General features: G+C 33.7%; 48 protein-coding genes and 2 tRNA genes (2 of these 50 cut by a window edge). 19 read left to right on the forward strand and 31 right to left on the reverse strand.

The window, feature by feature from the left end; all coding sequences use genetic code 11:
- From IPN31_00480 to IPN31_00515, 8 genes are all read left to right on the forward strand, one after another.
- On the forward strand, window positions 1–2,592 hold the 3' portion of the coding sequence (locus tag IPN31_00480) for a DEAD/DEAH box helicase family protein (protein MBK8680395.1). It extends 795 nt beyond the left edge of the window; the window shows 2,592 of its 3,387 coding nt (coding positions 796–3,387); its start codon lies off the left edge, out of view; the stop codon is at window positions 2,590–2,592.
- Window positions 2,593–2,886: 294 nt separating this feature from the next.
- Window positions 2,887–6,255, forward strand: a complete 3,369-nt coding sequence (locus tag IPN31_00485; protein MBK8680396.1) for an N-6 DNA methylase — start codon at window positions 2,887–2,889, stop codon at window positions 6,253–6,255.
- Window positions 6,256–6,302: 47 nt separating this feature from the next.
- Window positions 6,303–7,136 carry a hypothetical protein gene (locus tag IPN31_00490; protein ID MBK8680397.1) on the forward strand — a complete coding sequence of 278 codons (834 nt, stop codon included), beginning with the start codon at window positions 6,303–6,305 and terminating at the stop codon, window positions 7,134–7,136.
- A gap of 23 nt (window positions 7,137–7,159) precedes the next feature.
- The gene (locus tag IPN31_00495) at window positions 7,160–7,696 is read left to right on the forward strand and encodes a hypothetical protein (GenBank protein ID MBK8680398.1); all 537 of its coding nucleotides are present in this window, start codon (window positions 7,160–7,162) and stop codon (window positions 7,694–7,696) included.
- Window positions 7,697–7,765: 69 nt separating this feature from the next.
- Entirely contained in the window at window positions 7,766–8,746 is a 981-nt protein-coding gene (locus tag IPN31_00500) for a hypothetical protein (protein MBK8680399.1), read from the forward strand.
- Window positions 8,747–8,863: 117 nt separating this feature from the next.
- Window positions 8,864–9,421, forward strand: coding sequence for a hypothetical protein (locus IPN31_00505; protein MBK8680400.1), 558 nt, complete (start codon window positions 8,864–8,866; stop codon window positions 9,419–9,421).
- A 200-nt stretch (window positions 9,422–9,621) separates the two neighbouring features.
- Window positions 9,622–10,794 carry an AAA family ATPase gene (locus IPN31_00510; protein MBK8680401.1) on the forward strand — a complete coding sequence of 391 codons (1,173 nt, stop codon included), beginning with the start codon at window positions 9,622–9,624 and terminating at the stop codon, window positions 10,792–10,794.
- Between the two features lie 557 nt (window positions 10,795–11,351).
- The gene (locus IPN31_00515) at window positions 11,352–11,945 is read left to right on the forward strand and encodes a hypothetical protein (GenBank protein MBK8680402.1); all 594 of its coding nucleotides are present in this window, start codon (window positions 11,352–11,354) and stop codon (window positions 11,943–11,945) included.
- Window positions 11,946–12,057: 112 nt separating this feature from the next.
- On the opposite strand, the gene IPN31_00520 is transcribed toward IPN31_00515, so the two are convergent.
- The 7 genes from IPN31_00520 to IPN31_00550 all read right to left on the reverse strand — a co-directional run bounded on the left by IPN31_00520 (window position 12,058) and on the right by IPN31_00550 (window position 20,022).
- The gene (locus IPN31_00520) at window positions 12,058–12,627 is read right to left on the reverse strand and encodes a hypothetical protein (protein MBK8680403.1); all 570 of its coding nucleotides are present in this window, start codon (window positions 12,625–12,627) and stop codon (window positions 12,058–12,060) included.
- A 176-nt stretch (window positions 12,628–12,803) separates the two neighbouring features.
- Window positions 12,804–12,876 (reverse strand) — tRNA-Lys (locus IPN31_00525).
- Between the two features lie 73 nt (window positions 12,877–12,949).
- Window positions 12,950–13,390, reverse strand: coding sequence for a DUF4920 domain-containing protein (locus IPN31_00530; protein MBK8680404.1), 441 nt, complete (start codon window positions 13,388–13,390; stop codon window positions 12,950–12,952).
- A 102-nt stretch (window positions 13,391–13,492) separates the two neighbouring features.
- The gene (locus tag IPN31_00535) at window positions 13,493–14,737 is read right to left on the reverse strand and encodes a geranylgeranyl reductase family protein (protein MBK8680405.1); all 1,245 of its coding nucleotides are present in this window, start codon (window positions 14,735–14,737) and stop codon (window positions 13,493–13,495) included.
- A gap of 74 nt (window positions 14,738–14,811) precedes the next feature.
- Complete coding sequence (locus IPN31_00540; protein MBK8680406.1) at window positions 14,812–16,107, reverse strand: hypothetical protein; 1,296 nt, start codon at window positions 16,105–16,107, stop codon at window positions 14,812–14,814.
- Window positions 16,107–18,206, reverse strand: a complete 2,100-nt coding sequence (locus tag IPN31_00545; GenBank protein ID MBK8680407.1) for a hypothetical protein — start codon at window positions 18,204–18,206, stop codon at window positions 16,107–16,109. The genes IPN31_00540 and IPN31_00545 overlap by 1 nt, the downstream gene beginning before the upstream one ends.
- A gap of 43 nt (window positions 18,207–18,249) precedes the next feature.
- Entirely contained in the window at window positions 18,250–20,022 is a 1,773-nt protein-coding gene (locus tag IPN31_00550; GenBank protein ID MBK8680408.1) for an ABC transporter ATP-binding protein, read from the reverse strand.
- Between the two features lie 285 nt (window positions 20,023–20,307).
- On the opposite strand from IPN31_00550, the gene IPN31_00555 reads away from it, so the two are divergent.
- Window positions 20,308–20,730: a hypothetical protein gene (locus IPN31_00555; protein ID MBK8680409.1), complete on the forward strand. Its 423-nt coding sequence runs from the start codon at window positions 20,308–20,310 to the stop codon at window positions 20,728–20,730.
- Between the two features lie 47 nt (window positions 20,731–20,777).
- On the opposite strand, the gene IPN31_00560 is transcribed toward IPN31_00555, so the two are convergent.
- The 6 genes from IPN31_00560 to IPN31_00585 form a co-directional block, all read right to left on the reverse strand.
- Window positions 20,778–21,935, reverse strand: coding sequence for a T9SS type A sorting domain-containing protein (locus tag IPN31_00560; protein MBK8680410.1), 1,158 nt, complete (start codon window positions 21,933–21,935; stop codon window positions 20,778–20,780).
- Between the two features lie 349 nt (window positions 21,936–22,284).
- Entirely contained in the window at window positions 22,285–24,513 is a 2,229-nt protein-coding gene (locus IPN31_00565; GenBank protein MBK8680411.1) for a T9SS type A sorting domain-containing protein, read from the reverse strand.
- A gap of 375 nt (window positions 24,514–24,888) precedes the next feature.
- A complete protein-coding gene (locus IPN31_00570) occupies window positions 24,889–25,824 on the reverse strand; it encodes a DUF58 domain-containing protein (protein ID MBK8680412.1) in 936 nt (311 codons plus the stop codon).
- Between the two features lie 71 nt (window positions 25,825–25,895).
- A complete protein-coding gene (gene trxA, locus IPN31_00575) occupies window positions 25,896–26,213 on the reverse strand; it encodes a thioredoxin (GenBank protein MBK8680413.1) in 318 nt (105 codons plus the stop codon).
- Between the two features lie 88 nt (window positions 26,214–26,301).
- Window positions 26,302–29,874 (reverse strand): DNA polymerase III subunit alpha, encoded by a 3,573-nt coding sequence (gene dnaE / locus IPN31_00580; GenBank protein MBK8680414.1) that lies wholly within the window; start codon window positions 29,872–29,874, stop codon window positions 26,302–26,304.
- A gap of 374 nt (window positions 29,875–30,248) precedes the next feature.
- The gene (locus IPN31_00585) at window positions 30,249–32,051 is read right to left on the reverse strand and encodes a gliding motility-associated C-terminal domain-containing protein (protein ID MBK8680415.1); all 1,803 of its coding nucleotides are present in this window, start codon (window positions 32,049–32,051) and stop codon (window positions 30,249–30,251) included.
- 181 nt (window positions 32,052–32,232) lie between these two features.
- On the opposite strand from IPN31_00585, the gene IPN31_00590 reads away from it, so the two are divergent.
- Window positions 32,233–32,568: a tRNA-binding protein gene (locus IPN31_00590; protein ID MBK8680416.1), complete on the forward strand. Its 336-nt coding sequence runs from the start codon at window positions 32,233–32,235 to the stop codon at window positions 32,566–32,568.
- An 8-nt stretch (window positions 32,569–32,576) separates the two neighbouring features.
- On the opposite strand, the gene IPN31_00595 is transcribed toward IPN31_00590, so the two are convergent.
- The 5 genes from IPN31_00595 to IPN31_00615 form a co-directional block, all read right to left on the reverse strand.
- A complete protein-coding gene (locus tag IPN31_00595; GenBank protein MBK8680417.1) occupies window positions 32,577–32,921 on the reverse strand; it encodes a translation initiation factor in 345 nt (114 codons plus the stop codon).
- Window positions 32,922–32,938: 17 nt separating this feature from the next.
- Entirely contained in the window at window positions 32,939–33,814 is an 876-nt protein-coding gene (locus IPN31_00600; protein ID MBK8680418.1) for a diacylglycerol kinase family lipid kinase, read from the reverse strand.
- The gene (locus tag IPN31_00605; protein ID MBK8680419.1) at window positions 33,814–35,676 is read right to left on the reverse strand and encodes an LTA synthase family protein; all 1,863 of its coding nucleotides are present in this window, start codon (window positions 35,674–35,676) and stop codon (window positions 33,814–33,816) included. The genes IPN31_00600 and IPN31_00605 overlap by 1 nt, the downstream gene beginning before the upstream one ends.
- A gap of 123 nt (window positions 35,677–35,799) precedes the next feature.
- The gene (nadC, locus tag IPN31_00610; GenBank protein MBK8680420.1) at window positions 35,800–36,663 is read right to left on the reverse strand and encodes a carboxylating nicotinate-nucleotide diphosphorylase; all 864 of its coding nucleotides are present in this window, start codon (window positions 36,661–36,663) and stop codon (window positions 35,800–35,802) included.
- Window positions 36,656–37,051, reverse strand: a complete 396-nt coding sequence (locus IPN31_00615; protein MBK8680421.1) for a DUF4783 domain-containing protein — start codon at window positions 37,049–37,051, stop codon at window positions 36,656–36,658. The genes nadC and IPN31_00615 overlap by 8 nt, the downstream gene beginning before the upstream one ends.
- 100 nt (window positions 37,052–37,151) lie before the next feature.
- Between IPN31_00615 and IPN31_00620 the strand changes: the two genes are divergently transcribed.
- From IPN31_00620 to IPN31_00635, 4 genes are all read left to right on the forward strand, one after another.
- On the forward strand, window positions 37,152–38,690 hold the full coding sequence (locus tag IPN31_00620; protein MBK8680422.1) for a 2,3-bisphosphoglycerate-independent phosphoglycerate mutase: 1,539 nt from the start codon (window positions 37,152–37,154) through the stop codon (window positions 38,688–38,690).
- Window positions 38,690–39,238 (forward strand): hypothetical protein, encoded by a 549-nt coding sequence (locus IPN31_00625; GenBank protein ID MBK8680423.1) that lies wholly within the window; start codon window positions 38,690–38,692, stop codon window positions 39,236–39,238. Before IPN31_00620 ends, IPN31_00625 begins: the two co-directional genes overlap by 1 nt.
- Before the next feature lie 298 nt (window positions 39,239–39,536).
- Window positions 39,537–39,983, forward strand: a complete 447-nt coding sequence (locus IPN31_00630; GenBank protein ID MBK8680424.1) for a hypothetical protein — start codon at window positions 39,537–39,539, stop codon at window positions 39,981–39,983.
- A 298-nt stretch (window positions 39,984–40,281) separates the two neighbouring features.
- Window positions 40,282–40,878, forward strand: a complete 597-nt coding sequence (locus IPN31_00635; protein MBK8680425.1) for a hypothetical protein — start codon at window positions 40,282–40,284, stop codon at window positions 40,876–40,878.
- Between the two features lie 32 nt (window positions 40,879–40,910).
- On the opposite strand, the gene IPN31_00640 is transcribed toward IPN31_00635, so the two are convergent.
- From IPN31_00640 to pruA, 12 genes are all read right to left on the reverse strand, one after another.
- Window positions 40,911–41,153, reverse strand: a complete 243-nt coding sequence (locus IPN31_00640) for a hypothetical protein (GenBank protein ID MBK8680426.1) — start codon at window positions 41,151–41,153, stop codon at window positions 40,911–40,913.
- Between the two features lie 19 nt (window positions 41,154–41,172).
- Window positions 41,173–41,772 carry a hypothetical protein gene (locus IPN31_00645; protein MBK8680427.1) on the reverse strand — a complete coding sequence of 200 codons (600 nt, stop codon included), beginning with the start codon at window positions 41,770–41,772 and terminating at the stop codon, window positions 41,173–41,175.
- Between the two features lie 507 nt (window positions 41,773–42,279).
- Window positions 42,280–43,647, reverse strand: coding sequence for a dipeptidase (locus tag IPN31_00650; GenBank protein MBK8680428.1), 1,368 nt, complete (start codon window positions 43,645–43,647; stop codon window positions 42,280–42,282).
- 76 nt (window positions 43,648–43,723) lie between these two features.
- Window positions 43,724–44,605, reverse strand: a complete 882-nt coding sequence (locus IPN31_00655) for a pyridoxal-phosphate dependent enzyme (GenBank protein MBK8680429.1) — start codon at window positions 44,603–44,605, stop codon at window positions 43,724–43,726.
- Between the two features lie 66 nt (window positions 44,606–44,671).
- Window positions 44,672–44,745 (reverse strand) — tRNA-Ala (locus IPN31_00660).
- A 26-nt stretch (window positions 44,746–44,771) separates the two neighbouring features.
- Window positions 44,772–45,881 (reverse strand): lipid-A-disaccharide synthase, encoded by a 1,110-nt coding sequence (gene lpxB, locus IPN31_00665; GenBank protein MBK8680430.1) that lies wholly within the window; start codon window positions 45,879–45,881, stop codon window positions 44,772–44,774.
- A gap of 20 nt (window positions 45,882–45,901) precedes the next feature.
- Window positions 45,902–46,192, reverse strand: coding sequence for a hypothetical protein (locus IPN31_00670; GenBank protein MBK8680431.1), 291 nt, complete (start codon window positions 46,190–46,192; stop codon window positions 45,902–45,904).
- Between the two features lie 2 nt (window positions 46,193–46,194).
- Window positions 46,195–47,016 carry a 5'/3'-nucleotidase SurE gene (gene surE / locus IPN31_00675; GenBank protein MBK8680432.1) on the reverse strand — a complete coding sequence of 274 codons (822 nt, stop codon included), beginning with the start codon at window positions 47,014–47,016 and terminating at the stop codon, window positions 46,195–46,197.
- Between the two features lie 35 nt (window positions 47,017–47,051).
- Window positions 47,052–49,061: a PD40 domain-containing protein gene (locus tag IPN31_00680; GenBank protein ID MBK8680433.1), complete on the reverse strand. Its 2,010-nt coding sequence runs from the start codon at window positions 49,059–49,061 to the stop codon at window positions 47,052–47,054.
- Window positions 49,062–49,073: 12 nt separating this feature from the next.
- The gene (locus tag IPN31_00685) at window positions 49,074–50,036 is read right to left on the reverse strand and encodes a PorP/SprF family type IX secretion system membrane protein (protein MBK8680434.1); all 963 of its coding nucleotides are present in this window, start codon (window positions 50,034–50,036) and stop codon (window positions 49,074–49,076) included.
- A complete protein-coding gene (locus tag IPN31_00690) occupies window positions 50,037–51,236 on the reverse strand; it encodes a gliding motility-associated C-terminal domain-containing protein (protein MBK8680435.1) in 1,200 nt (399 codons plus the stop codon).
- 24 nt (window positions 51,237–51,260) lie between these two features.
- On the reverse strand, window positions 51,261–52,889 hold the full coding sequence (gene pruA, locus IPN31_00695; protein MBK8680436.1) for an L-glutamate gamma-semialdehyde dehydrogenase: 1,629 nt from the start codon (window positions 52,887–52,889) through the stop codon (window positions 51,261–51,263).
- 196 nt (window positions 52,890–53,085) lie between these two features.
- Between pruA and IPN31_00700 the strand changes: the two genes are divergently transcribed.
- The 5 genes from IPN31_00700 to IPN31_00720 all read left to right on the forward strand — a co-directional run bounded on the left by IPN31_00700 (window position 53,086) and on the right by IPN31_00720 (window position 56,774).
- A complete protein-coding gene (locus tag IPN31_00700) occupies window positions 53,086–53,502 on the forward strand; it encodes a hypothetical protein (protein MBK8680437.1) in 417 nt (138 codons plus the stop codon).
- Window positions 53,477–54,007 carry a hypothetical protein gene (locus IPN31_00705; protein MBK8680438.1) on the forward strand — a complete coding sequence of 177 codons (531 nt, stop codon included), beginning with the start codon at window positions 53,477–53,479 and terminating at the stop codon, window positions 54,005–54,007. The genes IPN31_00700 and IPN31_00705 overlap by 26 nt, the downstream gene beginning before the upstream one ends.
- 132 nt (window positions 54,008–54,139) lie before the next feature.
- Complete coding sequence (locus tag IPN31_00710) at window positions 54,140–54,964, forward strand: alpha/beta hydrolase (protein MBK8680439.1); 825 nt, start codon at window positions 54,140–54,142, stop codon at window positions 54,962–54,964.
- 172 nt (window positions 54,965–55,136) lie between these two features.
- Window positions 55,137–55,724, forward strand: a complete 588-nt coding sequence (locus tag IPN31_00715; protein ID MBK8680440.1) for a cytochrome b/b6 domain-containing protein — start codon at window positions 55,137–55,139, stop codon at window positions 55,722–55,724.
- A gap of 282 nt (window positions 55,725–56,006) precedes the next feature.
- Complete coding sequence (locus IPN31_00720; protein ID MBK8680441.1) at window positions 56,007–56,774, forward strand: alpha/beta fold hydrolase; 768 nt, start codon at window positions 56,007–56,009, stop codon at window positions 56,772–56,774.
- Window positions 56,775–56,811: 37 nt separating this feature from the next.
- On the opposite strand, the gene IPN31_00725 is transcribed toward IPN31_00720, so the two are convergent.
- A protein-coding gene (locus IPN31_00725) for a BamA/TamA family outer membrane protein (GenBank protein MBK8680442.1) crosses the window boundary here: on the reverse strand, window positions 56,812–57,671 show its 3' portion. The gene runs 448 nt beyond the window's last position; only the last 860 of its 1,308 coding nucleotides appear in the window; its start codon lies beyond the right edge, outside the window; it ends in the stop codon at window positions 56,812–56,814.

Raw genomic sequence — 57,671 nt, forward strand, 5'->3', positions numbered from 1 at the left:
TTGCAGAAATACAACGGAGCAATTTTAGCGGATGCAGTTGGATTAGGAAAAACTTGGACTGCATTAGCAGTGATGAAATATTTTGAAAACAAGGGATATACTGTTTTTCTTTTTTGTCCAAAAAAATTACGGAACAATTGGGAGCAATACCAAAGCGGGAAAGGTTCAAGGTTTGAGAAAGATGAAATTGAATACTATGTAAGAAACCACACCGACCTGCAAGACGAAAGACTAACTTCAAACTATCCGGATTTTCCGCTTTCAAAATTGCAACGTAAGCAAAAACTATTATTTGTAATTGATGAAAGCCACAATTTGCGTAACGACAAATCTTCACGATACAAATTTTTAGTTGACAATGTACTGTTGCCTGAAAAAACAAGCCGTGAAGTAAAATTGCTTCACCTTTCAGCAACTCCCATCAATAACAAATTAATTGACATCAGAAATCAATTCAAGTTGATGACTAAAGGAAGTGATAGCGGTTTTGAAAAATCAGGATTAGAGATTGGTAGTTTGGAAAGTATTTTTAGAACAGCACAAAAAGATTTTAATGACTGGAGTGCATTGGACACTAAAAAGATATCTGACTTCATTTCTAAACTTCCCCAAAAATTCTTTGACCTCACAGATGCTTTAATTGTTGCACGGACAAGAAAATTAATTGAAGGAGAATTTGGAGCAATGAATTTTCCAAAGAAAGATATACCTGTAAATGAATATATAACCCCTGTAAACTTTGGAAACCTTAAATCTTTTGAAGATATTTTAAATGCACTTCGGGTAAACCTCACTGCATACAGACCTTCTGAATACATCAAAGATTTGAAAGTGGAAAGTGTTTTGGATAATCCAAAACAGAGGGAAAAGTTTTTGGTTAAGATGATGTATATCCTATTGATGAAACGTCTTGAATCAAGTTGGTTTTCTTTCAAAAACACAGTTGAAAATATTTTGAATCATCACACCAACGCATTAGCAAAAGTGAATGAGTTTATTGAAAAGAAAGTGGACACTTCCATTGAAGATAATCTGACAGAGGAAGAGAAAGAAGAATTGGAAGACAGCGTTTCAGAATCGGAGAACAATAGCCAAGAAGAACCTCCAATTACTTTAGGAAAGAAAAATCCTATTCCGCTTTCATCCATCACCAACATTGACATTTTCAAAAAACATTTGGAAGGCGACATTACAAAATTAGAATTACTGCAAAGCAATTTGGCAAAGTTTGAAAGTGATTTTGCAAACGGGAAAGCAGAAGATGAAAAACTAAACAAGTTAATTTATCACATAGAAACCAAGCAAGCAAAATCATCGAATAAAAAGGTTTTAATCTTCACTGTGTTCAAAGACACAGCACAATATCTGTATCGTGAATTGCAGAAACGGAAAATTAAAAACCTAGCGTATGTATCAGGTGCATTGAGTGAAACGCATGATGGATATTCAGGCGAAAAGTTTGAAGAAATTCTGGAACGCTTTGCACCATTCACAAAACTTTACAACGAAAAAGATTGGACAGAACTTTACGAAAACAATCTAACTACAGAGGAATTCCGTGAAGGCGACAAATGGAAAGTGCCTTTTGAAAAATGGTTACAACTGATTAAAGACAACGATAAGAAAACGCAAAAGAAAATTTCAAATCCTATTGATGTTTTAATTGCAACCGACTGTTTAAGCGAAGGTCAAAACTTGCAGGATTGCGACACCGTTGTAAATTATGATATTCATTGGAATCCAGTTCGCCTCATTCAACGAATGGGACGGATTGACAGAATAGGTTCAATGAATGATACCATCAGAGGAATAAATTTTTGGCCAGGCAAAAACTATGAAGATTATTTGCGACTGAAAAAACGAGTAGAGGAACGAATGGCTTTAATGAGTGTGGTAGGTACAGAGTTGCAAGACATTACTCCTGAATTTCAAAAGATGGTGGAAGAAAATCCGTTGTTGCCAAAGCAAGCACAAAAAATGCTTGACCAGTTGCAAATAACTTGGGATGACATTGAAACCAATGATGAAACACTTGGCTTGAATGATTTGTCAATGGAACAATTCCGTCAGGAGTTGTTTGAGTTCTTCAAACAAAACGAAGATTTTTTTAAGCAGATGCCAAATGGAGTTTTCACAGGGTTTAAATTCAGAACAAATAAAAAGTGGGAAACAATTCCCGACAGCATTGTTGCTGTTTTGGGCTATCCGAGAAAACCCGATGAAAGCACCGAACATATTTATGATGAAATTCATTTGCTGCATCAACCCATTTCAGAGGGAGAAAAAGCGGACTCAATGGTTTTAAAAAACAATCAGGAAATTCTTTCATTGCTTCGCTATCATAAAATGGAACACCGTTATGTTCCACAAAACATTGAAAAAGGCGACCAAAAAGTTTTAGCAAAACTTGCTGCATCAATTGGCGCTTGGGTAAAGAATCAAACTACGCCAGTAGCAATAAATGAAATTCAAAATTTGTTTACAGGCGATACCACACCGCAAAAAATTTCACCCGAACAAAAAAAGTTGGAAGATAAATTCAAGAGTGAAAATTTTGATTTGATTAATTGGTTCATTATTTCTAATAAGTAAAACATGAATTTATCTTTATTCAACACCGCCAATCTTTTTGAATCAGCAACCGATTTGTTTCGGCAGTTGAATATCAAACTCAATTCAAACACGACCACTGCAATTCCAGCTCGTGATTTGTTGAAACAATATTTCCGTAATACGGAAATTTTCAATTCCATTGAAAAAACTTTTTATATCGGCACATTGGACAACACTGTTCTCACAGCAACAGGTTTGTTTGACGAAAGTTATTCATACAAACAAGCACAAGTGCAAGCCAACAAATCGTATGAGGGCTTAATGCTTTTCGCTTTGGAATTAGGCAAGCACCCCACACGAACAGAAATTTCAGAACTCACAAGAGCATTCAATCGCATCAGTCAGAAGATGCCAGTTGCTTTGGTGCTGAAATATCAAATTTCAAACGAGGCAATCATTTCCATTGCTATCAGTGAACGCTTCAAGTATCTGCAAACATGGAGGCAGGGAGAGAAAGCAGGAAAAGTAATTATCCTTCGTGATATTCATACGCATCCGCAGAACACACACACAGGACACCTACGCATATTGCAAGACCTTGTGAAACCTGTTGGCGTTACTACCTACGCTCAACTGCACACACATTGGTTGCAAGTGCTTGATGTAAGCATACTCAACAAAAAATTTTTTCAGGAGTTGGCTAACTGGTATTTCTGGGCAATGGATAATGTGCGATTTCCTGATGATATTGAAAAGAAAAAGGACATACGTAATGCAACTAATCTCATTCGCTTAATCACTCGGGTTATTTTTATTTGGTTTATCAAAGAGAAAAAATTAGTGCCGAACAATTTGTTCCGTAAAGAGTATCTGGATAAAATACTAAATGACTTTGCCAAGAATAAAAAATCAGAAAATTATTATAATGCTGTCCTACAAAACTTATTTTTCGGAACGCTAAATCAGAATATGAATGATAGAGGCTTTGTGAAAGAAGGAAATTATCAGCAAAACAAAACCGAATATGGTGTAAAGAATTTATTCCGTTATGCAGATAAATTTTTAATAAAAGAAAAGGAAGTGATGGATCTATATAAAAATGTTCCATTTCTTAATGGAGGTTTGTTTGATTGTCTTGACAAACCAAACGAAGCAGGCACAGTTCAGTATGTGGACGGTTTCAGTCGCAATATAAATAAGCAAGCTCATGTTCCTGACTATTTGTTTTTTGGAGAACTGAAAGAAGTTGATCTAAATGAAATTTATGGAACACGAAATAAAACTTACAAAGCACAAGGTCTTATAAACCTATTGAACAGCTACAAATTTACAGTTGCTGAAAATACACCGATAGAAGAGGAAATTGCTCTTGACCCCGAATTATTAGGAAAGGTCTTTGAAAATCTTTTAGCAAGTTACAACCCCGAAACCCAGACCACCGCACGAAAGCAAACGGGTAGTTTTTATACCCCACGGGAAATTGTAAATTATATGGTTGACGAAAGTTTGATTGAATATTTAAAAAATTATCTGTTAAATGAAAAAGCCGGTATTATAGAATTAGGTAATAATCAGGTTCAAATTTTTGGCAATAAGGATAAGGTAGGTCAACTTAGTTTAGAACAAAGTTTAAAAGGTAGTAAATGGCTAGGTAAAGAAAAAGAGCTAGATGAAAAATTGAGGCAACTATTTTCTTATGAAGTTTTACAGCCATTCACTATGAAAGAAGATATTGAAAAGCTAATAGAGGCCATAAATTATTGCAAAATACTTGACCCTGCTTGCGGTAGTGGTGCGTTCCCGATGGGTGCGTTACATAAAATGGTTCACATTCTGCAAAAACTAGACATAGAAAATATTTATTGGAAAGAATTACAACGGCAGAAAGCTATGCATGATACCGAAACCGCTTACAAAAGTGATAGCAAAGAAGAAAGAGAAAAGCGATTAATTGAAATAAATGATGTGTTTGAAAACAATGCTAGCGACTACGGTAGAAAACTTTACCTAATTGAAAATTGCATTTACGGAATAGATATACAACCGATTGCCGTGCAAATTGCCAAGTTGCGTTTCTTTATTTCCTTGGTGATTGACCAAAATAAACAAGAAGGAAAGGCAAATTTTGGAATTAGAAGTTTGCCAAACCTTGAAACAAAATTTGTTGCAGCAAATACTTTGATTGGATTAAATAAATCGGTAAGCAGTAAAAAAGGAAATATTGGTACAGGGCTTCTAAAAAATTTAGAAATTGAAACAAAAGAAAACCTTCTGAAGGACATTAGACACAAGTATTTTTCTGCAAAAACTAGAAAAGAAAAATTAGCTTTTCAAAATCAAGATAGGGCAATTAGAAAGGAAGTTGCCAATCTCTTAATAAATGATGGATGGGAAAAATCGATGGCAGAGCAAATTGTTGCCTTTGATCCTTATGACCAAAATGTTTTTGCTCCATTCTTTGAAACCGAATGGATGTTTGGACTTACGGAGGGTTTTGATATTATTATAGGAAATCCCCCTTATGTTAATGTTGAAGAAATTGATGAAACAATTAAGAAGAATATTAAGCGATTTAAAACTGCTTATCAAAAATATGATCTGTATGTTTTGTTCTATGAGAAAGCGATTGAATTATTAAGCCAGAATGGACAATTAAATTTTATTACTTCTAACAAATTTTTATCTCAGGGTTACGGATTGATACTTCGTAAGGAATTTTTGAAATATCATTTGCATCAAATTATTAATTTCAATTATGATGTTTTTGAGGCTGCAACAGTGCGAACTTGTATTCTCCATTTGCAGAAAACCTTAAATAAGCCTAATGAAAAAGTTAAAATCATTGACATTGGATCTGCAAAAGATTCTTCCAAGTTTGAAAAATTGCAATACAATTATCTCAATCAAAAAATATTCTCCGATACTGATGAAAATAATTTTAGGATTAATCTTACTAATGAAAAGATAAAAGTCTTGAATAATATTACCAAGGATTGTATAAGAGTTGATGATGCTTTTTCTGTAAATTATGGATTGCGACCAAGCAGTGAAAAACTTAACTTAAAGAAGGAAGCTTTTATTCACGAGTCAAATCCAACGAAAAAATTCAAAAAATACTTTGAAGGCAAAGACATGGGATATTGGCTTATTAAAAGTTTTTCTTATTTGGAATACAGGCCGGATGTTATGTATAATTCAATGTTTCCCGAACTATTTGAAACTGAAAAACTAGTTGGATTAAGAACATTAAGCGACATAAATAAATTGCGTTTTATTTATGACAATGAAAAATTTTATTGCAATGATTCTGTTGTTGTCTTAACCCTTTGGCATATATTCACTAAAATAAACAATCAAACTATTTTGAGAAATATCTCAAAAATGAAAATTGAAACTTCAAAGCAATTTGATTATTTATTTGTTCAAGCAATCCTTAATTCGCAAATGATAAAATTTTATGTCAACGAACTCCTTTATGACGGAACTCATTTTTATCCTAATCACATGAAATCATTACCAATTAAAAATGCCTCTTCAAGTATTCAAAAATCCTTTGTAAAAATTATTGAGAAAATTCATTCAGCTAAAAAGGAAAATGATTTAGCCGACACCAGCAAATTAGAAAAGCAAATAGATGAAATGGTTTACAAACTTTATGAGTTGACAGAAGAAGAAATAAAAATAATAGAAGGCAATAAGTGAAGGGTTTCAAAAATGTATTTCAAAAAATATCAAAATGCAAAAAGCATATGTCTAATAAGCAAATTAAATATAATGCCGGTGTTCTTATTATCGGGTCATTATATTGGGATTCAAACAATGCTAGAGATACATGGAGATTAAATGCTTTTGGTGAATCCTATTGGCTGCATAAGAAAGAAATACAAGTTCCCTTATTTTATGGGAGATACTCTATTGAAAGAAAATGCCCTACCATGATTATTCGTAGCTCATATCACATAGAGGGAGAATATGGAACTGGCATATTCATGCCTTTTAGAAGAAGGAATCTTACAAATGACCAATTATTGTTGTATGCCCAGGATTTGTCTGAGGCAGAAGGTAGAAATAGTCAAGATTTTATAAAAGGAAATGATGTAAAATGGTGCATCGTTTTAGCTTGGTTGAATCCTAATTTGGAGGTCGAAAAAAGAAATAGTTTTATTGAGTTTTGGAAGAGTCAATATGTTCCGCCAATTGATGAATCTATCATGAATAATTTTAAGTATGATAATGAAGACTCTTCAGTATTTGATGAAAATGGTTTATTGCAATTGGAATGGCCTAATGGTTTAGAGGATATTGATATAGTTTTTCTTACCCAAACTAAACCTAGGCTTGAAGGTGGAGGTAAGTTATCTTCACCTTCCGTTAATACACTTGCAAATCAAATATTTCTACACCCTGAATATTTTATTAAGAATAGATTAAATGGAATTATTACTGTGGATGATAATGCAATAATTGCTTTGATTAAGGAAAGGGATAGAGCAGATTTAATTGCAAAAGCAATCAATAATGGTTGTTCTCAAAATGATATTGATCTATTTTTCCAAAATGAAGGGTTCAATATAGAAGTATAATCACAAAATATAAATACACACAGATGGAAAAATCAAATAAATTAGTTGGCATTGAATGGCTAATTTTTCAAAAAATTCAAAGCATCATAAGTGTTGATATGAATTGGAATCAATCGGGTCCAAAGCCTTGGACAAAGTTGGTCTATAATGCTCTAAAAGAACTTGGTGATGATTTACATTACACGGTTTATTCATCTGCCTTTAAGGAAGACGGTCATGCAGGTTGGTTGTATGACTTAATATGGAGTATAGATGATGATTCGGAACAACAGATTAATGATTGGAAAGAGTTTCGAGGATTAGGGCTCATTTGTGAAGTTGAATGGGGTGGGTATGATGCCATACTACATGACTTTACCAAACTCACTATTGGAAATGCGCAGCATCGCCTTATGATAGTAAATCATAATGATGAGGACAAAAAGAATAATCAGTGGGAGCAAATAAAGGCTTTGTGTTTAAAGGCGTCAAAATATAGATTTCAGAACTTTAATTATTTGCTTATTAGCATACCTTGGAGTGATAAGAAGAATTTGCAATATCATTCATGGAATTATTAAATTTATCAGGTATTAAAAACAATGCATCTATATTGAGTATGAGAAGCAAATTTTTATTGAAGTTATTATATGGAAGAAGAGCGTATTAAAAAAATAAGAGCTATTGTTTCGGAGTCAATTGACTTTTGGCTGGAATATATGAGTATTCTAAAAATATTTATTGAACCGGATCCATCGAACGCTTTAATTTTTGTGCTTCCAGAATCGTTTAAATATAGAGTAATTAATGTAATTGAGAATTGTTATAAAATTGAGACAGAGGTTATAAATTCTTTAAAGTCAATTAAAGTTATTGATATTAAGTTTTACGAAGAATTTCGAAATGATTTGGAAAAGCAGCTTGACAATATAAATAAAACATGTTATGAATTATTTATCAATCACGAACCTAAAACAATTCCACCGAAAGGCAAATTTATTATTACATATTTGAGCCAAGAATTAATTAATCTAGAAAAGTTAATAATGTCAATGACATTGAATATGCCTGATTCTATAATTGAATCCATAGAAAATATATTATATGAAAAGAAGAAAGGAGTTTCTGAGTTAAAAAAAGTTGATATTCCACCATATTTAATTAGTTTGATTAACAGCAATACTGATAAAAATGAGAAGAGCATTAATCAGGAACAGTTTTTATCATTCTTAAGAAATAAGGCTGTTGTTTTTCTCATTTATAAATTACAAGCTACTGAAATATTTCAGGCATTCATGGGAACAGATGAAGTAGGTTATATGAATTTGATAGCAAATGTTTCTTCCGGTGATTTCAGTTATATAGTAAATGTTTTGAGTTCGCCAAAAATAAAACAAGAGCTTTCTCTATTTCAAATTTCTAAAGAAGAAGAGCAACAATTTTTTATAGGGAATAAGGAGTTTTATATTATGGTTTATGGCTATGTAAAAAATATACAATCGGAAGGAGCAAAAGATATTGTTAGGAAGTTTGTCGAATCACGGAAGGGTGATCTTTCGGTAATTGAATTATTAAATATGATTGTGAAGTTAAAAGTAGATCCCAAATCAATCAATCTAAAACAAAATTAAAAATGATTATGCGATTCAACTTAATTGAAGCGAGTTTTTTTTATATAACAAATTGACAATAATTGGGAAGCAATACAGGAGAAGCCTATTGTTTGATTTACAAATGAGATATTTAGTATGAACTTGGAGTTAAAGTATATATGGATTAAAGATTTTAAAATACTAAAAAACATAGGATTTAATTTCAACCATTCGGGGGTACACAAGTTTGATTATTCAAATGGAATATTGAATCTTTTACCTCCATTCAAGAATAAGTTAAATTTTGGTGAAAAGATATCATCTATTACAACCATTGCAGGTCAAAATGGTTGCGGTAAATCCTCTCTTTGCGAAACTGTTATCGAAGCGATAGCCACTTTGACATATGGTACAATAAGCTATTATTATAAATTTACTGGAATTGTAATATTTGGAAACCATGTTTTTGTTAATAGGGGTATTAAAATATCAAATGAAGAAGTCCTAAAAAAAAGTGGATACCTCATTGTTAAATTTAAAGAATCTCCATTTGAATCAATGAGTGATGATATCCGAAACCAGTTTACAAATATTGGATTCATTTATTATTCAAATTTATTCGATAAAAGAGCTGAAAACAGAGCAAATAATTTATTTAACATATCTAGTTATAATCTATTAAAAAATGATAAATATTACAGCCCCATTATTTAGATGAGACTCAAGATCTTAGGAGTTCCATTTCACCTTACAACGACAAAATATCAGAATCTGAAATTCATGAATATGAAGAATCATATAGAGCAATAAAATACTACCTTCTTAGCAATAAAAGTTTACCGTTTACAGATCCTCAGAGCATTGTTATTTTACCAACTTATTTTGCTAATAATCGACGATTGGATTTTAGGAAATTGAATGACGAGCACAATGGGATCGCTTATTTAAAAAGTATATTTGAATCTATTGTTGCACGTATCTCTGAAAAGTATATAGATCATCAATTACATTCTAAAGTTGTAAATATTAGCCAAAATAAAATGGCAGATATTTGTTATACTTTTTTTAAATTTAATTTAATTTGTTATCTATTTGTAAAAAATGGATCGTTGGGTAACCAAGATGAAATATCTAATTTCATCTATCATGATAATTTTCCTGAATCAATTTTTTCAAATGTTATGCTCATTTCTGAACTATTGGATGATTACAGAACTATTTGCCATAAGGGTTATTATATAAGTGAATTTTCTCCATTTTCCTATTCGAAGATTTCTTATCCTTATGCCTACGATTGGCGTTTTTATGTCATAGGAAGTATAAAAATTAAGAACTCATTGGCAAACAGAAAATTGATTTCACGTTTTATATCAAATGAAAATACTTTGTTTGGAAACGATCAAAAGAAATCGAGCCGAATTTGCGATTACATATTGACCCCTTTTCCAAGTTCAGGTGAATATTCATATTTAATGCTTTTTAGCAGACTCTTTATGATTTTAAGCTCTTTTCAAGATAATTATGGCGATCATAATTCATATATCGTGTTTATTGATGAGGGTGAAGTAGGGTTTCATCCTTCTTGGAAAAAGAAGTATCTGAGCTGGCTATTGGATTTCTTTAATTCGCAGTTTAATAAATATAGCATTCAACTTATATTGACTACCCATAGCCCTTATTTGCTATCTGATTTGCCACCAGAAAATTGTATCCTTTTAAGAAAATCAAAATTGCGTCAACCCGAACAAGTACCGGAAAATGAACTGAAAACTTTTGGCGCAAATATTCATGAACTCCTAGCAACCTCCTTTTTTTTACAGGACGGATTAATAGGTGATTTTGCTAAGAAAACCATCCAAACAGTTATTGATTTTTTAAACACCTGGAAAAAGGGGGTTGAAATAAATAAAGGTGAAAAAGAGTTTGTTAAGTATGTCATTTCAATAGTATCTGATGAGATTGTAAGATTTAAGTTATTGGATATGTATAATGAGATATTTTATGATGAGACCATAATTGAAGATGAAATATTAGAGATGCAAAAGCGTATTGAATCATTAAAAAAAATGAGAGATGATAGGAATTAATGAATCTGTAAATACTAGAGTAGCAGCTATTAAACACACTGACTTTGTTCATGAGGAAATTGTATGCCGAGTTGATTTTTATATTGACCTTTTCAATATTATGCTACGGCTGAATAAAAATAAATCTAGTCGGAATAAACAGATCAATTATGAAGTAACAAAATTAGAATCGTTTAAAAAAATACAGGGGCAATATAAGTTTTTGATAAATGGAATATTCACAAAAACTAAATATATAACGTCCTTGAAAACTATTTACCGGATTAAGAGCAACCAAAATGTAAAATCTACACTGACAAGTTTTCAAACTAATATTATACAGCTAATTTCTCTAAGACGAAGTATCAAGAAACTGTTACTTTTAGAGTTTACAGGAAAATACAAGAAGCAATTACTCTTTTATTATAGAATTAGAAAAAAACTGAGTCAATTAAAGATCTGATTCCTTTTATTATTGACTATAAATATTGGTTCATTCACTTAAAGCATGGAAGTGCTTGGGGCCATATGAATTAATAAATGAGTTAAATTTGAGTGTATGTCCATACTGCAATAGATTGTATACAATTACAGTGGTAGGGGGCACTAAAAATATTAGACCTGAGTTAGACCACTTCCTCCCTTATCATGAACACAAATTATTAGCATTATCTTTTTACAATTTAGTTCCATCATGCGATGTCTGCAATCATATTTTGAAGGCAAGCAAATCAATTTCTTATAATGATTATTTAAATCCATTTGAACATAATTTGCATCATAAATTAATGCAGTTTGATTATGTACCTCAAACTTATGAAGCATCAATTGGAAATTCATTGGATTTAAAAGTTAAGATTAAATATGCTGGACCAAGTAAAAATTTATTACTTAGAAAAAAGGTTGAAAATAATATTGAATTATTTAAACTTAATGAGGTGTATCAGCAGCATGTGGATTTAATAAGGGAAATAATTTATAAAAGAAATATTTCAGGTGATAAATACATGAAAATTCTAAAACGGACATTTCGAGGATTAAATTTATCAGATGAAGAAATGTATAAGCTATCCTATGGAAATTTTTATAATGAGATGGAGTTTTGTAAGCGACCTATGGCTAAGCTAACTAGAGACATTGCAATAGGTGTAGGAAGTATTAAAACAATATAGGCCATTCAAATTGTTTACAATTTGTGCTCTTAAATAAAATTCAAAATTTAATTTATATAACTTATTAATTTTTATATATTTTACTTACATGTCAATTGGGTATTTACCAAATTCAAATATTTATATTGAAATTCGAATATTCATAAGAGGGTTTTAATGCCCATTTATATCGGGATGGCCGGAATATAAATCCATTTTCTTGAACGAATTCTAAATCAAATTTTTCTGAATCGTGTAAGTAATAGTCGTTCACTTTAGATGGTGCTAAGCTGCAGTAATAGTTATTATTAACAAATAGACTATAATTACTATTCGATCTATTCGTTACCGATGCTTTTACATATTTTAATTGGTGAACTTCATTAACATAATATCCATTGCGACAAAAAAACCTCCACAATGTTCCCTTATTTACATTATGTAAGCTTATATTTAATGACTCCGGAATAGATATTTTTAATCTATTCCATTCAGGAAATTGGTTTAAATAATATGAATTATCAGTGATTATGCCCTCTATTTCAAATTCCCTATGATTTACATCACTTATTAAACCGACAAATTGAAATGTTTCCAAGTACTTTTCTTCTAAAAGTTTGGATTTCTGTAGTGATGTAATATTTAACAAATTGATTTTGGCTACTTCATTAAAAAATTCTTTGTGAAATTTTACTTTGGACATATTCTTTAATATTTGTGTATTAAAGATATCATCTATAAAGTAATCTAGCTAACGAGCAAAAATAATTATGTAGCCAATTGTCTGTAATTCCAATCAATTGTTTTACCCATGTTTTACCTTAAAAACAAAAAGCCATTGTAAACTTTATGTCTACAAGGGTTTCAATTTGATTGGTGTGATCCCGCTGGGACTCGAACCCAGGACCACTACATTAAAAGTGTAATGCTCTACCAACTGAGCTACGGAATCAAAACCTTTTTTTTTAAAGGTGCGGCAAAGATAAAAGGATTATCCTTTTTACCCAAGCCTTGTTTAAAAATACTTATAAAACGATTACTCCATCTGCTACAAACACCAATTCTTCCTGCGGTTCGGTGATGGATTCTATTTCTTCTTTTGTTTTTCCTGCATCTTCTGCAAAATGGCGTTGGTCGTCAACAGATATAGTTTTTACTTCTGCAACTCCCTGCACTATTACTTGCTTGCCTTCCAAATCTTTAGGTACAAAAAATCCATAATCTTTAAATGTTACACGCATGGATTCACCATTGCCCAAATCTAATTTCATCCAACATCCTTTATTCTGACAAACACTGGTAACAGTTCCTTTTACTTTTCCTGTATAGCCATTTGCAGCAGTTCTGTCAGAAGCAAATACCATTAAATCTTTTGCATCATCACCGTTGATTTCTACTCCATATCCACCCACGCCGTTTACTACAAGAATATCTTCTGTTTCTTCTGTACCAGACATTTGATCCATTTCATCTTCGCTGTGATCTTTTTCTTTTTTATCACTGCATGCTGTAAATGCAATGAGTGCTGTAATTAAAAAACTGTAGATAAGCTTTTTCATATTCTTTTTTTATTTAGAAAATAATAGTTGAAAATAAAACGATGGTTTACGCAATTTTTCCCGCAGGTCTATATCTTCAAACATCACACTTATCGTTTCACGCAATACTTTATTTGTATTTGCTTTCTTCACTACAAAGTTAAAAAGCCAGGGATAGTTTACCAACTGCTGCATACGATAACTCAATTTCAATTCGTGCCATAAACGACGATATACAGTGGTGTCATACGCTTTTAAATAATCTGCTGAGAAATTATTATTTGCAATACATTCTTTTGCTTGCATTGCTGCACACATGCCACTCATCACCGCATTGCCTATTCCTTCGCCGGTGAAAGGATCTATTAAAGAAGCGGCATCACCCACCAGCATATAATTATCGCCGGAGAGTTTTCTTTTTTTACTGCCGAGTGGTAATCCATATCCTTTCACATCATCCACAATTTCTGCATTTGCAAATCTTTCTTTTAGTGCAGGATATTTTTCAATTACTTCTGCTAATTTTTGTTTCAGATTTATTTTGCGTTTGCTCACCACATCACTGCGCATTCCCAAACCAATATTATAAGTATTATCAGATAGCGGAAATATCCAGAAATATCCGGGAAGAAAATCTTTTAAGAAATGCAATTCAATAAAATTACCGTCATTAATTCCACTTACATTTTTATAATATGCACGCACACCGGCACAATAATGTTTTCTTTCCACTTCGATTTTACCTTGTTGTTTTGCAAACTGCGATTGAGCACCATCGGCAGCAATAACAAGTTTTGTATGAATTTCAAAAGCGTTGTTTTTTGTGCGCACTATATATCCATCAGTAATTTTTTCAAAACTTTCTGTTGCTGTATTTTCCAACAAATGAATTAAGGATTGTTGTTTTACAAGATTGATAAGAAAATTATCGAAGTCAATACGTTTTGAAATAAATCCCGGTGCAAGTCCCCGTTCTTTATTACTTGCATAATCCATTTTAAAAGGAATGCTCAGCGCCTCCTGATTGGGTGCAACAAATGTTACTCCCCAGCAATCGAGTGTTTTAGAATTAATGCTTAATTGCGGAATAATATTTTTATCTAATCGGTTGAATACTTCCACTACTTTCCCGCTGAGTGCATCACCACAAATTTTATCTCTGGGAAAAGTGGCTTTATCAATTACAATACAGGAAATATTTTCTTTTGCAAGAAACAATGCAGTGGCTGCACCACCCGGTCCTGCACCTAATACTAATACATCTGTCTTTAAAATTTCTGCCATGGAAGCGCAAAGGTAAACAAGCGAAAGGGGAAAAGAATTATTAGTGAGTAATTATAAAAAGAGGATTAAAACGTTTTTTTAATAGTACCGAATACAGAGGCAGTATTAAATGTATTGGGTGCGATGAAACCGAGAAGACTATTAGAACCAACACGAAGAAATACAGAATTAAATATTTTTTTTTCTATATCAACACCAATTCCAAAACCACCAAAGCCACCCACATTTATAATTCCTGAAATCTGTAAACTTTGATTAATAAAATTTTTACCGAATCTACCATATAAATAAATCTGATAAGGTGTAAATAAATAATATTGCGCTCCTGCATTTATGAATAAATCGTTGCTTGAAAAATATTTAGTAAACGATACATTTAATTTAGCCGGTGTTGCAGTTCGAAATGAAAGATTAGTAGTATCAATACCCAGAATATCAAAAATAGAATCATTACCTCCATCACTGTTTGTTCCGCTTGCATTAAATACATAAGTGATATCAATGCCGTCAAAAATATAACTGGTATCGGCAATATAATTATTGGGTGTGTTATTCCAATACATCATTCCCATATCCTGAATGCCTACATTTATTTCAAATCGTTTTTCTTTGTTTTGAAATTTTGTAAATACATCAAAACTATATCCTGTTCCTTTGGTGTTATCAAAACTAACAGGTTCATTGCCACTGTTATTATATTCAAAATCCATAGTGATATCAAGATATTCTCCACCGGGTGCTGTTGCCAAAATACCTTGATGGATATTTGCCTGATTTGCAGAAAGTCCTTGTACAAATCCACCTGCAATACCGAGAATAAGATTTCCTTTTTTTACCGAAAACTGTTTTACAAACCCCGCTTTATATTCTATTAAAGAATATCCACTGAATGCACTATTAGAAAATGTAGCAGTATCACCTTCATATAATTTATTTCCATAAAAAGCGATATTAAAAAAATCACGGGTGTATGCCAGTGATTGAAAATAATTATAACTACCACCAAAAAATATTGCTGAATTTTTGCAAAGGCTATCTGTTTTAAAACTGATGTAGAAGTCTGATTCAAAATCTAATCCGCCATAATTTAAATCTTTCAACCGTTTGCTTACATTATCTTTTTCTTCATCATCAATGTATCCGCCAAATAATAATTTATCGGTAAATGATACCGGTTGAGCAGAACTGCCCACTAAAAATTCAGAACCAAAATGCACACTTACTTTTCCGCTATCGGATAAATGCAATTGCGTTGGATCAAACCATGAAAAAATATTTGATGAAACCGAATATACAGAATCTGTTTGCGCAGATACACTGAATGCTATTGCAATAATTATAAAAGTAAACAGGTTGCGCATCAATAGTTACCCAAGTTTATGCGGTAATTAAAATCTGCCCGCAAATTGAAATGCAAATCGTAATCACTATAAATTCGAATGTGATCGCCGCAGCCGGGTAGGGTAGTGGTATTATATCGCACAGTTACTATTGCATTTTCTGCAAGCAAAAAATTCTGCATGCGGTCTTCATTAATAAACACTTTCATCTCTGTATTTGTGCTGTCATACACTCTGCAATCGGGAGATAACACACCGGCTTGAATTGGTGTTGCAGAAAAATCAAGACTGTCTAATCGTGTTCCGAATTCATCTATAAATACAAACCATAATTCTGCTTCAAACGGAAAATCATTATCCACTTCTAAAATCAAGTCGCCACTTAAAATATTTTCAGGATGATCCATTGCATTTAAATCAACAGAAAATTTATCCTGCATCACCAAATCATTAGCAATTAAATTTAATGGAACCACCATATCTAAATTTGCTTTGAGTCTGCTGTCTTCTAAAATAAAATCCTGATAATTATATGCGTTACCATTTGGATTAATATCCATAGTAACATCATAACTTATTTCATCGGGTAAAATCTCTAACAACTCTTTAATATTGGAATTGGAAGTATTTAAAACCACATTTGTAATGCCGGGTAAGAAGGGATTTTTTTGCGCACGATGTACCGGAATTATTTGCCCAACTACTGTAGGTGCTATTAATGTTTTAGAAATTCCGCTGCGTGTATTTGTTGCAGTCATACTGTGTAAAATTGCATTCGCATCTGCACCAATTCCATTTTCAATATTCAATAACACATCCACCTGATCAAATAAAAGTTCGCCGGAAATAATTGTTCTAAATACATCAATATTTTTCAATGTATCTTTTAATATTTCGGTGGACTGACCTAAATATCCTTCTACAGATTTTGGTATAATATCTTTTAATCCATACACTAAAGAAATACTATCGAGTAAAGAAATGGTTACCACATTTCCGGTAGAATCAATACTTGCAACAAACTCTTGATAAAATGTATTGTAACCAATACCGCTGCTTCCACGCAAATCAACTGTGTAATCATCTAAAGGAAAAGCTTCACTCACCGTAGTACTTCCACCAACAGGCGCAGGTGGCACTTTGGTAATTATAGAAACATTATTTCCGAAAGGATCTACAGCACCCGGAATATTATACACGATATAAATAGTATCCTTCATCGTACTTACCACATCTATCACCACATTGCCCGATTTAATTTCCATACTTGTAAATTCCGGACCACCCATATCATATACCACATCATTTTTTCTGTTCACTAAATTTTGTGCGGGAAATATTGCAGTAGCTTCTAATAAATTTAAATCATAAGCCGACATGGTAATAACAAATGCATCTGCAGTATCAATTAAAACATTTTCGCCAAGACTACCCGGCGAATCAAAATTTGTTATCTCGGCAATTAAATCTCCATCCACAGTTTTGCCGTCTAAAGATGTTGTTGAAATAACTGTTTCTCCAACATCAATTAAAGGGATTGTTTCATCAACGATGATTGCACCATCAGAAGAATTTTTAATTAACAACGAAAGATTTGTCAATGGAATTGGAAAACCATTATATACTTGAATATCTAAAAATCCGGTTTCAATAGTTGCCGATTCAAAAAATGAATTTGCATCAATAGGTTGTTCGCCGGAACTGAAACCTAAAATTGGATCTATCGGCACCATGTTGCCATTGTTTAAAATAATATAAGTGCCATAAGGAAATCCTAAAGCAGTAGCAACCTGACCTAATGAAATTTGATTGGTTAATGTGCGGTCGGTTAATCCTAACGAATCCAAAGAAACATATACCTGAACAATGGTATCGGGAATTGATAAACCTTCTTCCGCAAGATTTAAATCAATTAATTGTTGACGATACACAAGGTCAACACCATCATCACTATTAATTTCTTTCAGACTGTCGGCAAGAATATCGGTGATGTTTAAATTACCCTGAAGAATAGGAGTGAGCAATCCGATATCCCATGTCGTATCTTCTTTACGACGACAACTGTTCAGCAAAATTGCTGCAACAATAATTAATATGATATGAGTGGTGAATTTCTTCAAGTTGAGTAATGCGAAGATAAACAGTTAAAATAAGGTGGTTGCATCATACAGTTAATAATCGTTGTTTTATTGCTTCTACATTACCTTTTGGAATTGCTTCAATCAGTTTTTTAGTATAGTCAGATTGCGGATTATTATAAATAACATCTGCAGGTCCTTGTTCTTCAATTTTTCCTTTATTCATCACCAACATACGATCGCTCATAAATTTTACAACACTGAGATCATGGCTTATAAAAATATAACTAAAACCAAATTCGCTGCGCAAATCCATTAATAAATTTAATACTTGCGCCTGCACAGAAACATCGAGTGCAGAAACTGATTCATCACAAATAATAAATCTGGGATTTAATGCCAATGCTCTTGCAATACAAATTCGTTGACGTTGTCCGCCGGAAAATTCATGCGGATATCTGCCATACACATCCGCCGGCATATTAACTTTTTCCAATAACTCAATTGTTTTTTCTTTGCGTTGTTTATCATTATTGTAAAGTGCATGTACTTGCATCGGTTCTAAAATTGCATAGCCGATTGTCAACCGTGGATTTAATGAACTGTATGGATCCTGAAAAATAATCTGCATTTCCTTGCGCACTTGCTTCATCGCATTATGATCTAAAGCAAGAATATCTTTACCCATAAATTCTACTGTTCCTGAAGTAGGTTCTTGCAAACGGATTATAGTGCGACCTAATGTGGTTTTTCCGCAGCCACTTTCACCAACAAGTCCTAGTGTTTCGCCTGGATAAACATTTAGACTTACATCATCCACGGCTTTAATCCAATCTGTTGTTTTACCTAAAAAATTTTTATTAGTTGGGAAATAAGTTTTTAAATGTTCAACTTTTAAAATTGGATTTTGCTTTGGAAGATTTTCTAATCTATCTGCAATTTCTTTTTCAGTAACAATAATCTCGTGCAAATCTGTTTTTTTTTCAATGATATTTCCATCCGCATCCTCTTCCATAAAATCACTGATCACCGGTAATTTTTTCAATCGCTTTTGCAGAGGTGGTCGGCATGCCATTAAACCTTTTGTATAAGGATGTTGTGGATTTTCAAAAATATCGAGCACAGTTCCCTGCTCCACAATATGACCTTTGTACATTACCAAAACACGATCAGCAATATCTGCAATTACACCGAGGTCGTGCGTGATGAACATAATGGATGCTCTGATTTTATTTTTCAGTTCAGCCATCAAATCCAATATTGTTTTTTGCACAGTTACATCCAACGCAGTAGTCGGTTCGTCGGCAATTAAAATATCGGGATTACAACTCATCGCCATTGCAATCATCACCCGTTGTTTTTGTCCGCCACTTAATTCATGCGGATATGCTTTATAAATGCGCAATGGATCCGGCAATTGCACACTTTGAAATAAAGAGAGTGTAAGTTCCTTTGCTTGTTTTTTATTTTTCTTTTGATGCAACATTATTGCTTCATCCACTTGAGAGCCGCAAGTAAAAACAGGATTTAAACTTGTCATGGGTTCTTGGAAAATCATGGAGATATCATTCCCACGAAAGCGCCGCATTTCTTTTTCAGGAAGCGTTGCTAAATCAACAATACCTTTTGAGTCATGATATAATATTTGACCACTCACTATTTTTCCCGGTGGCCAGGGAATTAGTCGCATGATAGATAAAGAGGTAACAGATTTACCTGAACCTGATTCACCCACAATGCCAACGGTTTCTCCACGATAAATATTAAAAGAAATATTATCTACGGCTTTTATAGTTCTTCCTTCACTATAAAAATGAGTAGATAAGTTTTTTACTTCCAAAAGCAATTCCTGCGACATGGAGTAAAAATAAAAAGCTTGTTTAGATTATGTTGTAGGATTTAAACAAACCTGCGTTGAGTATGTAATAAAATCGGGAATAGGTTGGCTTATATCAATTTACTTTCGCTCTTTGCTACATGGGAATCAAAGTAGATTCTGGTTATATTTCCTTCTTTGGCTTGAATTCCCGACCTTTGCATACAGTTTCACTTAATTTTTATTACAAATCACCATTTTCTTAGGATATATACTTGTTTAATGATGGATAAGCGGATTTCTTAAGAGAAGTAAATTCTTTGAAGTATGACACGAAACATGGGAATTTGGATTGACGGCTCAAAGGCTGTGATAATTGAATTAAATGGCGATGAGGCTATTATTCAGGAAGTGCTGGCGAATGTTGACTACCGGGAAAGAATTCCGGGCGAAGGAAAAAACGCTGCAGGATTTGGCAATCAGTATTTTGACATGGAACACAGAAAGGAACACAGAATACAAGATCAGCGAAAACATTTTTTGGATAATGTGCGCACACATGCACTTAGTGCAGATCAATTAGTAGTGTTTGGGCCCGCAGGTACAAAAACGGAACTTGAAAAAATGTTTAGATTAGATCATATCATGGCTGGAAAATTATTGGCAGTACATACTGCACCTGTTATGACACATAATCAAATGACTGCCTGGATACGTAAGTATTTTAAAAATACGCATGTAGAGTTGTAGTCATTAAAAACACATTCCGGATTTTATTTTTAAAGCAGTAGATTTTTCTACTGCTTTATTATTTTTTGGAATTGATATTTGCCGTTTACTTTACACATCACAGTATAAATTCCCGCAGCAAAATTTTCAATGGTAATTGTTTTTGTTATCGTTGTTTCAGATTGGTCTGTATAAATACTTTTTCCGCTAATATCAAAAATGCGTACATCACTGATTTGTGCATTGCCATCCGATGCAATTATTATATTGGAAATAACAGGATTTGGTGAAATAGTTATTTTAATAGAATGCATTTCTGTTGTAAAAATATCTGTCAACACATCTAAACTATAGCGTGAAAAAAATCTCCATATTTCCTGACTTGCATTAATATCTAAATTGGTAACACCTAAAATAAATATGGTGCCCGGCCATGTATGTCCACCGCCATTAATTCTGAAAAATTCCACATCGGCATTATTAGTACCACCGGAATAAATAAAATGTGTTGCAGTACATCCATCACCCGGATTTGTATCTGGCACTTCTATAACTTCTGGTGTAGGATTGCAATTATTAAACTCTACCCAATAATTCACCACATCTTCAATCGGTATAAATGATTCTGTACCATCATAAGGAACGGTAAGGTCTGCAGTGCCATGAATTTCCATAACCGGAATTGGATGGGTTGGCATAATTGCGGGAAATCTTTCATAAGTAATATCACCGGTAACGGAAGCAATTGCTGCTATGCGTTCACTTAATTCGCCGGCTAGAGAATAACTCATAAAGCCACCATTACTCATACCTGTTGAATAAATTCTGTTGGCATTGATATTATAATCAGATGAAATTGTATCAATGAGATTAGAAAGAAATTTTACATCATCCACTCCAATATTATCTGCAACAAAGCAATTCCAATATTGAAATCCATATATGTCAAACGTGCCATCAGGACAAACTAAAATAAAATTTGCGGTGTCGGCAATATTTCTAAACTCACCATAAAATTCCTGCTGAAAAGCGTTGGAACCATAGCCATGCAAATTCAATAATAATGGAACAGCAGAAGAGCCATCATACATTGCCGGAATATACACTCTGTAACTTCTAGTTAATCCATCAACCACAATATTTTCAATTAAAGAAACTTGTGCTTTTGCTTTTGGTAAAATTGCAATACACAATAGTAGTATCAGAATAAATTTTAATTTTCTCATAACTGCAAAGTTAGGAAATTGATTAGCTGATGAGTTTTTAATGTGCAAATGTGATTAATGTGCAAATTAGCAAATGTGCGAATGTGCAAATGTGCAAATGTGGTTAATGTGCAATTGTGTTTAATGTGGTTAATGTGCAAATGAGATGATTAGCCGATGAGATGATTAGCTGATTAGCTGATGAATTATGATGTGCCCTCAATATCTATCGGGATGCAAATGAAGAAACCCTAAACTCGAAACACGGAACCTGAAACTCGAAACCTGAAACTTTTTTCATTGTCAACTGTCAACTGTCCATTGTCAATTTAAAAAGTCAATGGTTTAAGTTTTTTAAATTATTTAGCTATCAAAGCTTCACAAATTTTTCAATGTACTGCATATTATTATTTGCTAATTTAATTAAATACATACCTGATGGAAAGTTTGAAATATCAATTGTTGTTACCGCTTGTATAATTGTAACTTCCATTAAATGTTTTCCTGTAATATCCATAATTATTAATAGTTCTGATTCATTTAATGATTCTAGTTCTACAGTGATTTTATTAGAGCTTGGATTCGGGTAAATGGAAAACATCGGGTTTTGAATTATATTTTCTGTTTCACCTTCTCTGCAAGCTACGGTTACTGTTGCCGTATTTGATAATTTACTACATCCGGTTGGGGCTTTGGTTACCAGACATCTGTAAACACCGGCAGTGGTTGCAGTATAATCTATGCTAGTTGCGCCCACTATAATCACGTCATTTTTAAGCCATTGATATAATAATCCTCCTCCTGCATTCGCAGAAAGTATTACGCTGCCTCCGGGACAAAAAACCAATGGGCCACTTGCAGAAACAGAAGCGTTAGGATTTTTTTTCACATCTACAACAATGCTTTCAGAGATTGCTGCACCACAATCAGTAATAACCTTACAAGCATATATTCCGCTTTTATTTGCAAGATAAACAGGACTGTTTGCACCCGAAATATTATTTCCATTGCGCTTCCATTGAAAAGTACAATTGCCATTATAAGTTACACTTAAAGGCACATATCCACCAGTGCATAATGTAGTTACATCTGTTGCTACAATTGCAGATGTTACCAAAGCATCTTCGTCAATAAATCCATCGCAGTCATCATCCCTTCCATTGCATACTTCTGTGGTTGGAAGACATGTATCGCCTTCTAATTTTATAATCCAAAAATCATCTGGAGCACCCCCTATTGAATTAATAGCGGCTTCAGTTTTATTTCCTGAAATATTTGATCGTGAAGTACCTCCCAGCAAGATTCCGCCATCATTGGTTTGAATCATTGATCTGAACCAGTCAAAATCAGAACCGCCATATACATCTTGCCATAAAATATTACCTACATTATCCAATTTTAATAGCCATAAATCTTTGTTTCCGAATTTAGGAACAGTTTTATCAGCCGATAAATTAGTTTCGCTGCTGCCACATAATAAAAAGCCTCCATCTGCTGTTTCTTGAATCTGTGCGTCAACATCACTATCATTTCCACCAATAGTATTTTGCCAAACAATATCACCATCTTCATCTAATTTCATTATCCAAAAATCTTCATCGCCTTTTTTATTTTCTGTTTTATCTCCACTTGCATTTGAATTAGAATAACCTGCAACAATATATTGGCCATCTGAAGTTTCACTTACAGATCCCAAATAATCATCACTATTACCACCAATTGTATTTTGCCATTCAATATCTCCTTCAGGACTTAGTTTTATAATCCAGTAATCATAGCTGTCATTAAAACTTGGTTCTAATTTTTCTCCGGATAAACTTGAATTGGATTCACCACCAACGATATAACCTCCATCAGAAGTTTCATAAATACTTTTTGCATAATCATGATAAATACCATCAATTGTATTTTGCCATTCTATAGTTAAGTCTGCATTTAATTTCACAATCCAGTAACCTTCCAAACCTACATTTACTTCTGTTTTATCCCCTGAATTACCGGAGTTAGAATTGCCGGCAATTATATAACCTCCATCTGTAGTTGCATGCATATCACTTAAAAAATCATCACCTTTTCCTCCAATTACATCCTGCCATTCAATTTCACCATCCGCACTTAATTTTACTAACCAGTAATCATACGTTCTTCCACCACCACCATTTAATTTACAGGATTCAGTTTTGTCGCCACTTGCAAAAGATGCAGAACTGCCTCCGAGCATACAACCACCATCTGGTGTTGGACAAATTGCAGTTAAGCGGTCATAGTAATCACCACCAATTGTATTTTGCCAGATAATGTCGCCGGCAGGTGATAGTTTAATAATCCAATAATCGCTGGTGGTAGATAAGAGTATATTGTTTTCGGATTTATCGCCAGAGGCTTGTGAATTAGATTCGCCTCCAACATAATAGTTACCATCAGCAGATTGCACTACGGAATTTATAAAATCATTATCACTTCCTCCTATTGTATTTTGCCATTGGATAGCCGGCGCCTGTGCATTTGCCTGAAATACATTGAGTACAAAAACTATAAGGAGGAAGAAAAATAATTTTAAAGTATTGGGAATATTTTTGAGAGAGGAAATATTTTTCATAAGTCTGATTTTTTGAATTAATTAATATAGAAAGGTAATAAATAATTTTTGAATGGGAATTTTATTAACGAATGTGCGAAGGTGCCAATGTGAGAATTAATGATTAGCCGATTGGTTGATTAGCCGATTAGCAAATGTGAAAATGTGCAAATGTGGCTAATGTACAAATGAGATGATTAGCTGATTAGCGGATGGGTTTAATGTTAGGATTGTATAACTGTCGAATTGTGTAACCGTGTAATTACAAATAAAAAAGATAGTTTGTGTTAAATAACATTTAACCTTGAAATATTTAACCCGGAACTTGAAGCCCAAAACACGGAACTTGAAACCTGAAACTCGAAACTTTTTTCATTGTCAACTGTCAATTGTCAACTATTTCATCTTCATCCGCTTCACCAAATACGGCATTAAAATTTGCTTGAAATCTTTATTGATATCGGCTTCTATAAAATCAATTTTATATTGATGACAACGCAATTGCAATTGTTTTAAATATTGCTGCATCTGTTCTGTATAATGTGTTTTCACTTCATTGCTGCGCACCTTCACTTTTTCTCCCGTTTCCATATCTACAAACACATAAGGGCGATTGTCGAAAGTGAAATCTATTTCTTTTGATTTGTCAACTACATGAAATAAAATCACTTCATGTTTTTTATATTTTAAATGTTGTAATGCTGAAAATAAATCATCAGGATCTTCTGTGCTATCAAACATATCACTGAATATAATTACCAGACTCCGCCGATGTAAACTCTCTGCAAGTTGATGTAAACTTTTTGCTGCCTGCGTAGTGACATTTCTGCTTTGTTTCCCAATAAAATTTTCAAGTTGCGATTGCAATAATTTATGATGCACATTATTGGATGCTGCTTTTGTATGCAATAACATTTCATCCGCAAATATGGATAAGCCCGCTGCATCTCTTTGCATTTTTAATAAATGAATTAATGCACTTGCACAAACGGCAGAGAATAAAATTTTATTAAATCCTGTACCTTTTTGTTTGGCTTCCGGCTCGGGATAATACATGCTGGAAGATGCATCAATTACTATCTGACAACGTAGGTTTGTTTCTTCTTCAAACTTCTTTGTGTACATGCGATCTGTGCGTCCATATACTTTCCAATCCACATATCGCACAGACTCACCCGGATTATAAATACGATGTTCGGCAAACTCTACTGAGAAACCATGAAATGGACTTTTATGCAAACCGAGAATAAATCCTTCCACAACCTGACGAGCTAAAAATTCCAGATTTTCTACCCGGCGGATGTCCTGCATTGTAATTAATGGTGATATCATAATTGTGCTAAACTAAAAAAGCCTTCTTACAACGCAAGAAGGCTTTATCAATTATTTTTATTCTGATTGAATCAGATATGTTGTTTAATCTTCGCTTCCAAAACACTTTTAGGAACAGCACCCACTTGTTTGTCCACTACTTCACCATTTTTAATAAATAAAATAGTAGGGATGTTGCGGATACCATATTGCTGACTCACATTTGCATTGTGGTCAACATTCAGTTTACCGACATTAATTTTTCCGTCATAATCTTTTGCAAGTTCTTCAACGATTGGACCTACTACACGGCATGGGCCACACCATTCTGCCCAAAAGTCAACAATTGATAATTTGTCGCTGTCGAGCACTACTTCTTTGAAGTTTGCATCGGTAAATTCTAAAGCCATAATTGAAATATTTTTTAATTTTTAAAAATTGAATACTCCCATAAAACACCATGAGAACCATAAAGTTCCTAAACAAAGGTAATGAACCTCAGATAAGCGACACACTTAAATCTCCTAATTTCTCCATTGCCTTCACTGAATATTTATTGATTTGCACAGAACTATTGGTTGACCGGAAATGCAACTCACATTGTCCATCACTAACATTTAAAACCATACTGTCTTTTCCGGGATATTCTTTAATTAACAGATCAACGTTATGAATAAAATCTTTATTTACTTTTTCAAGTGGTACAGATAACATTGCTTTCATTTTTTGTTTTTCCCGCACCTGACTCAATAGTAAAATATCATTCACTCGCAAATCAATTTTTTCCTGATCACGGAAACTTGGTTTTACAGTTGCCTTCACACAAATGATATATCCCGGCTCTTCCACAAAATGCTTAAACCTTGCGTACTGCTCACGAAATAAAGCACACTCAATAGTTTCAGAAAAATCTTCAATATGGAAGATTATAAATTTCTCACCCTTTTTACTCATGCGAGTTGTAGAGCTACTCACCAAGCCAATTATAGAAACATTCTGATCAATGAATTTTGGAATTTCTTTGATAGCACATGTACGCAACGCTTCTATTTCAATACGCTGATCATCCAATGGATGTCCACTCAAATATATCCCGCATACTTCCAATTCTTTTTTCAATTTATCAATCAGATTCCATTCAGGAATTTCAGGAATGTTTGGTTCAGCAACTTCAATAGAAGCCATTTCTCCAAATAAAGTAGGTTGATCACTTTGACCTCCATTTTGAAAACTGTTTCCATATTTAATTGCAGACTCAATCATGTTATTAGATTCGCCGGAAACATTTTCCAAATACGCAGAACGATTAATTCCAAACATATCCATTGCACCTGCAAGCACTAATGATTCTAATGTTTTTTTATTTACTGTACGCAGATTTACACGACGTACTAAATCAAACAAACTATCAAAATTTCCATTGGTTTTGCGTTCATCAATTAATGCATTTACCGCAGCACCACCCACACCTTTTATTGCTGCCAATCCAAAACGAATTTGCCCTCTTTTATTTACTGAAAAATGTAAATAACTTTCATTCACATCCGGACCTAAAACAGGAATATCCATTCGCCGACATTCATCCATAAAGAAACTCACTTTATCTATTGCCGACATATTATGTGTGAGTACTGCACTCATATATTCTGCCGGATAATTGGCTTTTAAATATGCAGTTTGATACGCCACCATCGCATAACAAGTGGAATGTGATTTATTGAATGCATATTGCGCAAATGACTCCCAATCAGACCATATTTTTTCGCACACTTTTATAGGATAATTTTTTAGTTTACAACCATCCATAAAGATGCTCTTCATCTCATCTAATTCTTTACGTTTCTTTTTTCCCATCGCACTTCGCAATTTATCTGCCTGCACTTTTGTAAAGCCGGCTAACTTTTGCGAGAGTTGCATCACCTGTTCCTGATACACAGTTATGCCATAGGTAGGCTCTAAAAATTCCTGCATATCCGGGAGATCGTAAGTGATTTTTTCTTTGCCGTGTTTGCGCAAAATATAACTGGGAATATACTCCATCGGACCGGGACGATACAATGCATTCATTGCAATTAAATCATTGAATTTATCCGGCTTTAATTCTTTTAGATATTTCTGCATACCTGTGGATTCAAACTGAAAAGTGCCGTTTGTTTCAGCTCGTTGATATAATTCAAATGTTGCTGCGTCATCCAATGGCAAATTATCCAAATCAATTTCAACAGCATGATTTTCTTTAATCAGTTTTAATGCAGTTTTTAAAATGGATAGTGTTTTTAATCCTAAGAAATCCATTTTAATTACACCAGCACTTTCTATATATTCACCTTCGTATTGTGTTACATATAAATTCGAATCTTTTGCAGTTGCAATAGGAATTAAATCTGTAAGATCTTTTGGTGCAATAATAATTCCCGCAGCATGAATTCCGGTGTTTCGCACAGAGCCTTCTAATTTCAATGCTTCTTTTAAAACGGTTGCTTGCAAATCATTCCCTTCATAAATTTTCCGCAATATTTTTACTTGCGCTAAATCATCAGATGATAAATTTTCTTTTGCTGCTAAACTATTTTCTCCGGTGAGTGGAGCTAATATTATTCTGTTGAGATTTGTGCCCGGACGATCAGGTACACACTTCGCTAAAATATTTGCTTCGGACAAGGGTAAATCAAGCACACGAGCCACATCTTTAATACTGCTTTTTGCAGCCATCGTACCGTAAGTAATTAATTGTGCCACTTGCATTTTCCCGTACTTATCTACCACATAATCTATCACACGCTGACGACCTTCATCATCAAAATCTGTATCAATATCCGGTAAACTTTTACGATCGGGATTTAAAAATCTTTCGAATAATAAATCATATTTTATCGGATCAATATTCGTGATGCCGATACAATATGCAACGGCAGAACCGGCGGCAGATCCACGGCCCGGTCCAACGAATACACCAATATCTTTTCCGTGATTTATAAAGTCGGCTACAATTAAAAAGTAACCGGCAAAGCCCATTGTTTTAATAGTAAACAATTCATATTGCAATCGCTCTTCTACTTCGGGTGTAATTTCTTTATAGCGTTTCTTTGCACCATCATAAGTGATATGCGTAAGATATGCATCCTGATTATCATAACCTTTTGGAATTTGAAAATGCGGTAATAAAATTTCTTTATGCAGATCTAATATTTCAATTTTATCTACTATCTCATTTGTGTTGTCAAGAGATTCCGGTACATCTGCAAACAGCAATTCCATTTCTTTTTTTGTTTTGAAATAAAATTGATCGTTGGCAAAAGCAAAACGAGTTCCTCTGCCAACAGAATCATCATCACTAAAATCTTTTGCTTTTGGTGTTGCTTGTTTTTCACCTGTATTAATACACAATAAAATATCATGTGCATTGGCATCCTCTTGTTCCACATAATGTGCATCATTGGTGGCAATTGTTTTTACTTTATATTTTTTTGCCCATTCCAATAACACGGCATTTACTTTTACTTGATCAGCGATATTATGTCGTTGTAATTCGATATAATAATCTTCACCAAAAATATTCAGCCACCATTTAAAAATTTCTTCTGCTTCACTTTCTTTTTTGCGCAAAATACCTCTCGGCACTTCTGCTGCCAGACAACAAGTGGTGGCAATTAATCCTTCATGATATTTTTCGATTAATTCTTTATCAATGCGAGGATATTTTCCATAGTTGCCTTCAATAAAACCAAGCGAACATAATTTCATTAAGTTGCGATAACCGGTTTCATTTTTTGCTAATAATACCTGATGATAACGCACATCTTTTTCTTCACGGGTAAAGCTGCGGCGATGTCGATTTTCCACCACATAAAATTCGCAACCTACTATCGGTTTTACTTTTAAAGAGCCATCATCATTTTTGCGCTTTTGTGCTTCGGCAACAAATTGAAATACGCCAAACATATTTCCATGATCGGTAATAGCGATTGCCGGCATATTATCCGCTATTGCTTTATCAAACAACTTTGGAATAGCAGATGCACCATCTAAAAGTGAGTATTGGGTATGTACGTGTAAATGCGAGTAATTCATGCAGTAATGGTTTCTTTTTTCACAGCTACGAATTTAAGAAATTGATGCAGGTATTTTTCAGGTAGGCTTAATTTTTTTTATGCACAGAATGTAGAGAAATTATTTGCGGAAATTGAGGGAATTGTAGAACTGTTGAATTGTAGAATTGTGGAAATGAAAAGTGTAATTGTCGAATCGGAAATTATAGCACTGTAAAAAAGTAAATGAAAAAATGAAAAAGTGAATAATTAATAATTACAAGATGGTGAATAACAAAGGAGTGATCAGTAATCAGTAATGAATAATCAGAAATGATTAATCAGTGATTAATTTTATTTTCAATGGTCAAAGTCAATAGTCTAAGTTGTCAATACCCGATACTCGATACCCAATTCTCACCTCACCAACGTAAAACTCCCTGATTTTCGTCCGCTTTCTCCTTCTGGAATTGCGTAATCAATTACGTAAACATAGGAACCCATTTCACTTTCATTGTTTTTGAATTTACCATCCCAACCCTGATTGTAATCCGAAGTTTCAAACATCATTTCGCCCCAGCGATTATAAATGCGCATGTTGAAATTATTTAATGATTGGCAATCCAATTGTTTAAACTCATCATTTATTCCATCGTTGTTTGGAGTAAATGCATTGGGAACAATTATTTCACATAAGCAAGGGTCTGTAATTGCTATTATACTATCACGAGTTGTACATCCATTTGAATTTACATCTACCCAATATGTACCAATTTCTGTAATCGTAAATGTATTAGAAGTGGAACCATCACTCCATAAATAAATAAATGAATTTGGACCTGCATATAAGTCAACAGTTTGTTCGGGACATAAGCCAAAATCATTTCCAATATTCACTGATGGATAAGTACTATAATTTACAGCAAGAGAATCTTTATCCACGCAACCACCAAGTGTAACAGTTACATAATACAATCCATCAATTGTAATTAAATATGTGGGGCCTGTACTTCCATCTTGCCATAAATAATTTGCTCCCGGAGTTGTTGCATCTAAAAAAATTGTTTCGCCAATTCCACATACCGTTGTGTCGGGTCCGAAATTAATTACAGGGCCTGGAAAATATTCAGCAGCAACAGTATCACGATCAACACAATTCCCGACAGCCACTTCACACCACCATTCACCCGCTTCAAAAACAGTCAACGTAGGTAAAATAGAACCTGTGCTCCACAAATAACTATCGGCTCCGGCTGTAAATGCATTGAAGGTAAAACTCTGTCCTTCGCATAATGACTTATCGGGGCCGAGATCTAAAAAGTCAGGTGAAGCAACAGTTACTATTACAGTATCAGAAATAGTAAATCCACATTCATCAGAAATAGTTACGGTATAAGTTGTTGTTTCTGTTGGAGAAAAATAGGGATTATTAATTGTGTTATCGCTGATACCCACATCGGGTGACCATAAGTAAGAAGTGAATCCTGCGGGTACTGTAAGTTGTACAGAATCACCGGGGCAAACGCTGGCATCCGATAATTCATCTAAGCCTGTGAGATAATTAAAACATACTGTTTGATAATTATAAGAACCACCTGTTGCAGCAGTGAACCCCATATACACCAATGGATCACCATCAAAAATATCCGCCACAATATCACCTGTGTAAAACACTCGTAAATCGCAATCAACAAATACTGAAATGGTTTGCAAATCTGCCAACCAAACGATATTTACTTTATGAAAATCGCCATCTTCTGCATTATTTTCTCCTGAAATAATTTGTGTAGCAGGAGTGAGTGCAGTTTCAGCAAGATGATCAAGTACACCATCTCGCATAATACTCACATGGTCATACACAGGATCATTATTTTCTGCATTTTGCCATGTATCAAATTCAACATCCACGGAAGGTTCTATGCCATCATATCCAAGTCCACCACCAGTAGAACCAAGGCCGGTACTTACAGGTTGTAACACAAACGCAATTCCATCAGCACCACCTGCATCCAAATCGCCGAGATTAATAAAGAAGTCAACATTAAAATCATTTTCAAGACTGATAAGAGTATCATACCAAACAGAACCTGCCTGATTTGTTACTTCTTCAGTTAATTGAATACAGCCATCTCCTAAATCAACAGCATCACCATTTAAAATAAATTGACTATAGCCGGTAAATGTAAAACCGAGAGCAACGAAGAGTATTAGTTTTTTCATATTATAAAAGTAAACAGCGAAGTTAAGTATTGTAACACTAAGCAGTTAAATATCATCAGATTCTGAAGTATAAGCGATATAATCTCTGCACAGCAGAGTTTCCAAATGCATTTTTATTTACACCTATAAACTGTTTACTTCAATGATTCTGATTTGTATATTGCAATCAAATTGAATTATTATGGAGCAAATAAATTATAGTGATTTTGAAAAAATAGAAATTCGAACAGGTACAATTCTACATGCAGAAATTTTTGAAAAAGCAAAAAGGCCTGCGTATAAACTCACCATAGATTTTGGTGAGTTAGGAATAAAAAAATCGAGTGCACAAATAGCAGATTATTATTCCATTGATACATTACCCGGAAAACAAATTATTGCTATCGTAAATTTTCCGGTTAAACAAATTGCCAATTTTTTTTCTGAATGTTTGGTGTTGGGTGCAATTGAATCTGATGGGAAAGTGGTGTTGTTGCAAACCAGTATGCAAGTGAAAAACGGATTGCGGATTGCATAACAAGAATTTTACCCGCCAGCGAATTTAAATTTGTAGTTGAGCTTGGAAAGTATTTCACCAATTTTTTTACGATGATCACCTTGAATTAAAATCAATCCATCTTTCACACTTCCGCCTGTTCCGCATTTTGTTTTTAATTCTTTTCCCAATGCAAGCATTTCCTCGTCGCTCCCAATAAATTCATCTATGATAGTTACTTCTTTTCCACCACGATGTTTTTTCTCAAAGCGAATTTTCAGCATTTGTTGCTGAGGAGAAATAAATTCTTGTTCATCTTCATCACCAGCAGGAAATTTAAAATTCGGATCGGTAGAAAACACAAAGCCATTGGTATCATTTTTCTTTTTTGCCATTCTTGGAAATTAAAAATTTATTCAATTACCATTTGCAATGCGGCAGGCAAAACTGTGAATTCAAATTCTTTTGCCTTGTTTACAGTTTCACCATCAATCTGCAAATAAGTATAACCATCAGTTTCTACTTTCATAGTGCGACATTGAAATCGCTGCATACATTTTTCTTTACCGGTCATTTGAAACATAACCTGAAAAACTAATATTACAGCTCTCCATTTTTTTAAATCACGAATAATTACAACATCCAAAATTCCATCATCTGTTTTTGCTTCAGGTGCAATGCGAATATTATAACCATATTGACTTGTATTGCAACAATTGATGATATAGGCTTTACCGGAAATTATATTACCATCGTAGGTTATTTTATATTCAAATGGTTTGAAAACAAACAGACTTTTTATAGCTGCCCATGCATAGGTTAAAAACCCTCTTGTTTTTTCTCTGTCGAAAACTTTTGCAACGAATGCATCAAAACCAATTCCCACCAAACTGAAAAAATATAATTCATTTACCCTACCTGCATCAATGTGATTGCGATGATTGTTATTTATTAATTGAATAACTTTTGAAATAGATTTAGGATATCCTAAATGATGAGCAAGTCCATTACCTGATCCATAAGGTAAAACCACCAATGCAACATCAGAACCTAATAGGCCTACACCGGCTTCATTTACCGAACCATCACCTCCGGCAATAGCAACGATATCATATTTTTCTGCCACTGCTTTTTGTGCAAGTTCAGTTGCATGCCCACGATATTCGGTATAAATAATTTCATGATCGAATTGGGAATGATCAAGAAATTTCTCCACAAGATTTGGTATGCGCTTTTTATGCTTTATCCCGGCAACAGGATTTATTATAAACATTATTTTTCTTTTCACTACTCTGCAAGTTTGTTGTATATCATTGCATCATTATGCAATTGAATAATTGCTTTCAATCTATCCTCCATATTAAGCGTTTCATCCGGATATTCGGCACTCATATTTTTAATAAGCATACTGTCATTTTTATAATCGTATAATCCCAATACAGTATTTCCATTGTATTGCAACATGAAATTACTATCGAGCAACATATATTCACCTGCATGAAAATTAAATGCAAAATGTGGAGCTAAACTATCAAACACTGAATTTCCAAATGCAGTATATTTTCCGGTGTAGCCGATATAATCTAACACGGTAGGCATAATATCCGATTGCTGCACTACCATATCACTAGTTCCTTTAAATTGACCATTGGGTTTATATAATAATAGCCAGGTAGCATGTGCACCTATTTGATTTTGATAAAAGAAACTTCCCGGATTTGGAGGGCCGGGATGATCGGCAGTTAAAATAAATAAGGTGTTGTTATACCAAGGTTGTTTTTTTGCTTCTTCAAAAAATTGTTGCAGTGCATAATCTGTATAAGCTACTGTGGCCATCATTGGGATTTCTCCTTTGGGAAAACGTCCTGCATATTGATGTGGAATAGTAAATGGATGATGCGAAGAGATAGTAAATATTTCGGAATAAAACGGTGTGGGCAGTGTACTCATTTTATTTGCAGTCCATTTCAAAAATGGTTCATCAAATATTCCCCAGTTGCCATCAAAGTCTTTATCATTGCCATATTCGTTTCTCCCAAAATATCCATCGAAACCTGCACGTTCTAAGAATTTGTCGAAACCCATAGTACCGTTATTTGCTCCATGAAAAAAATAAGAACCATATCCCATTTTTTTTACAAGACTACCAACACCTACAAAATTATTTTGTTGATACACCGAAGAAATAAAAGGGTCTTCCATCATCACCGGGATAGAACTATTCACAGCAATAATTCCCTGATTGGATGATTTACCATTGGAATACGCATTTGTAAAACACAAACCCTCATTCATCAGTGAATCAAGAAAAGGTGTGAAATGTAGTTGAGGATAAAAATATCCGAGATACTCTTTTGAAAAACTTTCTAAAACAATTACACAAACATTATCTATTTGTTTTGGAATTGTATCCGGCCATTTATAAAACTGTTTTTTTTCGTGATGAATATTATAATAATTACTGAGGTGTTCGGGTTTGAAATAATCTTTTACTTCCACATGGCGATGACCAATTGCATAGATAACCGAGAAAGGTGTATTGATAATTAATTCAGAAAATCTGTTATCACCTAATTCTATTCCTGCATCATTCGGCGATATTATTTCTTGTTGTAATCCGCCTCTTGCACCTACCACTGAAAAAATTACTACTAAAGTCATTAAAATTATCTGTGCGGGATAATGAATTTGTAAGGGGCTTCTGCTTTTATTTCTTGCGATAAATTCTGTTTTGCGATACAACCATTCCACCAAAAGAATTATTATAAATGTCAAAACAAAAACTAACCAATAATCCTTCATTACCATTGGCAAAACACTGGTATCATTTGCCAAACCAAGTTCATGTGTAGAGGTGCGTTTTAATCCATAACGGAAATATATAAAATCACCGGCTTCTAAAAATAATGCAAGTCCGTTGCAGAGATAAAATAGTATTTTGACAATGCGTTGGTATAAAGGTGTTTCCCTGGCGGCAATCGGGATAACATGCATGATAATTAAGATAGAATTGATGTAAATGATAGAAGCGATATCATACCGCAATCCGTTTACCATGATCCATAAAAACTCTCCTACATTTAATTCTGGAAATAAATCACGATTGAAGGCAAAAAATAGAATGCGGCATATAATATAGACGATCAGCATTATGCCAAGTCGCTTAAATAAAATTTTCAGATGAAAAAATTGATCGTTCCACATTTCTCTGCGAAGTTACGAAATGCAGTGTGTGAAAAATTAGCTCTAAATAAAAGAGTGTGTTAAATAAAATTAAGGTGTATGAATAATTGCTTTAAAACTGAGATCAAGACCTTTCACCGAATGTGTAAGTTCACCCACCGAAATAAAATCAACACCGGCTGCACCTATTGCAGACACAGTATCTAAATTAATTCCACCGGAAGCTTCTATTTCATATTTGTTGCCGATTAATGCAACGGCAGTGTGTAAGTCTTCTAATTTATAATTATCCAGCATAATGCGATTCACACCACCTTTAGCTAATACTTGTTTTACTTCTGATATATTGCGTGTTTCTATTTCAACAGGAATATCAATTTTATTTTCTTCCAGATATGATTGCACTCTGTCAATGGCATTTGCAATTCCACCACAATAATCAATATGATTATCTTTTATCATCACCATATCATACAATCCCATGCGATGATTATAACCGCCACCTAAACGCACAGCCCATTTATCATAATAGCGCAATCCCGGAATTGTTTTTCGTGTATCTAAAATTTTTGCTTTTGTTCCACGTACCGATTGCACAAATAAATTTGTTCGTGTTGCAATTCCACTCATGCGCTGCATAAAATTTAATAGTGTGCGCTCCGCAATTAATAATGCTTGTATTCTGCCTGTTGCAGTAAACACTAAAAAGCCCGGTTCTACCCAGGCTCCATCAGGAATCATTTTATCAATTTCTATTTCTGGACTCACATGTTTCAGAATTTTTTCTGCAAGTTCTACACCTGCAATGATGCCATGTTCTTTCACCAATAATTTTGCTTTTCCAATTGCATCAGCATCAATCGTTGCAAGTGTGGTGTGATCACCTTCTTGAATATCTTCAATTAATACCGCATCAATCAGTTCGATAAAATCGAGCGTTTCAATATCATTCATTTTCAAAACTTAATTCCTGAATTAAATAAGACTCACCTTTTTTCTTGAGATACACATACGTTCTGAATTTTCCATTTGCCGTAGTTAATGAACCTATTGCATAATATGCGCTACCTCCCGATTCGCCATCGTGCATAAAACTAAAACCCTTGGGTGGATTTTTTACAAAAAAATCTTTTACCACTTGCTCGGCTTGTGCTTTACTGTAAGCACCTTCTTTATCATTTATTTTTATTTCAATGGTAGTATCAAAAAAGGAAGCGAGTTCTTTTGCGTTTCCCGTGCGTATTGCTTGTGCAATTGAGTCGAGATTGCTCGCAGTTGTCGCCATAATTAATAATGGAACAAGTAGAAATACAAGCAGATTTTTATTGATGTGATTTTTCATAAGCTAAAGATTATATGCAGAGTTAACGAAAATTATACCAATTCACAATTATAATTACTGTTGAATTTTACTCCGCTTACTAAATAACTAACTTTGTAGCATGCAGGTAAAGAAAAAAGTTATACTGATAATCATGGATGGATGGGGCCATGGAAAAAATGCTGCTGCAAGTGCAATTGCGCAAGCAAATACTCCGAATGTAGATAGTTATTATTCACGATTTTTAAATTCTGAATTGCGTACTGATGGTGAATTTGTGGGATTACCGGAAGGACAGATGGGCAATAGTGAAGTGGGGCATTTAAATATTGGTGCAGGCAGAATTGTGTATCAGGAATTGCAAAGAATTTTTGTTGCAATTGATTCCGGAGAATTAGCAGAAAATAATGTGTTGAAAAATGCAATTGAATACGCTAAAGCAAATGGTAAGAAAATACATCTTATGGGTTTAGTGAGTGATGGTGGTGTACATTCGCATACACGACATCTCACCGCTTTATGTGATATTGCAAATGCAAAAGGATTTGATATGAATCAATTATTTATTCATGCATTTACGGATGGCAGAGATACAGATCCGAAAAGTGGAATTGATTATATACAGAAATTAGAAAATCATTTGCAGAAAAGCGGGGGTAGAATTGCAAGTGTGATCGGAAGGTATTATGCAATGGATAGAGATAAACGTTGGGAGCGAATTAAATTGGCGTATGATCTTTTAGTAAATGGTATTGGTAAAAAATTTTTATCTGCATCCGCAGCAATTGAATCAAGTTATAAAGAAGATGTAACGGATGAATTTATTTTACCTGCTTCTATTGTTGGTGATGATGGAAAACAAATCGCAACAATTACAGAAGGCGATGTTGTAATCAGTTTTAATTTTCGCACTGATAGATGTCGTCAGATTACAAGAGCATTAACACAAGAAAATTTTCCTGAATATGATATGCATACAATTCCGCTGCATTATATCACTATGTCTAGATATGATCATGGATTTGAAAATGTAGGGGTAATTTTTGAAAAAGAAGATATTGTGAAAACATTAGGTGAAGTGCTGGAAGAAAATAAATTGCAACAGTTGCGAATGGCAGAAACAGAAAAATATCCGCATGTTACTTTTTTCTTTTCCGGTGGAAGAGAAAAAGAATTTATTGGTGAAGGTCGAATTATGAAAAATTCTCCGAAGGTTGCCACTTATGATTTACAACCTGAAATGAGTGCAGTTGAATTATGTGATGCATTGCTGCAACAAATTCCAAATAAGCAATATGATTTTATCTGTATCAATTTTGCAAACGCCGATATGGTTGGACATACAGGTGTGTTTGAAGCTGCAGTAAAAGCATGCGAAACTGTGGATACTTGTGTAGGAAAAATAGTGGACTCTGCAATTGAAAATGATTACTCAATTTTTTTTACTGCGGATCATGGTAATAGTGATTTTTTAATTAATGCAGATGGCTCACCAAATACTGCGCACACTACCAACCCGGTTCCGTTATTTTATATGGATGATTTAAAACAATACAATACATTATCCAACGGAAAACTTGGCGATCTTGCACCAACCATTTTATTTGTTATGGGAATATCCGCACCCAACGAAATGAGTGGTAACATTTTACTGAGTTAATGCAACGTTTAATTTTATATATCGCATTCGGTTTTGTTTTGCCTTCTTGCAATTTCAATACTGCATTACCTGAAAATGAAATGATTGCTTTCGATATTCCGGGATGGTTAAATGAGGGCTCACATTTAAATTCTATTTCTTCAAATACGCAAATAGAAAAGACGGTAGCGATGGATGATAAAACAGAAAGTAAATTCATTACACTTGCTGAGTTTGACAGCAGTTTACAAATGCTTGCAGAATTGGATTTAAATACTTCCCGATACGAAGGAAAATTAATTACTGATACCACAACATTATCGGATAGTACTTTTAGTATTCACTATACAATTCATTCAAACAGACTGCCGGTTAAAAGTGGTGAGATACAATTTTTAAATGCAGAGGTAACTTCACTACAATTGTTTACAGAAGAAAATAATATGTTGTATAACATTCAAAAAGAATACAACTATCAACCCGGTAAATCTTTTACTATTACTGTGGATCAGAAAACTATTTTTTATGGGGAGAAGCATTATAGTTTGCGATATGATATTATGCAGTAAAAAAGCTTTTTGATATTCTACTGATTTCAATAATTAATTCCGCAGGTTCTCAAAGGCTAACGTATAAGGATGCGTTTTTTTGTCCACGCAGCGTCTCCCGCTGCAAGCGGTGACGCTGCGTAAATGAATTTATTATTACTTTGTATACCATGTCTGTAAAAAGCACAAAGGTTGAGAAAAATGTAAACTACTTCTGTACGTTTACAAATTTTCAATGGCTACCACTTTTTGAAATCACCCACTTTTATGACGGTATATTTAAATGGTTTGATTTCCTGAAACAAAAAGGGATCCGGGTTTGTGGTTTTGTTATTATGCCAAATCATTTGCACTGTTTAATTTTTTACCTGAGGAAAGTACAACTATTGATAAAATTATAGGAAATGCAAAAAGGTTTATGGCTTATGAAATTGTAAAAAGATTAGAAGTTCAGGGCGATAGTTCAATATTAAATCTGCTAGAGAAGGGAGTTTCAGAAAAAGAAAAGATAAGTAATCACAAACACAAAGTTTTTCAACCATCCTTTGATGCGATACCTTGTTATACGTATAAATTTCTCCATCAGAAATTAAATTACATGCATCAAAACCCGGTTAGAAAATGTATGGTCAATTTCGCTGAAGAGTATAAATATTCGTCTGCTGAGTTTTATTTAACCGGTAAACAGGGTATTTATCCTGTTACTCATTATTTATATACTTTAGGCGAAATGCCTTATGATGATTGGTTAAAGAACCAACAATAGTTTATGATTTACTGAATCTTAATTCAGCAGCGTCACCGCTTGCAGCGGGAGACGCTGCTGAATATCATAATTATATAAATGTACTCTTTGGCAGTTGGTATATTCTACTCATATCAACATAAAATCCGTCAGTTTCTCCAAATAGCTAAGAAACAAGATGATTAGTAGGATGCATTTTTCAGGCGGTTGATTTTGTGGGGTAAAAAAATTTTTAAAGAGTTGTTCAAGCGAGCAGTATAAAGTATCAGTTGAAGTCAGGTGACGCTGCGCAAATGAATTTATTATTACTTTGTATACCATGTCTGTAAAAAGCACAAAGGTTGAGAAAAATGTAAACTACTTCTGTACGTTTACAAATTTTCAATGGCTACCACTTTTTGAAATCACCCACTTTTATGACGGTATATTTAAATGGTTTGATTTCCTGAAACAAAAAGGGATCCGGGTTTGTGGTTTTGTTATTATGCCAAATCATTTGCACTGTTTAATTTTTTTACCTGAGGAAAGTACAACTATTGATAAAATCATAGGAAATGCAAAAAGGTTTATGGCTTATGAAATTGTAAAAAGATTAGAAGTTCAGGGCGATAGTTCAATATTAAATCTGCTAGAGAAGGGAGTTTCAGAAAAAGAAAAGATAAGTAATCACAAACACAAAGTTTTTCAACCATCCTTTGATGCGATACCTTGTTATACGTATAAATTTCTCCATCAGAAATTAAATTACATGCATCAAAACCCGGTTAGAAAATGTATGGTCAATTTCGCTGAAGAGTATAAATATTCGTCTGCTGAGTTTTATTTAACCGGTAAACAGGGTATTTATCCTGTTACTCATTATTTATATACTTTAGGTGAAATGCCTTATGAAGATTGGTTAAAGAACCAACAATAGTTTATGATTTACTGAATCTTAATTCAGCAGCGTCACCGCTTGCAGCGGGAGACGCTGCTGAAACTGAAATTATGCATGCTGATTACAGTATCATTAATTATATTAAATGTATCTGCTTTGCCGAAACGAAATGTTTTGTCGTATAAAATACCTGTGCTCATATCAGCAGTATCAAGCTGCATAAAAATGCTGTCGAGTTTGCTTGGTGTTTGTTGGCCAATTAAATAGCTAAGAGAAAACAAGTAAATTGAAATTAGTAGTATGCATTTCTTCATGGCGGTTGATTTTTATGAGTTAATAAAATATTTCAAAGTAAGTTGTATCAAAAGCTGAGCAGTATAAAGTATCAGTTGAAGTCATTTCACCATATAATGCCCAATATAGAATATTATTAATATTGCCATAAACCTTATATAAAACAATGGTATCAACATCTTCTCCATTGAATCCATCTGTAACATATCCATTAATATCAAAATTATCATATATTGAAGTAGGAGGAATATTCTTAAAATGAATACTCAACCATCCTTCCGGCTGCAAAAAAACAGTAACATCTGTTTCGCCGCCTGTATTATCTACAAAAGTGATGTTATCACCGTCGATGTTCCAGTATTGGTCTTTTATGGCATAAACATAATAGCTATAGCCTTTGCGGGCTTCAAAATCAAAAGTAAAATTGCCGTCGGCATCAGAATATATTTCGTCTATTAAAACACCGCCTAATCCCCAAGAATTTTCTCCATCACTTTCAAATAGTCCTACATCTGCATTTTCTATTCCGGCATTGGTTGTTTTGTCTTTTACGCTGCCGTTAATTTCTGTAGGTCCGCTTTCTTTTTCACAAGAAATAATTAATAAGCTTATTATCGTTAATAAATATATTTTTTTCATAATCCTATTTTAGATTAGTCTATTCGATAGTTATACAATTAAATATAATGATAAATAATTATTCTGGTGTAATACATTTTGCATCTTGTATTTAAAACTCAAAAGAATAATTAAATTATTTTTGGTTTATACTTTTGGATTATCTAAATTAAATCAGATAATTATAAAAAATAAATTTATTTTCAAGTAAAGAATATAAACCATGGGTTTTATTTTAATTAATACACTTGTAATGTGTGATTTAATAAATAGTAAATTAAAATATAAATACTGATACGCAGGTTCTCAAAGGCTAACACACAAGGCTACGTTTTGAGGAACTAGCTGGTAGGTGCGGGAAATATTGAATGAAAGAAACTGAGTTATTGGTTCAAATATTTTTTTGTCTGAATCACTGATTAATTGGATTACACAGATTTCAAAATATTATCTTAAAAAAAATCTGTGTAATACATTAACCCGTTTTAATCCCTGCCTACGGTAGGCAAGCGTGATTCAGAATTAATATTAATTCTTCCCTGCATAATAATGAAAGAACCACGGAATAGTTTCTATGCCTTTATAGTAATTGAATAGCCCATAATTTTCATTGGGTGAATGGATGGCATCGCTGTTTAATCCAAAGCCCATTAAAATAGATTTTGCGCCAAGTACATCTTCAAACAATTTCACAATTGGAATACTGCCACCTTCTCTTGTTGGTATCGGTGTTATTCCAAATGTTTTTTCCATTGCCTGCATCGCTGCCTTCATCGGTGGAAAATCTAAAGGCACCACAACAGGTTCGCCACCATGATGAGAAATTACTTTTACATGCACATACGGCGGGGTAATTTTTTTAATATGCTTTTCAAATAATGCCGCTATTTTTTCTGAACTCTGATTCGGCACTAATCGCATCGAAATTTTTGCACTTGCTTTTGATGGCAATACTGTTTTTGATCCTTCTCCCATATAACCTCCCCAAATTCCATTCACATCTAATGTTGGTCGGATAGAAACTCTTTCCAATGTGCTATATCCTTTTTCACCTTTCACTTCATCTATACCTAAATCTTTTTTGTACTGCGATAAATCAAAAGGCTCCTTCGCCATTTCTTTGCGTTCATCATCACTCACTTCTTCTACATCATCGTAAAATCCTTCTATAGTTATATGTCCATCTTTATCAATTAAAGAAGAAATCATATCGCAAATTGTATTGATTGGATTTGCAACTCCACCACCATATACACCACTATGTAAATCACGATTAGGACCGGTAACTTCTATTTCCATATAGGCAAGTCCACGCAAGCCAACTGAAATGGAAGGCACATCATTCGCAACAATCGAAGTATCGGAAATAAGAATTACATCACAAGATAATTTATCAGTGTATGTGCGAATAAATTCACCGAGATGTTCTGAACCCACTTCTTCTTCGCCTTCAATTAAAAATTTAATATTACAAGGCACCGCATTATTTTTCATCATTGCTTCAAATGCTTTTACATGCATATACACTTGTCCTTTATCATCACATGCACCACGAGCATATATTTTTCCATCTTTTACCACTGGTTCGAAAGGTGGTGAGTTCCATAAATCCATTGGGTCAGGTGGCTGCACATCATAATGTCCATATACTAAAACTGTAGGTAAATTGTTATCTATAATTTTTTCTCCATATACAATCGGATGTCCTTTTGTTTCGCATACTTCCACATTATCTGCACCTGCAATTTTTAATTTATCCGCCAACCATTTTGCTGTGCGTTCCATATCCGGTTTGTGTTTTGAATCTGCACTCACAGAAGGAATGCGCAGCACTTCTAATAATTCATTCAACAAATTTTCTTTGTTGGTTTCAATATAATTCTTAATAAATTCCATAATATTTTTTTTTGGTAATTAAACAAATATAAACAATGCATTACTGAGCAAAATTGATTTGCGTTATAATATAGTTTTATGCTTTTATAATTTTTTCAAAACGATATTCCCATCCATCAATTCCCTGCAAACCTCCGGTATGTATTGCAAGAATTTTTTTACCCGGTTCTATTTTATCATGATCAATCATAAAGAAAATACCACCCATCATTTTACCCGTATAAATAGGATCCAACATGATATTATATTCTTTATAAAATTTTCGGATAAATTCAATCAGCTTCGAACTGAATTTTGCATATCCACCATAATGAAAATTAAAATTCACATCCCAGGTAATATCTGCATTGGGTGATTTAGCTAACCCTTTAATTGCTTTTGTCAATGTATCATCTCCACGCAAAACAGAAATGCCGGTTACATGCGTTTTTAATTCCTGTGTTGAAATAATTCCTGCAATAGTTCCACCAGTACCTACTGGTAGAAAAATGCGATCATACTTATTTTTTAGGCCGGATAAAATTTCTGCACAACCTTGAATTGCCAAATCATTTGTGCCACCTTCCGGCAATAAATAAAAGTTGCCGAATTTATTTTTCAATGTAGTTTCAAATGCAGGAGTTGCTCTATGTTGATATGCTTCTCTATTAATAAATTCCAATTGCATACCCATACTTTTTGCAAATTGTAATGTGGGATTATTTGGATTGTCTTCGCCACGAATTATTCCAATCGTTTTTATATCGTGTTCTTTGCCGGCGGCAGCAGTTGCATAAATATGATTTGAGAATGCACCACCGAATGTGAGCAGTGTATCTAACTTTTGATTTTTGTCTTCGGCAATATTATATTTCAATTTAAAATACTTATTGCCTTGCAGTTTATCACCAATTAAATCCAATCGCAAAATATCAATTGGAAAATCTTTATAAACTATTTTGTCTGTTTGTAATTGCATTGCTTAAAACTAAGAAGCATAATTTAAAAACGAATAAAAAAAAGCAGGAAAATTTTCCTGCTTTTGTGGAGACAGTGGGACTTGAACCCACGACCTCTTGCATGCCATGCAAGCACTCTAGCCAACTGAGCTATGCCCCCGAAGCGGACGCAAATGTAGTAAAATGTCAGGAAGACATAAAGGTGAGAATTTTTTCGGCTGCTCTTTCAGAGGCACCCTCTTCACCTAATAATTCACGCAGACTAATATAATCTTCAATCATTTGCATGCGATAATCATTGTTGTATAATAATCTGTCGAGAGCGGGAATTAAATATTTTTTTGAAAAACGAAATTGAATTAATTCGGGCACTGCTTCTTTTCCCAATATTAAATTCACTAACGAAATATATTTCACATGTATAAGTCGTTTTGCAATTACATAAGAAATTAAACTGCCTTTATAACACACTAATTGTGGCACTTGCAATAATGCAGTTTCTAAAGTTGCAGTACCAGATGTGACCAATGCGGCAACAGAGTTTTGTAACAGATCGTAAGTTTTATTATAAACGTAGTTAATGTTTTGCTCCTTGCGGAATTTATCATAAAAACTTTTTTCAATTCCCGGCGCACATGCAACAATAAATTGACACTCACGAAAATCGGATGCTACGCTCAGCATGATATCCAGATTGCGTTTTATTTCTTGTTTTCTGCTTCCGGGTAATACTGCAATTGCAGGTTGTTCCGGAATATTTAATACTCTGAAAAATAATGGATCCCGAATACGAGAAATTAAATGATCGGTGAGTGGATGACCGACATAATGTGCTTTGAAATTATGTTGCTCATAAAAGGCTTCTTCGAAGGGGAGAATTACTAAAAGTAAATCTACACTTGCTTTTATTTTTTCAACTCTGCCACTGTTCCATGCCCACAATTGCGGAGAGATATACCAAATAACTTTTATACCATGTGCTTTCGCAAAAGGTGCTATACGAAAATTAAAACCGGGATAATCAACAAGAATTATTGCATCGGGTGCATACTCCTCAATATCTTTTTTACACAGATTTATATTTTTTAAAATAGTGCGCAGATGCATTATCACTTCGGTGAAACCCATGAAGGCCATTTCTTTATAATGCTTTGCAATTGTTACACCTGCTGCTTTCATTTTGTCGCCACCAAATCCACGAAATTCAATGTTATGATTTGCAGCAATCATTTCTTTTACAAGATGCGATGCATGCAAATCACCGGAAGCTTCTCCTGCTATGATATAATATTTCAATTGAAACTTTGATTTAGTATTTACAGGTAATAAAAAACCACTACAAACAATGCTAATAGTACTGTAACAATGCCAACGCCACGCATGGAATGATCTTTCTTTGCCCGCAGATAAATTATAAATGGAATAATATTAAAAAACACTGCAAGTGTTGCAATAAAACGTTCACGAATTCCGCCGAACTCTCTACCATTAAATGGTTTTCCAATTAAATTTTGATTTAATGTAACTAATACATAAAACATAAATATGCTGAAAAAAATGGATACACCAATTCCAACCCAGACATTATCTTCTTGTAATTTGCTCATGCTTACCCTAAATTTTTTGTTGTGTCGCCAGAAGTTTTTTCTAATAACTCTCCTACATTCCAATGCTTATTAAAAAATGCAATTGCATGATGGGCTGTTAAATCAAATTGAACCGGAACTATAGAAACATAATTATTTGCCAATGCCCATTCATCCGTATCATCACCTTTATCGTAATTAACAAACTTACCTGTTAACCAATAATATTTTTTACCTGTTGGATCCAATCGTTCATCATATTCTTCTTCCCATTTTGCAACAGCTTGTCTGCAAATTCTCATGCCTGCAATTTCTTCAAATGGCAATGCAGGAATATTTACATTTAATAATACATTATCAGGTAATCCAAATTCTAATACTTGTTTTGCAATGGTGTATGCATATTTTTTTGCAGCAGAAAAATCCGCACTATGGCTATAATCCAACAATGAAAAACCAATAGCGGGAATTCCTTCAATCGAAGCTTCTAAAGCTGCGGACATCGTACCTGAATAAATAATATTAATAGAAGAATTAGAACCGTGATTAATTCCAGAAACACAGAGGTCAGGTTTATGATGTAAAATTTTATCCTTCGCAATTTTCACACAATCCACCGGAGTTCCTGAACAGGAATATGCTTCCACTTCACCAAAAAAATCTAATTTTTTTAATCGCAAGGGATCATTAATAGTGATTGCATGTCCCATTCCCGATTGTGGTTTATCCGGTGCTAACACAATCACATTTCCCAATTCCATCATGGCTTCTACCAATGCAGAAATTCCGGGAGCTGTAAATCCATCATCATTGGTAATTAGTATTGTTGGTTTCTTCGTATCCATTATTACAAAGATGCAGATTAGAGTTGAACTTCCTCTTAATTAATTCTTACTCCATTTTTATAGGTAATAATATATGCACCTGCATAACCTTTTTCAATGGCTTCTTTCTGTAATGCTTGTGCATCATCCAGTGTAATTATTTTGGTAATTGAAACCCTTGTAGTGCCATCATCTTTGTTTATACTCGTTACTTCACCAAATTTTTTAAAGGAATCTATTTTGGAATAATCCGGAGTTCGGAATACACCTAATTGCACTTCATAAATAATTACATCTTCAGCAGGTAGCACTGGCACTGTTGCAATAATAGGAGGGGGAGTAGAAGTAATTTCTGGTATAGCTGTTTCAGTGGTTTGTTTAGCAGCAGAATTATCTGTGGCAAATGAAGTTGCAGAAATTATTTCAGCAGTATTTTCTGCATTGGGAATTGCAGAAGATTCATTTACATTTATTTTTTCCTCCGGAATAATTTCTTCTGTTTCATCGCTTATTAAATTTTGTTCAGGAGTTTCTTCAATAATAATATTTTCATTTTGTTCTTCATCAAATAATTCCTGCAGATGCACAGGTAATATTCCATTGTTACTTTGAAATTGCTCTACATGCTGCAAATTCGTTTCAAGATATCCTTCCTTTTCTATGGTTAAAGAATACTCAGTATTTTCTTGCAAAGCAACAGGAAACATACCAAGCACATTTGTATACCCATTCATATCAATTCTATCACCAGCATACAATGTAACTTGTGCGCCAATTACATCTTGTAATTTCGAATTTTGAATATGCAATGCTTCAATTTCCTGCAATTGAATACAGCGATAAATATCATCACTACCTTTTCCACCTGGTCTGTTGCTTGAAAAATATCCTACACCATTATGAATAATAAAAGCCATATCATCACGAGATGAATTTACAGGCGTACCTAAATTTTGTGGCTTTGTCCAATTACCTGCATTGCGTTCAGAAATAAAAATATCGTAACCACCTAAACCGGGATGCCAGTCACTTGAAAAATAAAGTTTTCCTTCATCAGTAATAAAGGGAAACATTTCGTTGCCTTTGGAATTAATTACTGCTCCCATATTTATTGGCAAGCTCCATCCTTCCTCTAATCTTTCTGTGTAATATAAATCTGTTCCGCCAAATCCACCCGGCATATCACTTGTAAAAATTAAAATATTTCCATCGGGAGATAAACATGGTTGACCGATGGAATATTCTTTACTGCTGAATTGAAATGGTTTTGCTTTTTGAAATTTGCCATCTGCAAAAAGCGTTGTGAATATTTGCAAATGCACGGCATCATCTTTTCCTTTTAATTGTCTGCCTTTATAATAATTGTTGCGAGTAAAAAATAATGTACTGCTGTTTGAATCAAAAAATGCAGAAGCTTCATGCATATCTGTATTTACTCCATCCAATTCCGTTGGATTGCGTAAACTATTATCACTTCCTTGTGCTGCATAATATAAATTATAAAATGGCAATCCGGAAGCGTGATTTATTTTTTGTTTTTTATCACCCGTAGAAACTCCTGTAGAAGCGAATATAATTCCGCTGCGATAATATGCGGGTGCTGTTTCTGAACCTGATGTATTAATTGAAAGTGTATCAATTGCCCATGCAGATAATTTTTCTGTAATACCCATTGCATAATCACAAGTGCCGGCAAGATAATAGCCATCCTCATTAAACTGCGCATATTCTAAAAACCATTCTTTAGCACTTTTATATTTTCCATTCAGCTTTAATAACTGTGCATAATTATATAGAATATCAGCATCACCTGATCTTTGTTCCGCTAAAACACCATACCAATATTCCGCTTCATTTACCCGATTTAAATTTTTTAAACACACAGCAAGTTTGAAATTATTCTCATAATCATATGCCTGCTGCAACATAGAAAGATACATGGGTGCAGCTTCATTGTATGCACCTGCATCAAATAATTTGTTTGCATACTTATTAAAATCCTTTTGTGAAAAGGCCGCAACCTGAATCAACAGAAATAAAATAAATACATTGGTTTTTTTGCTCATCTGCTACTAATTTCAGAAAAATCTGGGATTAACAAATTTGGTGATGTGAGTATCTAAGTTAAAAGAAATAAATACTTCGTGTGTGGCTCCAAATAAAGCGGAGGTATTATCATTTCTAAAGTTATATGCATAACCAAATCCGAAAGTATTACTGCGTAACGTATTATTCTTTTTCAAAAAATACTCTGCCATCAGTGTAATACTTTTATCTGTGCGATAACTTCCACCCACCCATAAAAAATCATAAAAAATCATGCTTAAACTTCCGTCAATCTGAACGGGACTGCCAAAGCTATATTTTGCAAGTGTGTATGGTTTTAATTTAAAGTTTTCACTGATAGGAATTAAAAATCCGAGTGTATAAAAATAATGTCGGGTAGCATCATACACATTAATTGTTTCATCTGCATTTGGTATTACAGCTAAATCTTCATTCTCCACTAAAACAGGAATTGATAAACCGGTAAACATAATCGGATTGCTATACCAAATACCAAAACCGGAATTAGGTGTGAGTGAAGTTTCAGGCACATCGGTAAATGCAGGATCACCATCTTGAAATGCATCTAATTCTGCATAATTCCAATTGGTATAATTTGCAATTGCACTAATTCCAATAGCGAGCACACCCTTACCCATATACATGCGGAAAGCATAATCTGCTTTTAATTGTATTTTATCACTTACACCTACATTATCATGCACAAAAGAAATTCCGATACCATGTCTTCCATCGCCAACAACTGTGGAAGCACTTAATGATTCTGTTTGTGGAGCACCATCCATTTCTGTCCATTGTGTATGAATAAATGCCTGCACATCTAATGTTCCATTGCTTCCCGCATACGCAGGATTTATTACCAACTGATTAAAATGATATTGCTCGTACGTAGGCAGATTTTGTGAAATAGAAATAGCTGCTATGCATTGAAAAATACTGAGCAATAAAAATTGATATGTAATTTTTTTCTGCATTTATCTTTTTAAAACTATATATCCTTTGAGTGTTTCAAAATCACTTCCCGGATTCAATGTAAAATAATAAGTGCCTTCCGCCATCTGACCTGAAGGAAGATAAGAAGCCAAAATATTTGAGGTGCCGTCCCAATACATTGTCGGATCTTTTGTTTCAAACACTACATCTCCCCAACGATTATAAACTGCAAATATAAATTGAGGATAATCTTCCAATCCATCAATCACTAATTTATCGTTGATGCCATCACCATTGGGAGAAAATGAATCGGGTACATTTAAATTAATTACCTGAAAAATTATTTGACCTGTATCGCAAAGTGAAGGAGCATTTATATCGCAAACTATATACTGCAAAGTATCATTTGCTTTTATGGATGTGGAATAAATAATTGTATTTCCTGATTGCGAAACAGTGCCGGAAAAGCTTGTGTAAAAAATAGATTGTAATTGTAAAGCATCACCATCAGCATCCGTATCATTCAGCAGAGGTGAATATGTTTTAGTTTGAAATAAAGTAGTGGTATAAAAATCATTCACTGCAACAGGCGCATTGAAATTGGTAGTAGTAACATTGATAAATACAAATGCAGTATCGCAATAAATAGTTGAACCGGATTTGCAAGCAGAATATTGTAAAGTATCTTGTCCTGCAAATGATGAAGCTGGCGTGTATGTAATAATATTCTCATCACCTGTAATTGTTGCAACGCCATGTAATGGTGCTTCAATTATAGTTGCTTCCAATACTTCTGCATCCACATTGATATCATTTTCCAACACATAAAAATTACCATTAGTGAGTGCCGCAATTGTATAACTATCATTTACTGCAACCGGATAATCAGCAATAGGAAAAACACTGATTAAAACAAAACCTTTATCGCATTCAGGAGATGGTTCTGCTCCATTACAAACTTTGTAACTAAAAGTATCTGTACCGAAAAAATTTAAAAAAGGTGTATATAAAATTTCATCTGCTTCTATCAAATCCAAAGTGCCATTTACTGTTGTTGACAAAAGAGTAACGGTAAGAATTCCACCGCCACCATTAATGTCATTTGCAACCACATTCAACATTTTAGGAACCTCTTCATTTGTAAAAGGTAAATCATCCACTGCTACCATTTGACCAAAGGTCAAAGATGGAAGCACCGCAATAATTATTGCAATTAAAAATATTTTGAAATAATTATTCAAGATTAAATTTCTTAATAAATGCAATTAATCATTTTGTAAAAATGGATAATGATAATCTGTTGGTGGAACAAATGTTTCTTTAATAGCTCTCGGTGATACCCAACGCAATAAATTTAAAATACTGCCGGCCTTATCATTTGTTCCGGAAGCTCTTGCACCACCAAACGGTTGTTGACCAACAACAGCACCAGTGGGTTTATCATTAATATAAAAATTACCTGATGCATTGCGCAGTGCATGCATACCTTCATGAATTGCATATCTGTCTTGTGAAAATATAGCACCTGTTAATGCATAAGGCGAAGTATTGTCAACAATCTTTAATGTCTCTAACCATTTTTCAGGATCATAAACATAAATAGTAAGCACCGGTCCGAAAATTTCTTCACACATTGTTCTGTAAGAAGCATCTTTTGCAACGATAACCGTTGGTTCAATAAAATATCCTTTCGACTTATCGAAATTTCCACCTGCGATTATTTCCTGACCATCTGCTTTTGCTTTTGTAATGTATTCCGCAATACTATCAAAAGCTTTTTCATCAATCACTGCATTTATAAAATTGCTGAAATCATCAATCACTCCCATCTTCATATCTTTCAAATCAGCAATCATATAACCTTTCACTTCTTCCCATAAATTTGATGGAATATATGCCCGACTTGCAGCAGAACATTTCTGTCCCTGAAATTCAAATGCACCTCTCACTAATGCTGTTGCCAATGCTTTTGCATCTGCGGATTTATGTGCAACCACAAAATCTTTTCCGCCGGTTTCACCAACAATGCGTGGATAGGATTTATATTTTGAAATATTGTTGCCGATTGTTTTCCATATTGTGCGGAATACTTCAGTAGAACCTGTGAAATGTATTCCCGCAAAATCACGATGATTAAAAATTACATCACCCGCTTCCACACCACTTACATACACAAGATTAATTACACCATCAGGTAATCCCGCTTCACGCAAAATTTCCATGATAACCCATGCAGAATAAATTTGTGTATTCGATGGTTTCCATACCACTACATTTCCCATCATCGCAGGAGCAGTTGGCAAATTACCACCAATAGAAGTGAAGTTGAAAGGAGTAAGTGCAAATACAAAACCTTCCAATGCACGATGTTCCATTCTGTTCCACATACCCGGCGCACTTTCCGGTTGTTCAGAATATATTTGCGTCATGTATTGCGCATTCCATCTCCAGAAATCTATCAACTCACAAGCACTGTCAATTTCCGCTTGAAACGGATTTTTACTTTGACATAACATCGTTGCCGCATTCATCTTATAGCGATACGGTCCGGCCAATAAATCAGCAGCTTTTAAAAATATAGAAGCACGATGTTCCCAGGGGGTATTTTCCCATTGTTCTTTTGCGGAAAGTGCTGCATTAATTGCATCAGTTATATGCGAAGCATTTCCCTTATGAAATACACCTAATTTATGCGATAACTCATGCGGTGGATGTATTGAAACCGTTTTATCTGTGCGCACTTCTTTCCCGTTAATTAACATCGGGATATCCATTTGTATCGCCTTCAATCTTTTTATTTCTTCCTTCAATAATTTGCGTTCAGTACTTCCCGGAGCATAACTTTTCACCGGTTCATTAATTACCTGTGGGACTTTAAAAAATGCGTTACTCATAATTTAGAAAAATTTATTTTTAGTGTTGCAAAGATAAGCAATAACTATGGAGGTCTTTTGATAGAAATGATGGGGGAGATTGGGGTGATGGATGAAATTCCAATATCATTTTACGAGCCTTGATATGAAAATGATATAAATAGAAAGAGGAGAGCAAAAAAAGTGGTGTGTTGTATATTTGGAGAGTAGATAGAAAATGGACAACAAATCAAAATACAACCCACAAATTCATCACCGCAAATCCATCCGATTAAAAGGATATGATTATTCGCAAGAAGGTTTGTATTTTATTACGATATGTACATATAAAAGAAAATGTTTGTTTGGGGAAATAATTAAGAACGCAGACAATGATGCAGAAATGATATTGAATGAATATGGAATAATTGCACATGATGAATGGTTAAAAACAACAGAAATACGTCCCAATGTTGAATTATGTGAATTTGTGGTAATGCCCAACCATTTTCATGGCATAATCCGGTTAATTGGTAGGGGCGAATTGCATTCGCCCCATAATATTGACAAACCCGAATTGCATTCGCCCCATAATATTGACAAACCCGAATTGCATTCGCCCCATAATATTGACAAACCCGAATTGCATCATTGAACCGGATTCGCCCCATAATATTGACAAACCCGAATTGCATTCGCCCCATAATATTGACAAACCCGAATTGCATTCGCCCCATAATATTGACAAACCCGAATTGCATTCGCCCCATAATATTGACAAACCCGAATTGCATTCGCCCCATAATATTGACAAACCCGAATTGCATTCGCCCCATAATATTGACAAACCCGAATTGCATTCGCCCCATAATAATGAAACACCCGAATTGCATTTGTCCGAAGTTGATGATATGGAAAAAAATAAAATGGGCGAATGCAATTCGCCCCCACAGGGTCCATCACAAACAATTGGTGCAATTATTCGGGGTTATAAATCATCGGTAACAAAACAATTGAATTTATTAAATATCGGTTGTATTGTGTGGCGACGTAATTATCACGAACACATCATTCGCAATAAACAATCGTATCAAAACATTTCAAATTATATTATTAATAATCCTTCAAAATGGGTGGAGGATAAATTTTATAATAAATGAATGTGAAATTTTAATTTATAATATTCCCAATTTTTCTAACCATTGTAAATTCTATTATATTGGATTAAACCCTCAACATTATTCAACCTACATTATTGAATTATTAATTAACCCTACAGTATTTTTGAAACTATGAGAAAAACAATTTTGATATTCTTAATCATATTGTGTGGATGCAATCTGTATGCACAACCACAAACGCTTTCTACCAAACCTTTGGTTATTGGAGAAATTAGAACCATTAAGTCTGAGGTGTTAAATGAAGACAGAATTTTAAATATTTATCTTCCCGGAAACTATGATACTGCCAAAGCTTATCCGGTTATATATTTATTAGATGGCACCATCAATGAAGATTTTTTACATATTGTTGGACTAGTTCAGTTTTTTAATCTGCAATTTCAAATGCCGGATATTATTATTGTCGGTATTGCAAATGTGGACAGAAAAAGAGATTTTACTTTTCATACGGATTTAGAAGATTTGCAAAAGGATTTCCCGACTACAGGTCACTCTGATGTATTTATTAAATTTATTGAAGAGGAGTTGCAGCCGTTTATTTCAAATACATATAAAACCGATGGTATAAAATATATTATTGGCCAATCATTAGCTGGATTGCTTGCATCTGAAATTTTATTAAAGAAACCTGATCTGTTTACGCATTATATAATTGTGAGTCCAAGTTTATGGTGGGATAATGAAAGTATGCTGGAGAATGCAAATGCACTTTTAGAAAATCAAAGTGAGAATAAACTGTATGTGTATATAGCAGTCGGAACAGGTGAGGAAAAAATAATGATTCGTGATGCTTCCGGATTAAAGAAAGCTTTAGAAAAATCCGGCAATAAAAATTTAACTATTGAATACAATCTCATGGCCAATGAAAATCATGCGACTATTCTGCATAATGCTATTTATGATGCATTGTTAAATTTATATCCATATAAGGAATAAAAAGCTAAAACCATAGTTTTTTTAATATTTCGAATTACATTTTCATAATAGTAGAAGTGATTTTCAAGAAAATAGTTCGTGCAATATTGAGTTGCAATTACAATGATATAAGTCATACATTAATGGAAATTTAATAGATAGTTTTAGACTATAATAAAAAATAATACATGTTATGGAAGCGGTAAAGTATTCTAAAATATATCGCATATTGCATTGGACAATAGCCACTGCATTTATGCTATTGTTAATTACAATTTTTTTGCGATTAACATGGATGAATAAATATAATGTTTCAGAGATTATTCAAAATTACCTTAGCACTACTGATCAAAAATTATCAGAAGATCAAAGTATAGCATTAGCAAAACAAATAAGACAACCCATGTGGATTTGGCATATTTACATTGGATATTTTTTAGTGGGATTATTTAGTATTCGGTTTCTGCTTGCCCCTACCGGATTTATGAAATTTCAAAATCCATTTGTGAAAGGATTATCATTAAAAGTAAAATTTCAAAAATGGACTTACATTGTGTTTTATGTATGTGTTGCTATTTCTTTAATTACAGGAATGATAATCGTATTAGGACCAAAGAGTTTGAAAAACTCTATGGAAGAGATTCATGTACTTGGTATTTATTATTTGTTAGCATTTATTATAGTGCATATCGCCGGTGTTTTAATTGCAGAATTCACTAATCAAAAAGGAATTATTTCACGGATAATTAGCGGCTCTCGTGATTTGAAAAACAAAAGTTAATTTTTGACTATTGACTATTGACTATTGACTATTGACTATTGACTATTGACAAAAAACGTTTCGGGTTTCGTGTTTAAATGCTATTCAAAACAAGCCATCGTTTTTTTTCGATTACACGATTTCACGATTCGACAGTTACACATACCTCACATTTTCACCTTAAACACATCTGCTAATTTGCTAATCGGCTAATCATCCAATCAGCTAATCAATTTGCACATTCGCACATTTGCATATTTGCACATTAATCACATTTGCGCATTCTCACATTATCTTTGTGCTGTGAAATTAAATTATAAAGTATCTGGAAGTGGTGAACCACTCATTATTTTACATGGCTTGTTTGGTATGTTGGATAACTGGCAAACTGTTGGAAAAAATTTGGAAAAATATTTCACAGTGTATTTAATTGACCAGCGCAATCATGGTCGTTCACCGCACGATGATTTGCATTCCTATTCTGCAATGGCAGATGATTTGAATGAGTTTCTTATTCAAACCAGAATTTCTTCAGCAAATATTTTAGGCCATTCCATGGGAGGTAAAACAGCCATGCAATTTGCATTAACATATCCCAAAGAAATAAAGAAATTAATTGTGGTGGATATCGGCATAAAAAAATATCCGGGAGGGCATGAAGAAATAATGGATGCATTGCTATCCATAGATCTTAAGACAGTACATTATCGTGCTGATGCAGAAAAAATATTGCTGAATAAAATTCCCAACTTTAGCGTTCGTCAATTTTTATTAAAAAGTTTGCAGCGCAATTCTGGTGGCAGTTATTCGTGGAAATTTAATCTGGATGCATTGTATAATAATTACGAAGAAAATATTTTAACTGAAATAAAAGCTACACACGTATTTTCAGGAGAAACACTTTTTATCAGTGGAGAAAAATCACCCTATATTTTAAAAGAAGATTGGCCGAAAATTCAATTGTTATTTCCAAATGCACGATGGAAAATAATTGCCAACGCAGGGCATTGGGTGCATGCCGAGCAACCTGATTTATTAATAGATGAAATTGTAAAATTTATTAATGATTAATTCTTGAAGGAGAATTTTGTTAAAGTATAAAATCCATTTAAAAAGTTTCTGAGGCAGCAAGATAAAATCCAAATGATTTTTCACCAAAGCCAAAATCTACTGCAAGATTTGTTTTTGATTGTTTATCAACCATAATGCGTAATCCTGCGCCATAGCCGGGTTTAATGGATTCAAACAGTTTGGGGTCATCTTCAAATCCATTGGTGGATGTAGCATTTGCAAATACAACTCCTCCTAATACTTTATTGCATTTCGTAATTGGAAATCTATATTCAGTTTCCAAATACACATAATCATTTCCACGGAAACGACCTTGCGTATAACCTCGTGCACTTCTACCTCTTTGATCATATGCTGTAGCAGGTAAAACCATATAAGGAAAAGTACCTTCATCGGAAAAGTTAGCCATCATCCAAAAAGCAATAAGATGTCTTGGATTATGTTTTGATAAACTGTGAAAACTCCGGTATTCAAATTCATACACATTACCACCCACTTCATTACCTAAAAACTCAAAAGCACCTCGCCAACTTGCTCTTGCATAATACCCTTTATAGGAATTAATCATATTATCCCTTGAGTCGTAGAGCACATTGATATTTATTGCAGAAGAAAAATATTTAGAAGTATTAAAATCATAATACGTATTATATGCATAATGACTTGTAATTAAAGTATCATCAGGAGTTAAATTTAATTTCTGATCTACAATTTTATAATAGCCGTCAAAATAATATCCCAAACCTAAATAAAATTTTGGTTTAATTTTCACCAATACTGATTGATGAAAGCGGAGGAAATCAAAGGTCATAGGTTGTGCAAATGAATCAATTGCAGTTTCGTTATTTGCAAGTGAATATTGATAATCCAACACTCCTCCATCAGGAGCATTTGTCC

This window comes from Bacteroidota bacterium, assembly GCA_016715425.1.
GTDB lineage: Bacteria > Bacteroidota > Bacteroidia > Chitinophagales > BACL12 > JADKAC01.

What these genes read in the sequence shown, in the direction of transcription:
- IPN31_00645 (MBK8680427.1), bottom strand. Translation starts at nt 41,772, where the DNA reads ATGAAAAAAATATATTTATTAACGATAATAAGCTTATTAATTATTTCT.
- IPN31_00500 (MBK8680399.1), top strand. Translation starts at nt 7,766, where the DNA reads ATGGAAGAAGAGCGTATTAAAAAAATAAGAGCTATTGTTTCGGAGTCA.
- dnaE (MBK8680414.1), bottom strand. Translation starts at nt 29,874, where the DNA reads ATGAATTACTCGCATTTACACGTACATACCCAATACTCACTTTTAGAT.
- pruA (MBK8680436.1), bottom strand. Translation starts at nt 52,889, where the DNA reads ATGAGTAACGCATTTTTTAAAGTCCCACAGGTAATTAATGAACCGGTG.
- IPN31_00585 (MBK8680415.1), bottom strand. Translation starts at nt 32,051, where the DNA reads ATGAAAAAACTAATACTCTTCGTTGCTCTCGGTTTTACATTTACCGGC.
- IPN31_00710 (MBK8680439.1), top strand. Translation starts at nt 54,140, where the DNA reads ATGAGAAAAACAATTTTGATATTCTTAATCATATTGTGTGGATGCAAT.
- IPN31_00655 (MBK8680429.1), bottom strand. Translation starts at nt 44,605, where the DNA reads ATGCAATTACAAACAGACAAAATAGTTTATAAAGATTTTCCAATTGAT.
- IPN31_00650 (MBK8680428.1), bottom strand. Translation starts at nt 43,647, where the DNA reads ATGGAATTTATTAAGAATTATATTGAAACCAACAAAGAAAATTTGTTG.
- IPN31_00590 (MBK8680416.1), top strand. Translation starts at nt 32,233, where the DNA reads ATGGAGCAAATAAATTATAGTGATTTTGAAAAAATAGAAATTCGAACA.
- IPN31_00715 (MBK8680440.1), top strand. Translation starts at nt 55,137, where the DNA reads ATGGAAGCGGTAAAGTATTCTAAAATATATCGCATATTGCATTGGACA.
- trxA (MBK8680413.1), bottom strand. Translation starts at nt 26,213, where the DNA reads ATGGCTTTAGAATTTACCGATGCAAACTTCAAAGAAGTAGTGCTCGAC.
- IPN31_00495 (MBK8680398.1), top strand. Translation starts at nt 7,160, where the DNA reads ATGGAAAAATCAAATAAATTAGTTGGCATTGAATGGCTAATTTTTCAA.
- IPN31_00540 (MBK8680406.1), bottom strand. Translation starts at nt 16,107, where the DNA reads ATGCGCAACCTGTTTACTTTTATAATTATTGCAATAGCATTCAGTGTA.
- IPN31_00640 (MBK8680426.1), bottom strand. Translation starts at nt 41,153, where the DNA reads ATGAAGAAATGCATACTACTAATTTCAATTTACTTGTTTTCTCTTAGC.
- IPN31_00615 (MBK8680421.1), bottom strand. Translation starts at nt 37,051, where the DNA reads ATGAAAAATCACATCAATAAAAATCTGCTTGTATTTCTACTTGTTCCA.
- IPN31_00670 (MBK8680431.1), bottom strand. Translation starts at nt 46,192, where the DNA reads ATGAGCAAATTACAAGAAGATAATGTCTGGGTTGGAATTGGTGTATCC.
- IPN31_00565 (MBK8680411.1), bottom strand. Translation starts at nt 24,513, where the DNA reads ATGAAAAATATTTCCTCTCTCAAAAATATTCCCAATACTTTAAAATTA.
- IPN31_00635 (MBK8680425.1), top strand. Translation starts at nt 40,282, where the DNA reads ATGTCTGTAAAAAGCACAAAGGTTGAGAAAAATGTAAACTACTTCTGT.
- IPN31_00625 (MBK8680423.1), top strand. Translation starts at nt 38,690, where the DNA reads ATGCAACGTTTAATTTTATATATCGCATTCGGTTTTGTTTTGCCTTCT.
- IPN31_00595 (MBK8680417.1), bottom strand. Translation starts at nt 32,921, where the DNA reads ATGGCAAAAAAGAAAAATGATACCAATGGCTTTGTGTTTTCTACCGAT.
- IPN31_00700 (MBK8680437.1), top strand. Translation starts at nt 53,086, where the DNA reads ATGGACAACAAATCAAAATACAACCCACAAATTCATCACCGCAAATCC.
- IPN31_00550 (MBK8680408.1), bottom strand. Translation starts at nt 20,022, where the DNA reads ATGTCGCAGGAATTGCTTTTGGAAGTAAAAAACTTATCTACTCATTTT.
- IPN31_00560 (MBK8680410.1), bottom strand. Translation starts at nt 21,935, where the DNA reads ATGAGAAAATTAAAATTTATTCTGATACTACTATTGTGTATTGCAATT.
- IPN31_00605 (MBK8680419.1), bottom strand. Translation starts at nt 35,676, where the DNA reads ATGCTGATCGTCTATATTATATGCCGCATTCTATTTTTTGCCTTCAAT.
- IPN31_00680 (MBK8680433.1), bottom strand. Translation starts at nt 49,061, where the DNA reads ATGAGCAAAAAAACCAATGTATTTATTTTATTTCTGTTGATTCAGGTT.
- IPN31_00490 (MBK8680397.1), top strand. Translation starts at nt 6,303, where the DNA reads ATGTCTAATAAGCAAATTAAATATAATGCCGGTGTTCTTATTATCGGG.
- IPN31_00685 (MBK8680434.1), bottom strand. Translation starts at nt 50,036, where the DNA reads ATGCAGAAAAAAATTACATATCAATTTTTATTGCTCAGTATTTTTCAA.
- IPN31_00520 (MBK8680403.1), bottom strand. Translation starts at nt 12,627, where the DNA reads ATGTCCAAAGTAAAATTTCACAAAGAATTTTTTAATGAAGTAGCCAAA.
- IPN31_00505 (MBK8680400.1), top strand. Translation starts at nt 8,864, where the DNA reads ATGAACTTGGAGTTAAAGTATATATGGATTAAAGATTTTAAAATACTA.
- IPN31_00530 (MBK8680404.1), bottom strand. Translation starts at nt 13,390, where the DNA reads ATGGATCAAATGTCTGGTACAGAAGAAACAGAAGATATTCTTGTAGTA.
- surE (MBK8680432.1), bottom strand. Translation starts at nt 47,016, where the DNA reads ATGGATACGAAGAAACCAACAATACTAATTACCAATGATGATGGATTT.
- IPN31_00620 (MBK8680422.1), top strand. Translation starts at nt 37,152, where the DNA reads ATGCAGGTAAAGAAAAAAGTTATACTGATAATCATGGATGGATGGGGC.
- IPN31_00555 (MBK8680409.1), top strand. Translation starts at nt 20,308, where the DNA reads ATGACACGAAACATGGGAATTTGGATTGACGGCTCAAAGGCTGTGATA.
- nadC (MBK8680420.1), bottom strand. Translation starts at nt 36,663, where the DNA reads ATGAATGATATTGAAACGCTCGATTTTATCGAACTGATTGATGCGGTA.
- IPN31_00570 (MBK8680412.1), bottom strand. Translation starts at nt 25,824, where the DNA reads ATGATATCACCATTAATTACAATGCAGGACATCCGCCGGGTAGAAAAT.